Origin of the sequence: Rhizobium hidalgonense, assembly GCF_002914525.1 — a bacterium.
Lineage (GTDB): Bacteria > Pseudomonadota > Alphaproteobacteria > Rhizobiales > Rhizobiaceae > Rhizobium > Rhizobium hidalgonense.
Genome location: NZ_LODW01000104.1, coordinates 222,988 through 275,274, shown reverse-complemented (window position 1 = coordinate 275,274; position 52,287 = coordinate 222,988). Strand labels below are relative to the sequence as shown.

The 52,287-nt window shown below is 60.5% G+C and carries 66 protein-coding genes, 1 tRNA gene and 1 pseudogene (2 of these 68 cut by a window edge); 43 read left to right on the top strand and 25 right to left on the bottom strand.

The window, feature by feature from the left end:
- From ATY29_RS31545 to ATY29_RS31440, 20 genes and pseudogenes are all read left to right on the top strand, one after another.
- Positions 1–1,831, top strand: the 3' portion of a protein-coding gene (locus tag ATY29_RS31545; RefSeq protein ID WP_097533818.1) for a hypothetical protein. 275 nt of this gene lie to the left of the window's left edge; the window shows 1,831 of its 2,106 coding nt (coding positions 276–2,106); the start codon falls outside the window, past its left edge; it ends in the stop codon at positions 1,829–1,831.
- A gap of 12 nt (positions 1,832–1,843) precedes the next feature.
- Positions 1,844–2,155: a hypothetical protein gene (locus tag ATY29_RS31540; protein WP_097533816.1), complete on the top strand. Its 312-nt coding sequence runs from the start codon at positions 1,844–1,846 to the stop codon at positions 2,153–2,155.
- A gap of 35 nt (positions 2,156–2,190) precedes the next feature.
- Entirely contained in the window at positions 2,191–3,282 is a 1,092-nt protein-coding gene (locus ATY29_RS31535) for a hypothetical protein (protein WP_097533813.1), read from the top strand.
- A gap of 17 nt (positions 3,283–3,299) precedes the next feature.
- Positions 3,300–4,271, top strand: a complete 972-nt coding sequence (locus tag ATY29_RS31530) for a phage major capsid protein (RefSeq protein WP_064825109.1) — start codon at positions 3,300–3,302, stop codon at positions 4,269–4,271.
- Between the two features lie 22 nt (positions 4,272–4,293).
- On the top strand, positions 4,294–5,079 hold the full coding sequence (locus ATY29_RS31525; RefSeq protein ID WP_097533812.1) for a hypothetical protein: 786 nt from the start codon (positions 4,294–4,296) through the stop codon (positions 5,077–5,079).
- A gap of 68 nt (positions 5,080–5,147) precedes the next feature.
- A complete protein-coding gene (locus tag ATY29_RS31520) occupies positions 5,148–5,708 on the top strand; it encodes a hypothetical protein (RefSeq protein ID WP_097533811.1) in 561 nt (186 codons plus the stop codon).
- A gap of 14 nt (positions 5,709–5,722) precedes the next feature.
- Positions 5,723–6,421, top strand: a complete 699-nt coding sequence (locus ATY29_RS31515; RefSeq protein WP_097533810.1) for a phage adaptor protein — start codon at positions 5,723–5,725, stop codon at positions 6,419–6,421.
- Entirely contained in the window at positions 6,418–8,241 is a 1,824-nt protein-coding gene (locus ATY29_RS31510; protein WP_097533809.1) for a hypothetical protein, read from the top strand. The genes ATY29_RS31515 and ATY29_RS31510 overlap by 4 nt, the downstream gene beginning before the upstream one ends.
- Entirely contained in the window at positions 8,238–8,645 is a 408-nt protein-coding gene (locus tag ATY29_RS31505; protein ID WP_097533808.1) for a GNAT family N-acetyltransferase, read from the top strand. Before ATY29_RS31510 ends, ATY29_RS31505 begins: the two co-directional genes overlap by 4 nt.
- Positions 8,620–9,420: pseudogene (locus tag ATY29_RS31500) on the top strand (tail fiber domain-containing protein); the annotation flags it as partial. The gene ATY29_RS31505 and the pseudogene ATY29_RS31500, both read left to right, overlap by 26 nt.
- Before the next feature lie 14 nt (positions 9,421–9,434).
- Positions 9,435–11,618 (top strand): hypothetical protein, encoded by a 2,184-nt coding sequence (locus ATY29_RS38070; RefSeq protein ID WP_244597477.1) that lies wholly within the window; start codon positions 9,435–9,437, stop codon positions 11,616–11,618.
- 20 nt (positions 11,619–11,638) lie between these two features.
- Positions 11,639–13,609: a hypothetical protein gene (locus tag ATY29_RS31485; protein WP_133118170.1), complete on the top strand. Its 1,971-nt coding sequence runs from the start codon at positions 11,639–11,641 to the stop codon at positions 13,607–13,609.
- A 241-nt stretch (positions 13,610–13,850) separates the two neighbouring features.
- The gene (locus ATY29_RS31480) at positions 13,851–15,206 is read left to right on the top strand and encodes a hypothetical protein (protein WP_097533806.1); all 1,356 of its coding nucleotides are present in this window, start codon (positions 13,851–13,853) and stop codon (positions 15,204–15,206) included.
- Positions 15,206–15,562 carry a hypothetical protein gene (locus tag ATY29_RS31475; RefSeq protein WP_097533805.1) on the top strand — a complete coding sequence of 119 codons (357 nt, stop codon included), beginning with the start codon at positions 15,206–15,208 and terminating at the stop codon, positions 15,560–15,562. Before ATY29_RS31480 ends, ATY29_RS31475 begins: the two co-directional genes overlap by 1 nt.
- A gap of 209 nt (positions 15,563–15,771) precedes the next feature.
- Entirely contained in the window at positions 15,772–16,209 is a 438-nt protein-coding gene (locus tag ATY29_RS31465) for a DUF7338 family protein (RefSeq protein ID WP_097533803.1), read from the top strand.
- A gap of 25 nt (positions 16,210–16,234) precedes the next feature.
- On the top strand, positions 16,235–16,492 hold the full coding sequence (locus ATY29_RS31460) for a DUF7940 domain-containing protein (protein WP_097533802.1): 258 nt from the start codon (positions 16,235–16,237) through the stop codon (positions 16,490–16,492).
- Entirely contained in the window at positions 16,467–16,928 is a 462-nt protein-coding gene (locus ATY29_RS31455) for a lysozyme (RefSeq protein ID WP_097533801.1), read from the top strand. The genes ATY29_RS31460 and ATY29_RS31455 overlap by 26 nt, the downstream gene beginning before the upstream one ends.
- Complete coding sequence (locus tag ATY29_RS31450) at positions 16,929–17,303, top strand: hypothetical protein (protein WP_097533800.1); 375 nt, start codon at positions 16,929–16,931, stop codon at positions 17,301–17,303.
- Complete coding sequence (locus ATY29_RS31445) at positions 17,285–17,572, top strand: hypothetical protein (protein WP_097533799.1); 288 nt, start codon at positions 17,285–17,287, stop codon at positions 17,570–17,572. The genes ATY29_RS31450 and ATY29_RS31445 overlap by 19 nt, the downstream gene beginning before the upstream one ends.
- Before the next feature lie 61 nt (positions 17,573–17,633).
- Entirely contained in the window at positions 17,634–17,957 is a 324-nt protein-coding gene (locus ATY29_RS31440) for a DUF1515 family protein (protein WP_097533798.1), read from the top strand.
- A 495-nt stretch (positions 17,958–18,452) separates the two neighbouring features.
- On the opposite strand, the gene ATY29_RS31435 is transcribed toward ATY29_RS31440, so the two are convergent.
- A complete protein-coding gene (locus ATY29_RS31435; RefSeq protein ID WP_097533797.1) occupies positions 18,453–19,184 on the bottom strand; it encodes an SOS response-associated peptidase in 732 nt (243 codons plus the stop codon).
- A 259-nt stretch (positions 19,185–19,443) separates the two neighbouring features.
- Between ATY29_RS31435 and ATY29_RS31430 the strand changes: the two genes are divergently transcribed.
- Together ATY29_RS31430 and ATY29_RS31425 are read left to right on the top strand one after the other, a co-directional pair.
- Entirely contained in the window at positions 19,444–19,899 is a 456-nt protein-coding gene (locus tag ATY29_RS31430; protein ID WP_097533796.1) for a hypothetical protein, read from the top strand.
- Between the two features lie 428 nt (positions 19,900–20,327).
- Complete coding sequence (locus ATY29_RS31425; protein WP_097533795.1) at positions 20,328–21,263, top strand: sialate O-acetylesterase; 936 nt, start codon at positions 20,328–20,330, stop codon at positions 21,261–21,263.
- Positions 21,264–21,474: 211 nt separating this feature from the next.
- On the opposite strand, the gene ATY29_RS31420 is transcribed toward ATY29_RS31425, so the two are convergent.
- The 3 genes from ATY29_RS31420 to ATY29_RS31405 form a co-directional block, all read right to left on the bottom strand.
- The gene (locus ATY29_RS31420; RefSeq protein WP_097533794.1) at positions 21,475–22,158 is read right to left on the bottom strand and encodes a phosphatase PAP2 family protein; all 684 of its coding nucleotides are present in this window, start codon (positions 22,156–22,158) and stop codon (positions 21,475–21,477) included.
- Between the two features lie 621 nt (positions 22,159–22,779).
- Positions 22,780–23,094: a hypothetical protein gene (locus tag ATY29_RS31410; RefSeq protein ID WP_097533791.1), complete on the bottom strand. Its 315-nt coding sequence runs from the start codon at positions 23,092–23,094 to the stop codon at positions 22,780–22,782.
- Position 23,095: 1 nt separating this feature from the next.
- Complete coding sequence (locus ATY29_RS31405; protein ID WP_097533789.1) at positions 23,096–23,296, bottom strand: hypothetical protein; 201 nt, start codon at positions 23,294–23,296, stop codon at positions 23,096–23,098.
- 133 nt (positions 23,297–23,429) lie between these two features.
- Here ATY29_RS31405 and ligD point away from each other — a divergent pair, with 133 nt between their 5' ends.
- Positions 23,430–24,482, top strand: coding sequence for a non-homologous end-joining DNA ligase (ligD, locus tag ATY29_RS31400; protein ID WP_097533787.1), 1,053 nt, complete (start codon positions 23,430–23,432; stop codon positions 24,480–24,482).
- 107 nt (positions 24,483–24,589) lie between these two features.
- On the opposite strand, the gene ATY29_RS31395 is transcribed toward ligD, so the two are convergent.
- The 7 genes from ATY29_RS31395 to ATY29_RS31355 form a co-directional block, all read right to left on the bottom strand.
- A complete protein-coding gene (locus ATY29_RS31395) occupies positions 24,590–24,787 on the bottom strand; it encodes a hypothetical protein (protein ID WP_103671228.1) in 198 nt (65 codons plus the stop codon).
- 47 nt (positions 24,788–24,834) lie between these two features.
- Positions 24,835–25,125, bottom strand: a complete 291-nt coding sequence (locus ATY29_RS31390; RefSeq protein ID WP_097533785.1) for a CopG family transcriptional regulator — start codon at positions 25,123–25,125, stop codon at positions 24,835–24,837.
- Between the two features lie 397 nt (positions 25,126–25,522).
- On the bottom strand, positions 25,523–25,738 hold the full coding sequence (locus tag ATY29_RS31375) for a helix-turn-helix domain-containing protein (RefSeq protein WP_097533779.1): 216 nt from the start codon (positions 25,736–25,738) through the stop codon (positions 25,523–25,525).
- On the bottom strand, positions 25,731–26,030 hold the full coding sequence (locus tag ATY29_RS31370; protein WP_097533777.1) for a pyocin activator PrtN family protein: 300 nt from the start codon (positions 26,028–26,030) through the stop codon (positions 25,731–25,733). The genes ATY29_RS31375 and ATY29_RS31370 overlap by 8 nt, the downstream gene beginning before the upstream one ends.
- Positions 26,023–26,463, bottom strand: coding sequence for a hypothetical protein (locus ATY29_RS31365; RefSeq protein ID WP_097533775.1), 441 nt, complete (start codon positions 26,461–26,463; stop codon positions 26,023–26,025). The genes ATY29_RS31370 and ATY29_RS31365 overlap by 8 nt, the downstream gene beginning before the upstream one ends.
- Positions 26,464–26,586: 123 nt before the next feature.
- The gene (locus tag ATY29_RS31360; protein ID WP_133118169.1) at positions 26,587–26,832 is read right to left on the bottom strand and encodes a hypothetical protein; all 246 of its coding nucleotides are present in this window, start codon (positions 26,830–26,832) and stop codon (positions 26,587–26,589) included.
- Between the two features lie 261 nt (positions 26,833–27,093).
- On the bottom strand, positions 27,094–27,378 hold the full coding sequence (locus ATY29_RS31355) for a helix-turn-helix transcriptional regulator (protein WP_342210735.1): 285 nt from the start codon (positions 27,376–27,378) through the stop codon (positions 27,094–27,096).
- Positions 27,379–27,475: 97 nt separating this feature from the next.
- Here ATY29_RS31355 and ATY29_RS31350 point away from each other — a divergent pair, with 97 nt between their 5' ends.
- Positions 27,476–28,345 carry a hypothetical protein gene (locus ATY29_RS31350; RefSeq protein ID WP_097533771.1) on the top strand — a complete coding sequence of 290 codons (870 nt, stop codon included), beginning with the start codon at positions 27,476–27,478 and terminating at the stop codon, positions 28,343–28,345.
- Complete coding sequence (locus ATY29_RS31345) at positions 28,342–28,641, top strand: hypothetical protein (protein ID WP_193550380.1); 300 nt, start codon at positions 28,342–28,344, stop codon at positions 28,639–28,641. The genes ATY29_RS31350 and ATY29_RS31345 overlap by 4 nt, the downstream gene beginning before the upstream one ends.
- Before the next feature lie 80 nt (positions 28,642–28,721).
- On the opposite strand, the gene ATY29_RS31340 is transcribed toward ATY29_RS31345, so the two are convergent.
- Positions 28,722–28,808, bottom strand: a tRNA-Leu gene (locus ATY29_RS31340).
- 168 nt (positions 28,809–28,976) lie between these two features.
- Between ATY29_RS31340 and ATY29_RS31335 the strand changes: the two genes are divergently transcribed.
- Entirely contained in the window at positions 28,977–29,393 is a 417-nt protein-coding gene (locus ATY29_RS31335) for a BA14K family protein (RefSeq protein WP_097533769.1), read from the top strand.
- A gap of 10 nt (positions 29,394–29,403) precedes the next feature.
- On the opposite strand, the gene ATY29_RS31330 is transcribed toward ATY29_RS31335, so the two are convergent.
- Positions 29,404–29,697: an Rdx family protein gene (locus ATY29_RS31330; RefSeq protein WP_071084390.1), complete on the bottom strand. Its 294-nt coding sequence runs from the start codon at positions 29,695–29,697 to the stop codon at positions 29,404–29,406.
- A 128-nt stretch (positions 29,698–29,825) separates the two neighbouring features.
- On the opposite strand from ATY29_RS31330, the gene ATY29_RS31325 reads away from it, so the two are divergent.
- The 3 genes from ATY29_RS31325 (at position 29,826) to ATY29_RS31315 (ending at position 31,663) form a co-directional block, all read left to right on the top strand.
- Positions 29,826–30,563: a type 1 glutamine amidotransferase gene (locus tag ATY29_RS31325; RefSeq protein WP_097533767.1), complete on the top strand. Its 738-nt coding sequence runs from the start codon at positions 29,826–29,828 to the stop codon at positions 30,561–30,563.
- An 11-nt stretch (positions 30,564–30,574) separates the two neighbouring features.
- On the top strand, positions 30,575–31,123 hold the full coding sequence (locus ATY29_RS31320; RefSeq protein WP_097533765.1) for a sugar O-acetyltransferase: 549 nt from the start codon (positions 30,575–30,577) through the stop codon (positions 31,121–31,123).
- Between the two features lie 87 nt (positions 31,124–31,210).
- Entirely contained in the window at positions 31,211–31,663 is a 453-nt protein-coding gene (locus ATY29_RS31315; protein ID WP_097533763.1) for a GFA family protein, read from the top strand.
- Between the two features lie 2 nt (positions 31,664–31,665).
- On the opposite strand, the gene ATY29_RS31310 is transcribed toward ATY29_RS31315, so the two are convergent.
- From ATY29_RS31310 to tenA, 4 genes are all read right to left on the bottom strand, one after another.
- Complete coding sequence (locus tag ATY29_RS31310; protein ID WP_097533761.1) at positions 31,666–31,965, bottom strand: CcdB family protein; 300 nt, start codon at positions 31,963–31,965, stop codon at positions 31,666–31,668.
- Complete coding sequence (locus ATY29_RS31305; RefSeq protein ID WP_097533759.1) at positions 31,965–32,195, bottom strand: type II toxin-antitoxin system CcdA family antitoxin; 231 nt, start codon at positions 32,193–32,195, stop codon at positions 31,965–31,967. The genes ATY29_RS31310 and ATY29_RS31305 overlap by 1 nt, the downstream gene beginning before the upstream one ends.
- Positions 32,196–32,253: 58 nt before the next feature.
- Positions 32,254–34,086 carry a translation elongation factor 4 gene (lepA, locus tag ATY29_RS31300; RefSeq protein WP_025417525.1) on the bottom strand — a complete coding sequence of 611 codons (1,833 nt, stop codon included), beginning with the start codon at positions 34,084–34,086 and terminating at the stop codon, positions 32,254–32,256.
- A gap of 77 nt (positions 34,087–34,163) precedes the next feature.
- Entirely contained in the window at positions 34,164–34,862 is a 699-nt protein-coding gene (gene tenA, locus ATY29_RS31295) for a thiaminase II (RefSeq protein ID WP_097533757.1), read from the bottom strand.
- Positions 34,863–34,989: 127 nt separating this feature from the next.
- On the opposite strand from tenA, the gene ATY29_RS31290 reads away from it, so the two are divergent.
- Positions 34,990–35,559 carry a helix-turn-helix domain-containing protein gene (locus tag ATY29_RS31290; RefSeq protein ID WP_097533755.1) on the top strand — a complete coding sequence of 190 codons (570 nt, stop codon included), beginning with the start codon at positions 34,990–34,992 and terminating at the stop codon, positions 35,557–35,559.
- Positions 35,560–35,583: 24 nt separating this feature from the next.
- Positions 35,584–36,102, top strand: coding sequence for a GNAT family N-acetyltransferase (locus ATY29_RS31285; RefSeq protein WP_097533753.1), 519 nt, complete (start codon positions 35,584–35,586; stop codon positions 36,100–36,102).
- Positions 36,103–36,117: 15 nt separating this feature from the next.
- On the opposite strand, the gene ATY29_RS31280 is transcribed toward ATY29_RS31285, so the two are convergent.
- The gene (locus ATY29_RS31280) at positions 36,118–36,729 is read right to left on the bottom strand and encodes an HAD-IA family hydrolase (protein ID WP_097533751.1); all 612 of its coding nucleotides are present in this window, start codon (positions 36,727–36,729) and stop codon (positions 36,118–36,120) included.
- A 133-nt stretch (positions 36,730–36,862) separates the two neighbouring features.
- Between ATY29_RS31280 and ATY29_RS31275 the strand changes: the two genes are divergently transcribed.
- From ATY29_RS31275 to ATY29_RS31265, 3 genes are all read left to right on the top strand, one after another.
- Positions 36,863–37,888: a histone deacetylase family protein gene (locus tag ATY29_RS31275; protein ID WP_097533749.1), complete on the top strand. Its 1,026-nt coding sequence runs from the start codon at positions 36,863–36,865 to the stop codon at positions 37,886–37,888.
- Between the two features lie 9 nt (positions 37,889–37,897).
- Positions 37,898–38,449 carry a recombination regulator RecX gene (gene recX / locus ATY29_RS31270; protein ID WP_097533827.1) on the top strand — a complete coding sequence of 184 codons (552 nt, stop codon included), beginning with the start codon at positions 37,898–37,900 and terminating at the stop codon, positions 38,447–38,449.
- Between the two features lie 94 nt (positions 38,450–38,543).
- On the top strand, positions 38,544–39,437 hold the full coding sequence (locus ATY29_RS31265; protein ID WP_097533747.1) for an EamA family transporter: 894 nt from the start codon (positions 38,544–38,546) through the stop codon (positions 39,435–39,437).
- Between the two features lie 3 nt (positions 39,438–39,440).
- Here ATY29_RS31265 and ATY29_RS31260 read toward each other — a convergent pair whose 3' ends face one another.
- The gene (locus tag ATY29_RS31260; RefSeq protein WP_003571007.1) at positions 39,441–39,908 is read right to left on the bottom strand and encodes a group III truncated hemoglobin; all 468 of its coding nucleotides are present in this window, start codon (positions 39,906–39,908) and stop codon (positions 39,441–39,443) included.
- 171 nt (positions 39,909–40,079) lie between these two features.
- Between ATY29_RS31260 and mbfA the strand changes: the two genes are divergently transcribed.
- Positions 40,080–41,063: an iron exporter MbfA gene (gene mbfA, locus ATY29_RS31255; protein WP_003571005.1), complete on the top strand. Its 984-nt coding sequence runs from the start codon at positions 40,080–40,082 to the stop codon at positions 41,061–41,063.
- 234 nt (positions 41,064–41,297) lie between these two features.
- Here mbfA and ATY29_RS31250 read toward each other — a convergent pair whose 3' ends face one another.
- The gene (locus ATY29_RS31250) at positions 41,298–41,867 is read right to left on the bottom strand and encodes a transglutaminase-like cysteine peptidase (RefSeq protein ID WP_244597478.1); all 570 of its coding nucleotides are present in this window, start codon (positions 41,865–41,867) and stop codon (positions 41,298–41,300) included.
- Between ATY29_RS31250 and ATY29_RS38065 the strand changes: the two genes are divergently transcribed.
- A complete protein-coding gene (locus ATY29_RS38065) occupies positions 41,797–41,943 on the top strand; it encodes a hypothetical protein (RefSeq protein WP_244597479.1) in 147 nt (48 codons plus the stop codon). The genes ATY29_RS31250 and ATY29_RS38065 overlap by 71 nt on opposite strands.
- 107 nt (positions 41,944–42,050) lie before the next feature.
- On the opposite strand, the gene ATY29_RS31245 is transcribed toward ATY29_RS38065, so the two are convergent.
- Positions 42,051–42,875 carry an alpha/beta hydrolase gene (locus tag ATY29_RS31245; RefSeq protein ID WP_003571001.1) on the bottom strand — a complete coding sequence of 275 codons (825 nt, stop codon included), beginning with the start codon at positions 42,873–42,875 and terminating at the stop codon, positions 42,051–42,053.
- Between the two features lie 178 nt (positions 42,876–43,053).
- On the opposite strand from ATY29_RS31245, the gene infC reads away from it, so the two are divergent.
- From infC to pheT, 5 genes are all read left to right on the top strand, one after another.
- Positions 43,054–43,590: a translation initiation factor IF-3 gene (infC, locus tag ATY29_RS31240; RefSeq protein WP_012559640.1), complete on the top strand. Its 537-nt coding sequence runs from the start codon at positions 43,054–43,056 to the stop codon at positions 43,588–43,590.
- 324 nt (positions 43,591–43,914) lie between these two features.
- Positions 43,915–44,118, top strand: a complete 204-nt coding sequence (rpmI, locus tag ATY29_RS31235) for a 50S ribosomal protein L35 (RefSeq protein ID WP_003570998.1) — start codon at positions 43,915–43,917, stop codon at positions 44,116–44,118.
- A 38-nt stretch (positions 44,119–44,156) separates the two neighbouring features.
- Positions 44,157–44,561, top strand: coding sequence for a 50S ribosomal protein L20 (rplT, locus tag ATY29_RS31230; RefSeq protein ID WP_003570995.1), 405 nt, complete (start codon positions 44,157–44,159; stop codon positions 44,559–44,561).
- A 144-nt stretch (positions 44,562–44,705) separates the two neighbouring features.
- A complete protein-coding gene (gene pheS / locus ATY29_RS31225) occupies positions 44,706–45,788 on the top strand; it encodes a phenylalanine--tRNA ligase subunit alpha (protein ID WP_025417535.1) in 1,083 nt (360 codons plus the stop codon).
- Between the two features lie 16 nt (positions 45,789–45,804).
- Positions 45,805–48,228: a phenylalanine--tRNA ligase subunit beta gene (gene pheT, locus ATY29_RS31220; RefSeq protein ID WP_097533745.1), complete on the top strand. Its 2,424-nt coding sequence runs from the start codon at positions 45,805–45,807 to the stop codon at positions 48,226–48,228.
- A gap of 54 nt (positions 48,229–48,282) precedes the next feature.
- On the opposite strand, the gene ATY29_RS31215 is transcribed toward pheT, so the two are convergent.
- Both ATY29_RS31215 and ATY29_RS31210 read right to left on the bottom strand, forming a co-directional pair.
- Complete coding sequence (locus ATY29_RS31215) at positions 48,283–48,642, bottom strand: nuclear transport factor 2 family protein (protein WP_003570990.1); 360 nt, start codon at positions 48,640–48,642, stop codon at positions 48,283–48,285.
- 107 nt (positions 48,643–48,749) lie between these two features.
- The gene (locus ATY29_RS31210) at positions 48,750–49,745 is read right to left on the bottom strand and encodes an aldo/keto reductase (protein WP_003570987.1); all 996 of its coding nucleotides are present in this window, start codon (positions 49,743–49,745) and stop codon (positions 48,750–48,752) included.
- 148 nt (positions 49,746–49,893) lie between these two features.
- Between ATY29_RS31210 and ATY29_RS31205 the strand changes: the two genes are divergently transcribed.
- Positions 49,894–50,781 (top strand): LysR family transcriptional regulator, encoded by an 888-nt coding sequence (locus ATY29_RS31205; protein ID WP_025417538.1) that lies wholly within the window; start codon positions 49,894–49,896, stop codon positions 50,779–50,781.
- A 48-nt stretch (positions 50,782–50,829) separates the two neighbouring features.
- Here the strand turns inward: ATY29_RS31205 and ATY29_RS31200 are convergent, their stop codons facing one another.
- Complete coding sequence (locus ATY29_RS31200) at positions 50,830–51,327, bottom strand: YciE/YciF ferroxidase family protein (RefSeq protein WP_003570984.1); 498 nt, start codon at positions 51,325–51,327, stop codon at positions 50,830–50,832.
- A 147-nt stretch (positions 51,328–51,474) separates the two neighbouring features.
- Between ATY29_RS31200 and ATY29_RS31195 the strand changes: the two genes are divergently transcribed.
- Positions 51,475–52,092, top strand: a complete 618-nt coding sequence (locus ATY29_RS31195) for a hypothetical protein (RefSeq protein WP_097533743.1) — start codon at positions 51,475–51,477, stop codon at positions 52,090–52,092.
- Here ATY29_RS31195 and ATY29_RS31190 read toward each other — a convergent pair.
- Positions 52,082–52,287, bottom strand: partial view of a GNAT family N-acetyltransferase gene (locus ATY29_RS31190; protein ID WP_097533741.1) — the final stretch only. Its footprint extends 238 nt past the window's final position; the window shows 206 of its 444 coding nt (coding positions 239–444); its start codon lies beyond the right edge, outside the window; it ends in the stop codon at positions 52,082–52,084. The genes ATY29_RS31195 and ATY29_RS31190 overlap by 11 nt on opposite strands.

The window sequence follows — 52,287 nt, the reverse complement described above, 5'->3', positions numbered from 1 at the left end:
CTCGCAGCCGGTCGCACGCATGGCGTCCGAACTGGTCGAGCGCAATCTTGCGTTCACTGCCGATGATGCCGATCTGGATTCCGTCATGCGGGCCGTCAGGGATGACTTCCTGCTCTGCGCCCGCGGAACTGTCTGGCTTCGGTATGAGGCGGACTTCGAACCGATCGATATGGGCGTTGAGCCCTCGGATACCGGCGACGGAGTGCCGGGCGAGGAGGGGCTGTCTCCCCTCGAGCAGATCACCGATGAACGCGTCTGCGTCGACTATGTCCACTGGTCGGACTTCCTGCATTCGCCGGCGCGCCGCTGGAAGGACGTGACCTGGGTGGCGCGGCGCGTGCCGATGACAGATGAGGAGTTCGACAAGCGCTTCCCGAATGGGCGGGCAAGCCTGGCTGCGAATGGCGCCGGCTCCAACCATGGCACAAACCAGACCGAGCGCGCCCAGAACGAGGGGAAGACTTACGTCTGGGAAATCTGGTGCAAGACGGAAGATTACACTGTCTGGATCGCTGAAGGGGCGCCGGTCGCTCTGGAGGTATCCGAACCGCCGCTGAAGCTGACACGCTTCTTTCCGTGCCCGCGGCCGGCCTTCGGAACGCTGTCGACGGGATCGCTCATCCCAGTTCCGGATTATGTGTACTATCAGCAGCAGTGCGACGAGATCGACACGCTCACCAAGCGCATCAACAAGCTGACGGACCAACTCAGGCTGAAGGTGTTCTATCCCTCGGGGGACGGCTCGGTATCGCCGGCAATCGAGAAGGCCATGCGCCCGGAGAACGACACCGTCATGGTGCCGATCCCGGAGTGGGCCGCGTTCACGGATAAGGGCGGTTCCAATGCCATCGTGACGCTGCCAATCGATCAAGTGCAGAAGGTGATTGTGGCCTGCATCGAGGTCCGCAAGCAGCTCGTCGAGGATGTCTATCAGATCACCGGCATCAGTGACATCGTCCGCGGCGACACTCAGGCGTCGGAGACGGCGACGGCCCAGCGCATCAAAAGCCAATGGGGTTCCATCCGCATCCGCGACCGCCAGGCTGAACTGGCGCGCTTTGCCCGTGACATCGTCAACATCGCCGGCGAGATCATCTGTGACCAGTTCCAGCCCGAGACGCTGATGCTGGTCAGCGGCATTCAGCTTCCGACCGCGGCACAGAAGCAGCAGGTCCAGATGCAGATGCAACAGCAGCAGATGATGGCGCAGCAAGCAGCAGCGCGCGCGCAGCAGATGGGCCAGCCCGCACCGCCGCCGCAACCGCCTCAGTTGCCGCCTGAGATCCAGCAGATGATGCAGCAGCCGACGATTGACGAAGTGGTGCAGTTGCTTCGGAACGACAGCGTCCGCGGCTTCAGGATCGATATCGAAACGGATTCGACCATCGAGCCCGACGAGGACGCCGAAAAGCAGCGCCGCATGGAATTCGTGCAGATGATCGGCGGCTTCATGCAGCAGGCCGGCGCAATTGCCCAGCAGACGCCGATGCTGGTGCCGGTGATGGTGGAGACGCTGCTCTTTGCGGCACGCGGCTTCAGGGCAGGGCGCCAGCTGGAAAACACACTTGAACAGGTAGGGGCGCAACTATCGCAGGCCGCGACCGCTCCCAAGCCGCCGCCGGAACCCACGCCTGAACAAATGCTTGATTTCAAAACGGCCGAGGTGAAGGCCGGCGCCGAGGAGCGGAAGGCTCAGCTCGGTGTCGCACAGGCTGAGATCGAACATCGCGCCACTGTCGAGAAGGCGAGGGGCGATATCGCCGCCCAGGCGATGCAGCAGTTCCAAGCGGCTCAACAGCCGGTGCAATCGCAGTCCCCAGCCTATCAGTAAACGAGGAGAACCATGAGAAAGCGCTTATGCCGTGCCTGCTCAGGCTGGCACGATATCGACGCATGGCCGCATAACTGCATGCCAGCGCAGAACCTGGCACAGTCAGATTTGCCATCTCCGCATTTCGTCAGCGACACGATCGACATCCAGTCGATGCACGACGGCCGGCACTACACTTCGAAAGCCAAGCTGCGCTCGGCCTATCGGGCGGCCGGTGTGGTCGAGATCGGCAATGAAAAGCCGCAGCCCATCGAGAAGCCGAAGACCGATCGGGCTGCCATCCGCAACGAACTACGGCGCGTTTACGCCGGACACAAAGCCTAGACGGGCATCAACCCCCGAAAAAGGAACTTCCCAACATGGATATCGAAGACCTGAACGAGGCCGGCAACGGCAGCGAAGACAACGGCTTGTCAATTGAAAAGCCATTGAGCATCCGTGACAGCCTTAAAGCTGCGCTCGACAGCACTGAAACGGGAACGACCTCCGGCAGTGACCGGCAGCGTGACGAGCATGGCCGTTTTGCTCCGAAGGACGCGGACAAGACCCCCCAGGCACAGCAGCAGCCCGCAGCGGCAGCAAAGGCTGGGCAGACGCAGGCGGCGGCAAACCCTGCTCCTGCCGCCCAGCAGACGTCGCAGGATCAGCCCCAGGCATCAGAGCAGCAGCCAGCCGCCAATGCCCATCGTGTCCCGCCGGGATGGTCCGCAGAGGCAAAGGCCCAGTTCGCTACTCTGCCGCCAGAAGTGCAGGCCGCCGTCGCCAAGCGCGAGCAGGAAGTCGACAACGGCTTCCGGGTCCTCCAGGATTATAAGGGCCTTGAGGAATTCACACCCCTTGTCCGCCAGGCCGGCACCACTCACGCAGACGTCATGCGCCGCGCGATCGAATGGGAGCGGTCCCTACAGCAGGACCCCGTCAACACCGTCCTTCACGTCGCCAACATGGCTGGCGTCAATCTTCGCGCCCTCGTCGCTGGTCAGCAGGATCAAGTCCTGCAGCGCCGGCCGCAGCAGGCCCAGCAGCAGCCTTCGCCTCAGCCCGTCAACGTCGAGGCCACGGTTGAACAGGTACTTCGGAAACGAGACACTCAAACTCAGGTCAATGCTTTCATTTCCGATCCAGCAAATGTGCATGCCGAAGCAGTTCTTGACGACATGGTCGCCCTTATCAGCGCGGGGCGCGCATCGTCGCTAAAGGATGCCTACGACGCGGCGTGCTGGATGCGTCCTGATATTCGCCAGCAGCTGATCAGCCAGGCTGCGCCAACGAACACAGTTCAGGACCAGACTTCCCAGAGGGCAGCAGCGGCAGATCAGGCCCGCCGCGCCTCGCGATCCATCTCCGGCTCTTCCGCCCCCGGTCCAACCCAGGGCGCTGGCACCGGTCAACCCACATCCATCCGGGACTCGCTTCGCACCGCATTGCACGCTGCGCGCGGTCAGGTTTGATCAAAGGAAAATGACCAATGGTTTCTCCAAACCTCTCTGAAATCGTGACGACTACCCTGCGGAACCGCAGCGGAGTCGTTGCCGACGACGTGACGAAGAACAACGGTCTTCTCACCCGTCTGAACAGCCGCGGCCGCAAGAAGCCCGTCTCCGGCGGCCGCACCATCGTTCAGGAACTGCAATATGCCGAAAATAGCAGCTTCAAGCGCTACAGCGGCTACGAGATCCTGAACGTTCAGCCCTCCGACGTCATCACCGCTGCCGAATACGACTACAAGCAGGCAGCGGTTGCCGTCTCCATGTCCGGCCTCGAGCAGTTGCAGAACTCCGGCGAAGATGCCGTTCTCGATCTGCTCGAGCAGCGCATCGACAACGCGGAAACGACGTTGAAGAACAATATCGCGCTCGACTGCTATTCCGATGGCACGGCGGACGGCGGCAAACAGATCGGCGGCCTGCAGCTGCTCGTCTCGACGTCGCCGACTTCCGGCACCGTCGGCGGCATCTCGCGCGCGACCTGGGGTTTCTGGCGTAACCAGAAGTTCTCGGCTTCGGCGGATGGCGGCGCTGCCGCGTCGACCGCCAACATCCAGTCCTACATGAACCGGCTCTACATGAGCTGCGTGCGCGGCGCCGATGCACCCGATCTGATCATCGGCGACAACAACTACTTCCGCCTCTACTGGGAATCGCTGCAGGCGATCCAGCGCATCACCTCGGCCGATAAGGGCATGGCCGGCTTCCAGACCCTGCAGTACATGGGCGCCGACGTCATCTTCGACGGTGGCTTCGGCGGCGGCGCGCCGGCGAACCAGATGTTCTTCCTCAACACCAAATACCTGTTCTACCGCCCGCACCGCGACCGCGACATGGCCCCGATCGGCGACGAGCGCATGAACACCAATCAGGATGCCTTCGTGCAGCTGATGGGCTTCGCCGGCAACCTCACCATGAACAACGCCTTCCTGCAGGGCGTGCTGTTCGCCTGATCGAACGAAAGGAAGAACTCCCATGACTATCGCAACTTCCCAGACCGATCGTCTTGGCGCGAACCCGTTCGTCGTCGAAGGCCCGATCATCGCGGGCTCGGGTGTTCCGGGCCCTAACTTTGCCCTTGGGTCCGTCTCCGGCGGAACGAAGGAATCCGAGTGGGTTTACGTCAAGCTTGTCCTGGCGTCGTCCACCACGCTCCAGCCCGGTCAGTGGTTCCAGTGGGACCGGGATTACACCGCAACGCTTCTGACCACGGCTGCGGCTGTTGTCGGCAATCGCTGCGGCGTCTTCGCCGGTGCAAACCAGGCGCCAACCCAGTCCGGTGGTCCGGCACAGTCGATCAGCCTTGTGGCCGGAACCTATTACATCTGGCTACAGCGCAACGGGCAGGCCCCGGCTCTCGTGACCACGGCAACGGCGGCTCTCGTCGTTGCTGAAACCACGGCGACGGCCGGTCTTGCGAATGCTCCGGCATCCGCAACCGTTTCGTCGAAGGCGATCCAGGGCGTCAACTTCGCAGCCGCCAACCAGACCTTCACGGCGACGACCGTCAACGGTTCCGCTGTGCTGTCGTCGCTCGGCAGCGTCAACTTCGAAGGTGGTCCATTCATCGGGGCTGCCATCTCGGGCACGGGTATTCCTGGTGGCACGACCATCGCCGGCATCACCTATAGCCCCTCTGGCGTCGTCCAGAGCATCACCATGTCCGCCAACGCCACGGCCAACGGCACGGCCATCACAGTGACGGCGACGGGCGTGCTCGAGGCGACCCTGATGCGGCCGTACCTGTCCAAGGTGAACTAACCTGCAATCCACGGCGGGGGCTTCGGCCCCCGTTTCTTTCCCCCGCCATCAACAGCGAGACAATCACCATGACCGACAGCAAGGGCGTCTACGCCTCCTTCAGCATCGAGCCCGTTGAACAGCCGTTCCTCACCGAGCAGGAAGGGCGACCGATTTTCAAAGACACAGAATTCGTCACCATCTTCATCGCCGGCGATAAGCACACGGAGGTTCATCGCGTTGCGACCGAGCACGACAAGGAGCGGTTTTCGGACGCCTACAAGCGCTTCAAGGACGGCGCCGCCGCGCGCGAGCAATTGATCGGTACGCCGCTTTCGCAGTGGCCTTATCTGAAGCCCAGCCAGATCAAAGAACTGGAGGCGATCAATGTCTACAGCGTCGAACAGCTGGCCGCTCTTTCCGACACCGCCAAGCAGAAGATCGGTATGGGCGCGCACGAGCTCGTGGCGGCCGCCCAGGCGTTCCTCACCACTGCCAAGGACGCCAGCGCCGCGTCCGCTTTCGCTGCTGAGAACGAACGTCTCAAGGATGACGTCACGCGCTTGCAGCAGCAAATCGATGAAATGGGCAAGCGTTTCGAAGCCCTTTCGAAAGAACAGGCCGGCTCCGGCCGTCGTAGCGCTGCCTAACCGGAGATCCGCGCATGTCGCTGTTGTCGATCATTCAGAATGTGTGCGCGGAAATCGACCTCGATCAGCCGGCGGCTGTCATGTCGTCGGCCGATCCGCAGATCCGGCAGTTGCTGATCCTCTCCACCCGCGCCGCCCGCGATCTGCTGAAGGATCATGACTGGTCGGTGCTGACGACGACCCGGGATTTCACGGCAACCGGGGTGATCCCGGAGCCGGCCGAACCTCCCAGCGACTTCAAGCGCTTCGTCGCCAATTCGATGATCTGGAACGTCTCGCGTCTCTGGTCGCTCAACGGCCCGCTCGAGCCGGGAGCATGGGACCGGCTTACAATCCTGAATTCCAACCCGGTGCCGCAGGTCTGGCGCATGCTGGGAGGCAAGCTGGCCTTCTTCCCGAACGATACTGGCGAAACGCTGCGCTACGAATACGTCTCGAGCAATTGGATCGCGGTCGGCGGCGGCACGACCTATGCCGATAACTGGGCGAACGACACCGACACCGCGCGCTTTCCTGAAGACCTCCTCGAGCTCTCCCTTATCTGGAGATGGAAGCGTGCCAAGGGCCTCGATTACGGCGAAGAGCTCGAAAACTACGAGCGGGCCAAGGAGGCAGCCGTTGGCGCCGATCGCGCTGCGCAGCCGATGAGCATGTCGATGCCGTACCGCGGCGAAGTCCCTGAAAACTACCGGCCTGGCACGATCACGGTATGACGAGAAAACCAGTTCAATCGAACGGGCGCACCGGCCGCGTCTCGCCAAGCAAAGACTGGATCGCGCCCATTGGCGGCTGGCGAACCGATGTCGAAATGGCCGATATGCCGAAGGATGCGGCGTTCCAGCTGGATAACTTCTTTCCGGAGGCGAACCGGGTCCGCGCGCGATACGGTCATGCCGCCTTCGCGACGGGGCTCGGCGCTTCGGTGCTGACCGTCATCCCCTATGTCGGTGTGAGCAATCGTCTCTTCGCAGCCGCAGGGGGCAATATCTTCGACATCACCGCCGGCGGCGCGGTCGGGGCTGCTGCCGTGAGTGGGCAGAGCAGCGCGCGCTGGTCGGTCCAGCAATACACGAACCCCGCTGGCCAGGAGTATTTGCGCCTCGTCAACGGTCTCGATCTGCCGCTGCTCTACAATGGCACGTCGTGGACCAACAACATACTGGTGGGCACCGCGACCCTCGCAACACAGAACGTTGCGGTGAAGGCGGTCCAGTATACTCTTAGCTTCTTCGGCACTGGGTCCGTCACGCTTTCCGGTGCCTATGCTGGCGTCCTGAACGGAACGGGCGTGGGGAACCGCGTCACGCTGACATTCACGCCGACGGCCGGCACGCTGACATTGACCGTGGCCGGATCGGTGACCAATGCCCAATTGGAGACCGGCGCGACAGCCACCCCTTATGTGTCGTCGACGATGATTACCGGCATTTCGGATTCGTCGCTGCTGATCGCGGTGACGGCCTACCGTTCGCGACTGTGGTTCATCGAGAAGAACTCGACGAACGTCTGGTATCTCGCCACGGATGCGGTGAGCGGAACGGCGACGGTTCTGCCTGTCGGCGGCAACATGAAATACGGCGGGACGCTGGTGGCGATCGGGGTCTGGACCATCCCTGTTTCCACGGGTCTCCAGCAATGCCTTGTCCTCATGTCGACCGAGGGCGAGGTGATTGTCTATCAGGGCTCCGATCCCTCGAGCGCTTCGAACTGGAGCCTGCTTGGCACGTTCAAGCTCGGCCGGCCACTCGGGACAGAACGTTGCTTCCTGTCCGTCGGCGCTGATCTCGCCATCATGACGACGGATGGGATTGTTCCGATCACCAAGGCGGTGCAGCTCGATCGCGGCGCGACCAGCTTGGGAGCAATCACCGCCAAGATCGGCCCGACCTGGCGCGAAACCGTAATGACAGGCGGCACCACATCGCAGGAATGGCAGCTGGCAAGTTTCCCAGCGCGGCAAATGGCAATCGTCAACCTGCCATCGTCTCTCGGGCCGTATCAGTATGTCATGAACACGGAAACCGGGGCGTGGTGCCGCTTCGTCGGGCTTGCCGCCAATTGCTGGGCCAACTGGCAGGATCGGCTGTTCTTCGGGTCCAGTGACGGCACGGTCTATGAGGCCGAAGTCGGCGCCAACGATAATGGCGCCGCGATCGACGCGCTCATGGTCGGGGCATGGAACCGGTATGGCGAAGACCTGGCGGCGAAATTTTCCAAGCTGATCGGCGTGACGGGCCAGATCGGCGTTTCGACCCTGATGTATGCGGGAATGTCCTTCGACTATCAGGTGAAGGTTCCAACGGCGCTCCTGTCGTCGGTCGACAGCAATGCGGCTGCCAAGTGGGGAACCGCAATCTGGGGCGTGTCGATATTCCCGGGAACGTCGCTGGTCCGGAAATTTGCCGCGGCAGGAGGTGTCGGCTCTGCCTTGGCGCCAACGATCCGGGCGCTGATCTCCGGAGCAACCGGTTCGGTGTCCGAAGCTGCCGTCGTCGGGGGCTCAGTTCTCTATGAGAAGGGCGCTCCGATTTGATCGTCTCGGAACCTCGCGAGGATATCGCGGCTTGGGTCGGTGGGAAGATCGGGGTGGCCTTCCATCCGCCCTTTGCGGCTATCGCCCAGGTTCAGGGCGGCCGGATCATCGCCGGGTATGTCTTCAACGTCTGGACGGAACATGACGTCGAGGTCTCGCTTGCTGCCGATCGGCTTTCGAAGACGTTGATGCGGGCGGCGTTCCGGTATGTCGTCGACCAGCTCGGCTGCCGGCGAGCAACATTCAGGACGCGTACCGACAATGTTCCGGCCCAACGGGCGCTGGAAAGCCTCGGTGCGCGTCTCGAGGGCCGCCAGCGGGCTTATTTCGGCGATTGTGACGCGCTGCTCTACGGAATCATGAAAGAGGATTTTCCCTATGGTCTCCACACCAAAGGCGCCTAAGGCACCGGACCCGACGCAGACCGCGGCGGCGCAGACAGCGACGAACGTGGACACCGCGATTGCGAACGCTGGTCTCAGCCACACGAACCAGTACACGCCTGATGGCTCGCTGGAATACAAGGTCAGCGGTTATCAGACCATGACCGACCAGAACGGCAAGACCTATAAGCTGCCGACCTATTCGGCCTACCAGACCTATTCTCCCGAGAACCAGGCGATCTACGACCAGACCCAGCAGACGCAGCTCGGCCTGTCGAAACTCGCCAACGACCAGACCCAGAAGGTCTCCGGCATCCTCGGCACCAACGTCGACCTCAGTTCGGGCAACGTTGACAAATACGTCAACGACCATTGGCGCTCCGGTTTCGATAATCTGTGGGACCGTGACCAGGCGAGCCTTGATCAGAGCCTCGCCGACAAAGGCATCTCGATGGGGTCGGCGGCCTACGACAACGCCATGCGCGACTTTACCACTCGCAAGCAGGCGGCGGCGGATCAATACCTGGGCGACATGTATTCGAATGCCCAGAATTCGATCCTGACTGAACGCAACCAGCCGCTGAACGAGATTTCGGCGCTGATGTCCGGGTCTCAGGTCAACCAGCCGAATTATGTCAACACGCCCACGACGCAGTTGCCGACGGTCGATCAGGCCGGGCTGATCAATGAGAACTTCAACCAGAAAATGGGCATCTACAATCAGCAGGTCGCTCAGAAGAACGCCGCGATGGGCGGCCTCTTCGGCCTTGGCGGCTCGCTGCTGGGTGGCTGGGCAATGGGGGGTCTGTGATGGGCTATTTATTCGGCGGAGATACGGGCCAGTCCCAGGCCGATGTCACAGATGCCCGCAAGCGGCTTGCTGCTGCGATGCTCCAGCAGGGCGTCGACACAAGCCCGGTGCAATCGGGGTGGGAAGGTGCCGCCCGAATGGCGCAGGCTCTTATGGGCGGGCTCGCGATGAGGAAGCAGACGGCCCAGCAGAGCGCCGCCGATGCGCAGGTGATCGCGGCAATCACAGGGCAGCCTTACACGGCTCCGGAGCAGCCTAAGGGACTCTTTGGCGGACTGTTCGGCGGTGGCAACAAGGCGGACAATCCCGGCGCCGCTGGCTCAAACATGCCGAAGGTGGATTCGTCAGGCAATGTCGCTGTGGCTTCCACAGTGCAGCCTGGGGGTCTCCCTGAAGTCTCCGACTATATCCGGCAAGCTGCAATTTCCCGCGGGATTGATCCGAACATTGCGCTGCGCGTGGCCGGTCATGAGGGCCTGAATGTCTTCGATCCTTCGAAGCCCGATAATGGGGGAGACGAGGGCTCTTCGTTCGGTCCTTTCCAGCTTCACTATGCAGGCATGTCGAAATCCATGCCGAACTCGGGCCTTGGAAACGAGTTCACGGACGCCACGGGCCTCCATGCGCGCGATCCGTCAACATGGAAGCAGCAGGTTGATTTTGCTCTCGATTGGGCACGCAAGCACGGCTGGGGCCCGTGGATGGGCGCGAAGGCCGAAGGCATCACCGGGAAGATGGGCATTGGCGACTTGCCGCCTCAGCAGGCAGCGCAAGCCGTGTCGCCGGCTCCCAATGCTGGCACGCCACCACCTCGCCCGATCCAGCCGCCGCCGGTCAACCCTCCAGCACCGCCGCCAGCAGCCGCCAGCGGCGAAGTCGCCAGCCTTGATCCGTCGATCGGCATCCCGATGCCCGGTGCAGCAGGACAAATGCGCGCATCCGATCCCGCACAGGTCATGCCGCCTCAGGCAGGCCCGCAGGCTGCGTTGCCGCCTTTGCCCGTCACCAACGTTGGGCCGACGCCGAATGTCGCCAGCGTATCCCCTGTAGACCGATCCGGCGTAGGTATGGGCGGCGATGTTCCAGGGGCTGGAGCATTTCCGCCGGCGCCGAGCGGAGGCGGTCAGCCCGCATTCCCGCAGCAGATCGCCCAGGCTCAGTCGGGTCCTGCACGTCTCGCCAACGCATTGGACAATGCATCCCCTGCGCCGGTCGCAAACCCGATGGCAAACCCGCGCGTTCAAGCGCTAGTGCAGGCGATGACGAATCCGAATGCATCGCCGCAGGTGAGGGCACTTGCTGCACAGTCGCTGCAGACAATCATGAAGCCGCCGGAATACGGGTTTCAGGTTCTGCCGGATGGGACTGTCCTTCGCTCCGACCCACGCACCGGCGCGCTCACGCCCGTGTATCGCTCGGAAATGTCGCAGGCCGATCAGGCGAAGCTTGATTTCGATCGGGAGAAATTTCGCCAGGAGCAGGCCAACCGCAACACGCCGACGGCAGCCGAGCAGGCGAACATCGATCTCGAACGGCAGAAAGCCGATTTCGAGAAGAACAAGCCGGTGGTCGTGCAGCCAGGCGAAACGCTGTTCAGCCCGGGCCAGGATCGCGTCGTCTACCAAGGCACCGGCTACAAGCCCGAAGACGTGACCAATCTCCGCAAAGAAATCCAGGGCTTGCCGACCTATAAGAGCTATCAGCAGGCTTTGCCGCCCTACCAGTCGATGATCGATACGGCGAAGACGGATTCCAAAGCATCCGACCTGAACCTTGTTTACGGCTTGGGCAAAATCATGGACCCAAACTCGGTTGTCCGAGAGGGTGAAATGGTGATGGTCAATAACACGTCGAGTCTGCCCGACTGGCTGCAGGGCGCGATCAACAGCGTCAACGGCGGATCGCGGCTCGAGCCGGCAACCCGCACGGCGATCCTCAATGAAGCGCGCAGCCGCATGACGGCTTATCGTGGCGCGCTGGACAATGACATCTCGCAGTATCGCGGCATCATCGGCCGGCGCGGGATGAACCAAGCGGACGTGTTGCCGACGCTCGGGGATATCCCCGAAGTGCCGAGTCTGACGCCGCCAGCAGCGGGGGACATTGGTGCGCCGCCGGAAGGTATCCCGGCCGATGTATGGGGCGCGATGACGCCTGCGGAGCGTAAGCTATGGCAGAAATGACACCCGAGCAGCAGAAAGCTATGGCGATTGCCGCCGCGCGTCTGCGTCTGAGCCAAACCCAGCAGACACAGCAGCCCTCGGCGGTAGACCCAGCAGCAGAGCCGCCACCTCAGATCGGCGAGGTTGATCGGAATGGACTGCCGGCCGACGACGCCCTTTCAGTCGCCAGGACCGGCGTCGGCGGCCTCATCGAAGGGATTCCGATTGCTGGGCCGATCATTCGTAGCGCGACGGAGAAGGCGGCAGCGGCGACACTCGCGGCGTTCTCCGACGAGACCTACGATCAAGTCATGGATCGCATCCACGAAGCGAACAGAGCTGAAAAACAAGCGAACCCGATCGTCGACAAGGGGGCTCAGATAACGGGAGCCGTTGCCGGGACTATTCCGGCGGTCATGGCTGCCCCTGCTGCATTTGGAGCGGGCGGGGGAAGCTTGCTGGTGCGTTCGGGTATCTCTGGGCTGACGGGCGCGACGATTGGCGGTGTCGATGCTGCCGTTCGATCTGGCGGTGACGCGGAGAAGATCAAAGACGGCGTATATTTGGGTGGCCTGTTTGGTTTGGGCGGTCCCGCAGCAGGCAAGATCATTGGCGCGGGAGCCAGATCGCTTGTCGACGCGCTCCGCACTCGTGCCGCAGCGCGAATGGCTGGAATGGACCCGCAGGCGTTCGGTTACTTCCGGCGCGCAGTGACCGACGACGGCCTGGACGCGGTGACGCTCCCTCAGAGATTGAGTGAGATGGGGTCACAGGCTATTCCAGCGGACCTTGGGCCGAACCTTCAGAAGCAGGCAGGCGCACTTGCAGCAACGCCGGGACCGGCGCAGACGACAATTCGAACCACGCTCGCCGATCGCGCCGCAGGTGCCAACGCCAGAATTGGTCAAACGATCGACGAAACGACCGGTCGAAACGTCGTCCCGTCGGAGATCCAAGCAGATATCGTCTCGAACCAGAATGCTCATTCGCCGCTCTATCGCGAGGTGTTTCGCGAGGCCAGGCCATACAATACAGAGGCGATTGCATCCGCGATCGAGGCTGACATCAGCCGGCTTCGCGGACCTGCTCAGGCCCGGCTTCGCCAAGTCCGCGATATGATGAACGTCGCGGACTCCAATGTCCTGTCTTCCGATCCCGGCGTCATGTTCCAGACCCGCCAGGCGATCGATGGCCTTTTGAAGACGGAAGTTGATCCGAAGGTGATCTCCGCGCTGACCGAAGCTCGTCAGATGCTCGACGATGGCCTTGCGCGTGCCGTTCCCCGCATAAAGGAAATTGACGCCGGATACGCCGAACTTGCCCGTCAGGATGAGGCTGTTACACGCGGTCAACAGGTTTTGGACAGCGGTCGCACGGCGCCGCGACCGTCGGAGCTTGCCGCAGAGGTCGAGCAAGGCGTTCAGCCGCAGGGGATGCAGATCGGTCCTTCGGCAGTGCCGTTGCGGCTGTCTCAGGGTGCCAGGGCCGAGATTGACCGCATAGTCGGTATGAATTCCAACGATATCGTTGCCATGAATAGGCTGATCAAGGGAGAGGGCGATTGGAACCGCGCTCGTCTCGCTACCCTGTTCGGCCCAGAGAAAGCGGAGCGACTGTTCAAGGTGCTCGATAACGAGAGCATCTATGCCGATACCGCCAACACGGTGACCCGCAACAGCGAAACCGCGGCGCGCCTTGCAGCTCAGAACGAGTTAGGTGGGGGCGCCGGCGGTGGAAACTTCGGCGTGAAGGAAGCTTTCAAGGCCGGCGGCTTTCTCGGTGCAGCTCGATCGGCCGCTGTCGATAAGGTCGACAACATCGTCAAAGCGCTCATGTCGAGCGAGACCGGCAATGCAACGGGCGAAAGCCTGGCCCGGGCTCTTATCGGGGAGCAGCGTGAAAAGCTGGTCGAAGGGCTCGTCAGAGCTCAGGGAATGGGAACAACGCCCGCCCTAGTCGATCCGGTGGTCAAAGCCTTGCTTCTGAACGCCGGAACCGCGAGGACGCGATGACGGGTCAATCCAGCAAATGATCAGGTAGAGCACTACGACGAACACGACGCCAACGATGACGCCGCCGTTAAAATCGTCACCGACTACATATCTAAGCGCGTCCACGCCTGAAACTACCGCATAGAGCAATGCGGTCGTAGCGATGATGCAGCCGATTTGCAGAAGTCGGATCATGCCGCAACCAATACTACACCATTGATGGCCTCGCAATTCGCGGGGCCTTTCTTTTCGGAGAAGGTGAATGCCCAGAAACCCATCAACCGGCGTCTATTCCAAGCCCGCCGGAACGACTCCTTCTGTCGGCCAGGTCATTGATCCGGCGCCGTGGAATGCGCTCACGACCGATCTCGGCAACGAAATTACGAACTCGCTGCCGCGCGACGGCTCGGCCCCTATGGGCTCTCCGCTCAAATTGGCAAGCGGCACCGTTTCTGCGCCTGGCCTTGGTTTCTCTTCGACGCCGCAAACCGGTCTTTACCTCAAGGGTGGCGGCCTGCTGGGCTTCACGCAAAACGGCGTCGACCTCGTTCTTGCGAAAGCGTCGGTCTATTCAGTCAAGACTGGCGACTACACGGCGCTGGCAACCGACGACAATGCGGTGCATCGCTTCACTGCCAATGCTACTGTGACGCTTACAGCCGCTGCATCGCTGGGGGCGAACTGGCAGTATGTCATTGTCGCCGACGGCGGGACCGTGACGATCGACCCGAACGGCGCCGAGACGATCGATGGAGCGGCCACGCTTATCGTTCCGAACGGCTATTCCGCTTACCTCATCTGCAGCGGGTCTGCCTTCTTCACCGACAAGGTTTTGACGAGGCTCCTGGCCAAAGCGGAAAGCACCGCGGTGGGAAGCTTCATCGACGGGCTGCTGCTTTCCAACAACGTCGCCAATCCGACAACGCATTTGGATTTCGCCGCCGGCTCTGCCAGGTCGGGGTCGTCGTTCGTCTCCAGCGCCAGCACGATGACGAAGCGGCTGAACGGGACCTGGGCGGTCGGAACCGGCAATGGCGGTCTCGATACCGGCTCTGTGGCCGCGAGTGCCACCTATTTCGCCTATGCCATCCGAAAGGATTCCGATCTGAGCTTCGACGTGGTGCTCTCGACCTCGGCGACGATCGGCGGCGTCACCACGACGCTGCTCACCGGCTACACCATCGTCAAATGCATCGGTGTGGTGCTGACGGATGCAAGCTCGCTTATCCGCCAGTTCGTGATGTATCCGCGTGACGAATATACCTTCGTGACGCCGGTAAGGGATGCTTTCAACGCCGCTATCAATACGACTTCAGCACTGCTGGCGATCACCGTACCGAATGGAGTGAAGGTCAAGGCAAACTTGCGGTTTATGTACTTATCTTCCGCAACGACCGCTTCAGCTCTGTTCTCCGACCCGGCACAAGGGGTTCTTGTTGCCGGTGGCAACAATGAGGGCGGCAACGTTGGAACTATACAAGTTGCCAGCAGCTTCGCAGTCGGGAGCGACGAAATCTGGACCAACACGAGCATGCAGATACGCCGAGTGGCCGGCGCTTCCGGCAATATGTGGGTTTGGACGGATGGTTTTATTTTCCCATGCGGGAGGAACGCATAATGCCCTACGTTTCACGATTGGCCGACGGCGCTATCGATGGTCTTTACGAGCAATTGCAGGAAGGGGTAGCGGAAGAATTTCTTCCCGATGATGATCCTTCGTTGGGCGCATTCCGCGATGCCTCGCCTGAAGTGTCTTCGGTTTCCGCCCGTCAATTTCGGCTGATGCTTCGGCGCACCGGGTTGCTCGATGCAGTCAAGGCATGGGTGGCTCAGCAGGATGGCGAAACCCAGGACGCCTTTGAGTACAGCGGCACCTTCGTCAAGGAGAGCCCGATGATGGCCGCTGGGTTCGCCGCAATGGGATTTGCGGAGCAGGAGATCGATCAATTCTTTGCGGCCGCGGCCTCTCTCTAAACCCTCAGGGAATCAAATAGCCGGAGTGTATCCCGTAGCGAATGACCATCAAAAAAGCGCCGCCGATACCGACGGCGAGCAGAATCGCTTTACGTGTTTCGTCCTGTAGCAATTTTAGTCTCCGCAAAAAAACGAGGAAGTAGGCCTTCCGCGTGTCTTGGCAATGAACTCCGCTCGAGTTTAACGCGGGCTTAACGTGGGGTGAGGGTATGAGCAAGCCAATTCTCCGCTACGTCCTCCTCCTCCCGATCAACCTCCTCTTCGTCGGGCTGGCCTATCTGCTGTCGCCCTTCCTGGCGGAGTGGTCAATGAAGCACGGCCCTGTTCTCCCCGGCCGCTGGCGCTGGTTCTCTACACTGAACGCCGATCTGGACGGCTATATCCCGCAGCGTGTTGCCGGGTTCGATCCATCCGCCAAGGGCTTCAAACTCTGGTGGCAGCGGACCCGCTGGACGTGGCGGAACCCATGCAACGGCTGGCAATCGGAGTTGCTGGGCGTGGATGACATTGCCTCGGCCTTCACCGTAAAGCGCGACGTTCCGCTGGCGTTCGGCTGGCATTTCAAGATTTGGCTTGGCTGGAGTCCGGTCAAGCACGGCGGGAACTACTACCCCTACATGTGTCAATTGAAGCCTCAACGGGGCTGACCTCTCCCACAATTCGGAGTCCTCCATGCTCGTCAACAACTGGCGCGCGGTCATCAAGCATGCCTGGTCGGTGCGCTTCATGGTCCTGGCGCTGTTCTTCATCATCCTCGAGCCGATCTACAACTTCGTCGCGGCCACCTGGGTTTCCCGCAACATCTACATCCAGCTCGCCATGTCGGCGATCACCGGCCTCTTGGCCGTCGCGGCGATCATCGCCCGCATCTTCGTTCAACAGAAAGTCTCTGGAGACCTCGCCAATGGCAAGCCGCCTGAAGAAGGGTAGCGCAATCGCTGCCGCCGCAATCGCATGCGTCAGCACCTTTGAGGGGCTGCGAACCGTCGCCTTCCGTGATCCTGTCGGAATCCCCACCATCTGCTTCGGAGAGACCCGTGGCGTGAAGATGGGCGACACAGCCACGATGGACGAATGCAAGGCCGTGCTCGGGGACGCGCTCGTCGAGTTCGAGGGCAATATGCGCGCCTGCCTCACCAACCCCGACAAGATCCCCGACAAGCCCTATGTGTCCTTCCTGTCGCTGTCCTACAACATCGGCTCGCGGGCCTTCTGCAGCTCGACGGTCGCGCGCAAGGCGAATGCCGGCGATCTCGTTGGCGCCTGCAACGCGATCCTGGCATGGAACAAGGCCGGTGGTCGGGTGATAAATGGCCTGACGCTTCGCCGGCAGGACGAGCGCCGCATGTGCCTCGAGGGCGCGTAGATGTGGTCAATCCTCGTCTGGCTTGCCGGCTCCAAGATCGGCCGCGCCATCATAGGGGTGGCCATCATCAGTTTTTTCGTTGTCGGGTTCCGGATCTGGCTCGCTGCGCACGACGCATCCGTGGCAAGGCAAGCCACCTCTCAGATGGTCACTAAATTTGAGCGTGACGCTCTTGCCTCGCAGCTGGCGACGGAGCGGCGATTGCACGCGGAAGCCAACAGAGCCGCAGCCGAGGCGACAGCGCGAGCTGCGGCGACGCAGAAGGCGAATGACGCAGCCAATGCCGAGGTGGGGCGCCTGCTGGCGGAAGCCGCCAAGAACGGCAAGCTGTCGCGGCCAACCGAGGATGATCGGCTATGGCTCGATCAGCACTGATATTGATGCTTGTTTTGCTGGCAGGCTGTCAGAGCCTCACCGGGCGCGCCTCTATCGCTGCCGCTGTCGAAGGGCAGACGAGGGCGTCCGTGCCGTTCCCTGATCTTCCTGAGGCTTGTGTGGCGAAGATGGGCCGCGTTCGGCCCGGTGATGAGCCGTGGGTGATCGTCCAGAAGCGTTGGCAGATCCTGGCCGAGAACAGAGACCGCCAGGCAGACGATTGCGCTGCATGGGGCCGCGATATGCAGACGCGCTACGGCTCGCGCTGACGCCAAGACATCGAATGACACATGGGGGGCTGGGGATTTGACGCCAACGGATGATGGTTCAATGCACCGCGAAATCGGAATGCTGACAGCGAAGGTCGACATCATCCTGGAAGGGGTCCGTCGATCGGAAGAGAAGGCAGATGCCAGCCGAGCATCGATGCATCGTCGCATGGATGAGATCGTCGACCGCGTGAGCAAGGTAGAGCTCAGTTCCGCCGCGGTTCAGGACGACGTCAGGGATATGAAGCCGGTGACCGACGCCGTGAAAATGTGGAGGCAACGCGGCATAGGCGCGCTCGCCATCGTCGGGATAGGGGCATCGGCGCTCACCTTCATCATCACCAAATTCGGGGCTGCGGCAATCGCCTGGCTGATGAGCCGGTAAGCAAAAAATGCCCCGCCGAGACGGGGCAGTTCTGATCTGGGAAAGTAGAAATCGCACGGGGCTTACTCGAACAATGCAAAGGACCCTTTGCAGGGGCCACCCGTGCGATCCCGTCGAGCTAACGAAAAGCGATCCGCTAGGTTCCGGTACGTTTTCGCACTATGTCTACGGCGCGTGCGCGCGACGCCGATCCATTTCAAGCCAACGCGCGAAGCCCTCTCGCAGTACTCAGCAAAATGCCCCGCCAGGCGGGGCATCTTGTACCAGACTGATGCGACCTTATCAGGGATGCCGCACCGAGGGGCGCGGCAGGTAGAAGGATGACATAGTCCCGAAAATCCTCAATTTACCTGTATTTGCTAATCCTACTGCGCGCCCTGCGGCGGCCAGTCAGACTTAGGTCCGGCTTTTCCGTGGGGGCGACGCGGCTTAAGTTTGCTTCATCCTTGTTGAAAGGAACATCAGGGAGGTTTTAGCGATGTTGCTGAACTCCAGTCAGAACCTCCCTGATGACTGGCGCTGCGCAACCTGTTTTGCGTTGAGATCAACTCGACTTAGGATATCAGGCCTGGCGTTTCTGACAGTAATGGCGCGGCGCGCAATCGGCCACATCGTCAACGCCGCGGAATCGAACGGTTTCATGAGATCGCGTGGATCGCGATCTGACAACAGCCACCGTTTATAATCCTCGGGACGAAGAACAACTGGCATGCGATTGCGGATTGCCGAGATCGTCTCGTTTGAGGGGCAGGTGACGACAGCGAAGCTCCGAATATCGATGCCGGCCGGGTGGTGCCATACTTCCCAAATGCCCGCTAGAGCGAACATCGACCTATCCCTCATGGCGATCGCGTAGGGTTGCTTCTTCTCAGATCCGTCCGCCCATTCGAAGAAGCCACCGATCGGGATCAGGCAGCGGCGTGACCGGTAAGCGTCGTGGAACAGCTCATTCGAGGCTATTTCTTCACGACGCGCATAGACCGGCGGCTGGCGACGGGGTTGGTTCATCCATGACGGAAAGAGACCCCAGCGAGCGATGGCAAAGGCGGGCTTTGGCCGATCCCGCTGGCGTTCCACGTCCTGTATGATGATGTGATAAACCTCGGCGGGGGCGCCGCTGTATCGGGGGAGGCGGTCGCCCAAATCGTCGACGTTACCTCGTTCAGCGAAATCAAATTTTCTCGCAATCTCGACGAACGATTGATCAATGTAGATGCGGCGGCACATGGAACTCTCGTATGCGATCAATGTTCCGATATGTGGCGTAGATCGCTCCCGTCAATACGATGGATCATCTGAGAAGGTCGGCGCCGGCACAAGCGACCGTCAATTGCAAAACTGCTGTTCATGGGAGGTTCAGTGAGCAGGTGTAACCGTCTGACTGCACTAGATTAGGCAAGCCCAATGGAACTCTTCCGTCCCCTGCGTTTGAGTACGGCCGGAAGAGAAGACTGAAACGTCAACATCATCGATCGAGGCCAATCACATGTCGCACAAATTGCTTCTTTCCGCCGCCGGCTCGCTTCTTGCAGCTTTCATCATATCGTCGCCGGCACATGCGCTGACGATGAAGGAATGCAGTACAAAATATCAGGCGGCCAAAGCTGATGGCTCTGCCAAAGACATGAAATGGAACGACTTCCGCGCCAAATTCTGCGGCGCGGACGCTGCTGCCGCCGATAAGGAGGACGAGGCGGATATCGCCAAAACAACCGACAAAGAGCCTGCAAAGGCGACAACCGCGGCGCCGAAGAGCGTCAAATTCCCGAAGGCCATCGACAAGAAATATTCAAGCGAGACACCGGCTAAGGGCCGGCTGCACACCTGTGTCGACGCCTATCATGCTGCGAAGGATGCCGGTTCGCTCGGCGATCTGAAGTGGATACAGAAGGGCGGCGGCTATTGGAGCCTCTGCAATACGAGTATCAAATCCGCCGGCTGAACGTAGCCACGCCCTTTTTTTGAAAAGAGGAAGGCCGCTATGCAAGCGGCCTTTACATTTAAGCCTCGCTCCAGGGGCGTATCGCGCAATGCCGTACCGGCGTCAGCGCTCACCTTCATCGTCAGCAAATTCGGCGCCGCGGCGATTGCCTGGCTGTCGAGCCGATGATCAAGCCGGGCGCCCTGAACAGCACAGATTTCTTCCGGAACGGCGCCGGATCAAGATCAATTGACCATAGAATTTGATTCCGCGCCACCAGATAGGAACCCCCCGCCAAGACGGGCGAGTGGTTTTTAACCAGAATCGAACGATATTAGACAAAAGACATTCCTCCAGTCGCTCGCGTTGTTGTAGAGGAATATTCATTGATGGATCATACTTAATCTGTCATAGCTTCCATTCGTCTATAATGCGTAAAGGGTAGCGACGTGAGTAAAATCATAGCAGTCGTCTTAGCCTTAATTGAGTTGTACTTGGTGGGTGGTGTGAGCGCGAGACATGAGATCTTTCCTTGGCCACAACTTTCTTCGCTCAAGAAAAAGGTTGAAGGGGAGAAGTCGCCACCCCCAAGCCGTTATACTATCGACGACAAGGAACGGCTCATCGGTGATGAATCAAAAACGCCTGTGACCTGCCCGACGCAAACTGATCGAACTGCCGTCTTACTGATTCTTGGCCAATCGAATGCCGCCAACGACGGCGGCCAGCGGCACCGGTCAAATTATGGCAATCACGTTGTAAACGCCTTTGGCAGACGGTGCTTCATCGCGGCGTCACCACTTCTTGGATCGACCGACACTAAAGGAGAGTACTGGACTCTTCTTGCGAACCAATTGATCGCATCGGGACAATACGACAGCGTCATCCTCGCTCCCTTGGCATATTCCGGTTCTGAGGTCGCACGATGGGCGGCAGGCGGTGACATCAATCCTGTGCTGGTCGATACAGTGAAACAGCTTCAGGATTCTGGCTATCGGATAACGAACGTCCTCTGGGTGCAGGGAGAGAAGGATCTGGTTCTGGGCACCACTATGGAGGCCTATCAGCAACGTTTCCTGTCGATGGTCGACACATTGCGTCAGCATGGCGTTGAAGCACCCGTTTACATTTCGATCGCATCGAAATGCCTCGAACCGAGTAACGGCGGCTTCAAGGAGCATATTCCAGACAATGCAATCGTAAGGGCGCAAATGGCCCTGTCAAAGAGCGGCCACGGCATCCGGGAAGGCGCAAATACCGACGCGCTACTCGATGGAGACGACCGCTACGACGATTGCCATATCGGGGGCACAGGCGCGGAGAAGGTCTCGCGGGCCTGGCTAAATCTTCTGAGCGGCGACCGCCGTCTGGAATCCTCGCGATAGTGTTGTCGTCTGAACCTTGCTGCGGTAACGGAACCTAGGCAGCAAAATGCCCCGCTAGCGCGAGGCATTTTCCGCCGACCTTGTATTGTCAGCGATGCCGCACCGAGGGAACGGCAGGTATAAGGTGACATAGTTCGACCTCCCGCAGCATTTTCCTCCCGATCTCTTCCCCGTTCGTTCGATAGATGCTGTGAGCTCGTAAAACTCGCCATCACGAGATGAGGTGTTGAATGGCCCTTCCAACGAGCCGCAGCTCGTCGAACTGCGTCACAAATTCATAGGATATGACAAAGAAACCAGAGAAGAACAAACCTGGAAAGCGCTCCTCAACCGTTAGCACAGTCGGCATCAATAGCTTCTGAAGAGGGCGCGCTACCAGAAGGGCTGTGCACACGCCTACAAAAGCGCCACCCAGGATGTCGGTCGCATAATGATAGCCAGCATAAATGCGCGGCAGGCAAATCACGAACGTCGACCAGATGAAGCAGGCCGCACCAAGCGGTCGGGATGCGCGCCACATCGTTGTCGATACCGCGAAGGTCAGCGCGGCATGGTCACTGGGGAAGGAACTCCAATGCTCAAGCGTTGTCGGATCAACGCCCAAAGGCAGCAGGAAATCGGGATTGCCTGAATGCAGCGGCCTGAGACGCTCTGGCAGAAACAGTTGTATAAATCGAGATATGCCAATTCCGAAGAACATGTCGATGATGCATTCGACAACAACGGGCTTCCATTTATTTCGATAGAACCATAGAAACCATAATAATATAAATAAAGGCAGAAACTTTACAGTGTTCAAATCAAGAAAGCGAATAATGATCTTATTCGCGATAATCGACTTGGAAGAATATTGACTCATCAGCTTCATCACGAAGGTGTCGAGACTATTCAGCATTGAGAAGCCAGTGTTTGGTTTGGACAATCTATGATGTCGGCGCCGTCAGATGCCCTTCAATACTCATTGCGGAATAATCCCCTCGTTCCATTTGGCTGCTACCCGCCAGGCTTCATGCTCACGTTGCGTGGCAGGGCTATGGAAAAAGGGCGCCGTTCTCGACGGTAATAGTCTTCCCGCACTTCCGGCATGATATGACCGAGACGGGGCCGAAGGACGCTAGCGGCTGACGCCCGTAAGGGCAGCGCTCGAGGCGCGGGACTGTGTCGCACGGACTGGTCAGGGCCAGTATGCAGCGTCCTGATCAGCGCATTCCTCCGGGCTCAATTCGTTCCCCAACTCGCGCCAATAGATTGGAGCGATTCTGTCGCAGTAGGTTTTTGGATCCAAACCAAAGGGTCTGCGGCCCGCGCGGCAGTGGAACGTTACGCGTTGAAAGAACCGTTCGCAGAATTCCTCTTTGGTCATACAAATAAACTGCGCGGGGCTGAAAATCGTTCGAAGGTGCGGCAGTACCGGGCTTACAGTTTCCCCTGCTCCCCCGGGGGACACAGCTTTGGTGCTCGCAATTGTGAACTCAAAGTTTGGGCGCTCTCGTCAGCGGCGACCTGTCGATGTCGCTTATTTGATCTCCTGGAGTGGCCAGCCCGCTCTGGGCTTCGGCCAACCGTTCTTGGCTGCGCGAAAATCAGCTTCCATTTCCGCTTTCGTCTTCGCTTCCGTGACGCCAGCTGCCCAGACAGTGATCCGCATGCGGCCCGCTCTGAAGACGTAGCGCCGCTCGGTCGTGTGCTTGCCGGCGGTATATCCTGCGCGGAAGCATGCGCGCGCAGTCGACGGGCTAACGCTGTCTCGGAAAGAACCCGGTTGCGACCGCCACCAGTCGTTAAATGCCACATCGAAGGCAGCGGCTTTTGGTTGAAGACGATCAAGCATATCAGTCTCGCTCGTAGCTCGGTCGCCAGCCGCGCGTGATGCCTCGGCCCATGGCGCCTTCGGTTAGTACTAGCTGCCAGCGAAGATGGCGAATATCATTCAGAAGCGTTCCTATCGCCGCTTGCGCATCGCCTTTGTGATAAGCAAGCACCTCTGCAATTTCATCATCAACCATGGCTTCGCCGATCGGCTGCTCGCGCATATCCGTGCTCCATACTCAAGTTTTCAGATTGGCGGCCGCATCGCCGATGTTCTTATTATGTTCACGTCACGAGGCGAGTCAATAATGAATATTGGTCAATTGCTTTTTAAGTTGTTGCTGATGAACTCCAGGGATGACAAAGCCGCCTCGCAAGCCTGCCAAGCCGCTACTCGGTGAAGCCGAAGCGCCGATCCGCAGCAGGCCTCGTAAGAAGCGCGATCCCGCCCAGCCTCAGCTTACGCTCGACCCAATGCCGGCGCGCATCGACCCGTGCCTGGCGCTGCTGAAGCCTCGGCCGCCGAAAGGCCGGCAATGGGCTTTCGAGGTGAAATGGGACGGCTATCGCCTTGCCGTCCACATCGAGCCGTCGGGTGTCCGCATTCTGACGCGCGGCGGCCATGATTGGACCGGCCGCTTCCCGGCGATCCTAACCGAGGCGAGGCGCCTTCCCGTTTCCACAGCAATATTGGATGGCGAAGCCGTCGTCTTCGACGAGCAGGGGCGTTCAGACTTCGGCAGGCTTCAGCAGTCGCTCGGCGGCCGTGGCGGAAAGGGGATGTCGTGGGAAGCGGTCTTCATGGCGTTCGATCTTTTGTATTTCGACGGCCGCGACCTGACGGAAATGGAACTAACTGCCCGGCGCCATCTCCTCGAGGGGCTTGTGCCAGCCGGCAGCGAAGAAGCCATTCGATTGTCGGAGGAGATCGAGGCGGATGGCGAAACGTTTCTGCGCATCGCCTGCGAGCATGGATTAGAAGGCATCATTGCGAAAGACCGGAACAGCACCTATCGCAGCGGTCGGCCCGGCGACTGGCTGAAGATCAAATGTATCCAAGGCGACGGCTTCGCCATCGTTGGCTATCAGCGCTCCAACGCGGCGTTTGGTAATATCGGCGCGCTCCTGCTGGCTGCTCGCAAGGGTGGCGAGCTAGTCTACGTCGGGTCGGTCGGAACGGGCTTCAAGGCAGACGAGGCGATGAAGCTTCGCGCAACGATGGACAAGATCAAGGCGACGAAGCCGGCCGTCAAATATTCCGGCCGGCGAAGGAACCTGATCTGGATCAAGCCGAAGCTGGTTGCCGAGATCGAATATCGTGCCTGGACACATGACGGCAAGCTCCGGCATGCCTCGTATAAGGGGCTGCGGGAAGAGCAAGATGACGCGTCGATATTTGAGCTGGAGTGAATTTTCTCGGTCCGATAGCAGACTGAATGGTTGGACAAAATCAGAACAGGCAGGAACGAAAAGAAACCGCCTGTCCCGTCCATCCGCGGGCTTCGGCCGCCCAACTCTCACGCATCGTCGTCTTCCAGGTCGGCGATGTCGTCAGCCAACGTTGTGACGTGCTCGGAAAGAAGGGCAGCAACATTGTCGAGCAGCATTGCCAGTTCGGGGTCGCTATCGAAAAGCCTTTCCAGGTTGGCCTTCAACTTGCCTATGTAGAACTGATGAATATGCAATGAGCCGTTCATCTGCGCGAGGCTTGGCATGCTGAAGCTCCGGTCTGAGGAGGGATGGTCGCTAAGCATAGCGCCTCTCAGGCATTCCCGTCGACCTCTCCATCTTCGTCGAGGTCGTGGACTGGCAGATAGGTGTTCTTCTCCATCCACTCCCGGACGATATACCTGATCGTGTCGTTGCGCGTCATGCCGAACTCGCCGGCCAGGTCACGCAAGGCATCCTCGACGTCATCCTCCATCGATACGGCGCCGGCGTTGCGTAGCCGTATCGCGGCACGGCGAAGCATGATCTGGAGATCCGCTCGCGAGATATCGGCGATTCGATCGGCGGCGTCTTCGAGGAGCGTTGCGGTGCAAGGTGAGGACATAAGGGTTTCAGCGTCAATCCCAACTTTCGAGGCCGTCCGGCGCCAGCCCGCTCGGAGGTTCTTTGCCATCAGCCTCGGGATGGTACACTGTCACAATCAGTCGTCGCAGGTCAATTTCGACTGTCGAGCCGACGGCTTTCGCGGCGCGTAAAATCCGCTCGATGTCAGCTTGTCGGAATGAGGCTCGTGTCATGAGCTCTTCGCTCTGCTCGCTTGCCACTCGGCAAGGCTGGCTTCTGCCTCTTCTTCCCGTGACGGCTTTTCTTTTAGCCTTCGCGCCGGCTTGAAAGGCATCACTCGGATTGGGCTACCTTCTCGCTCGAGCTCAATGGTGACGTTCTCCGCGTTCGACACTTCGGCCAATCGCTTGAGTTGAGAAATCAAAAATAACAACCGCTTAGTCATGCCCTGCTGAATCGTCTTTCTCGTTTTTCATAACGCCTGCTTTCTCGAACTCTTCAACGTCACGAAATTTGATGCGAATGAGTTTCCCGCCGAGCCTGAAATAGGGAATGTCTCCCCGCTGCAGCATGTTTCGCACATGACGCTCCGAGCAGAGCCATCGCTCGGCTAGCTTCTTGGGCGTGAAAGGCCGTTGCTCCTCGTCAGTCATCTTGGACCTTTTGCGTTGATTGCCGGAACTCCTCAAGTGCCGCCTCCCGCCGCTGGTCGATGTAGCTCGCTAGATCCTGCAAATGGACACCCTTTTGCGATTTTTGTGAGATCTCCGACCGCATGACGGGAAGAGCAATTTCGCCCGCCGCGACCTTACGGAGCAACTTCGCAGGCGTTAGATGGCGGAAGTAGTCTCGACACACATCCTCGATCGGGATGACCGCTTTGCCGCCGTATTGGGCAAAGAGCAGATAGCTGGTGGAAAATTGAGGTTCAGTCAGCTTAGCCATCGGACTTCGGTTCTCTTCCGTCCGAACCGCGTGGCTGTAATTTTCGTTTCTTTGGTTTCTTAGGTTTGTTTTGCGAAGAGTTAGTTGGCGGCCGACGCGGGTTTCTTCCAAGCAGTGCATTCAGCCTCTCTGTTTTGGCCTGTTGCTCTTCCTGCTCCTCTTGCTCGTCGATTTCTTCCCAAAATTTAGTCGCTGCCTGCCATTCGTTCCATAGTTCTTGAGGCGGCCCTGATGGGTCGATTTCTCGGACTATGAGGGCCCAGCCTACGTATGCAAGGGATTCCATAACGAAATAGCGGCGTTGGACGGAGTAGAAAATTGGCGCCTCGAAATAATTCGACACGATGGTGTCGCCCACGTCTGGGCACGAACCATAGTATTCGAGAGGGTGGCAAGTCAGCTCCTCGACCTTTCCGTCCGGTTTTATCTTCATCGTCCGGACTTCAACAGAAGGTCGGCCGCCCAGCCTTCTATCTTGAGCAGTTGGTGGTAGCGCTGACACCGCCTGAGGTTTCCTACGAAAGTTCATTGGGCTGGAACAGTCGATTTGGCCATGTCAGGACATCCGCTTCCTTGCGCTTCTTTTCGGCTCAGTTAACGCGGATTTCCGCGGCATTGGCTTGGCGGCCTCGATGATCTTTTCAACATCTTCGGGCATGAGGAACATCGTTTTACCGATCAGCCGATACGCGCCGACCTGACGCGCCCTCTCCCGCAGAGTTCGCTCCGATATAGAAATGCCGGCTTTTGCGAATTTGGCGACAAGTTGCTCCGGTGTAATCGCGCTTTCGATTTCACGCATCTCACCATCCTGTCGCGGCGTCATTCCGTATCAGGCGGTACTTGTAGCAAACCCCACCATTCCATTCCCGAAGCACTTCACCACACTCACAGGACCACGAGTCAACATCGCGGGCCGGGAGTTTCATTTTGGTCTCCTCATAAACCCGGCCGCACTTGCATTTAACTTCATCCATCGTCGGTCCTCCCTCAAAGACAAAAACAAAGACAAAGACTGCAAACTGCGCGGGCGGAGTCAATGGCGTGGAGCGCCTGGGCAACTCTAATCGGTCCCAGAGTTGCGTTCTGCCATCAGCCTAACGCCGGGGCACCCGTGATTTAGAAATTGAATCCCCATACCTTCGAGCACTCGCTGCACCACTTGGACGTTAGCAGCACGACCGGCGATCGGTCCGTTTCCCACACTCTCCATGTTCCGAATAGTGTTGACGTTCAAGCCGGCCTTTTCTGCGAGCTCTTTCTGCTCAATTTCTGCCAGAATACGGGCGGCCTTGAGCTGGTTTCCAGTCGTCAGCATTCGGAAAATACCTCTTAAAACGATAAACATAGTTATAGCACCTAGTTACCGTTTGACAAACCTAGTTTTCATAACTAGGTTAATAGCGATAGTTAACGCTGATTCGCCATATACCGGGGAGTATAAAATGCCGAACCATGTAATTCCGGCAGCCGCCGAAGGCTTGCCTAATACCACCCGCCGAGCCCTTCTTTGGGGTTTCGCCGCTACCTCGACGATCGCAGCGGTCGCCGTCGCACCTAATTCACATGGAGCCATCGCGACCGAGGCGCAAGCTCTTCCCTCTGACCAGATAGAGAACCCTGAGTTGATCCTTGCCTACCAGAAATTCTATGATGCCTGTGCCGAGCTTAAGGAAGCGCAGGATTCTTTGGAGTGGATTGCGGATGAGTGGCGGCATCAGTGGCCATTGGCACCTGAGGAGCTGCTGCTTGGAGCCAACGCGCAGGACGGGCGATATACCATGCCAGCCGAGCGTGACATCATCGGCCGCTTTCTCCTCAGAGACACGAGTGACCTGACAAAGAGGCTGGCGCCGAAATTCCGTCGGGAAATCAGAAAGACATGCTTCGTCATTCGGACGGCCGACGAAGAGAGGGACCACCTGAAAAGGTGGAAGCAGTCCGCGCCAACGGGGCGAACTGAAAAGGCTCTCGCTCAAAATCGAGCCTACAGGATGAAGTCTATCAGGGAGTGCGAACAGCGTATCCAGTTGGCCGTCCAGTATGAGGCCGAGACCGCCCATCTTCGGGACATCTCTGGGGCTGATGCTGCGCGTCTGCGGGTAAGAGACACTGGCATTCATCTTCGCAAAGCCGCCAACGAAGTCTCTCAATGCCACGCTCTGAGCCTGGCCGGCTTAGGTATGAAAGCTGACGTCCTTGCTGTAACGGCTGGAGACCTCATGGAACTCACGAAATCTGACACCACCCCGCTTGGGCAGATGGCCCGGTTCATAGAGTCCGTGGCAGAAGTCGCCGGGAGGGTAGCGGTGTGAGCAAAGTTGTTCAGGACCTGCGGCGTCAAACGCTGGAGGCATACATTGAAGAAATGATCGCCCTGCTTGATCTTCTGGATGGCGATCCGAACCTTGAGGACAACGGCGACAGCGAACCGTCGATCGGCAGCACGCCACAGTGCATAGGCAACGGGTGTTTCTATGATCTGGAGCTCGACACCGCCGAGGACGAAGACGGAGGCGACGATGAAGAGACATTGGGCTGGTCAAACCCGATGGGCCTTCGGATCCACATCCCAGATGAAGCCAAAGAGCTCACCGAGCCCAGTGGATAATTGTGGGGGGATATTGAGGGGGATCGAAAAGCAAACAATCCGCTTAAAGCGTTGTAATTGCTGGCTTTTCTAAAATGGAATGGTGCCCAGAAGAGGACTCGAACCTCCACACCCTTTCGGGTACCAGCACCTGAAGCTGGCGCGTCTACCAATTCCGCCATCTGGGCGACGGAGAGCGATGTAAGGGGGCAGCTCCGGACTGTCAACCGGGTTTTTGAAGTTTTTCTGACAGTTGGCGAAAAAGCAGCCGGCCGCGCGCGGGGGACGGCCGTAGGCCAGGCATAGCGCTCCGGTCGGCACGCCCTATATAAAGGAAATATCGAAAGGAATGCTTCATGCACTCTTCCCGCCCAATTCTGCTTGCCGGCCTTTTTGCGCTTCTCGCGCCAGCTATGGCCGGTGCTGATTCGCTGAAGTTGGGCAAGCCCGGGGTCGGGCCGCTCAACACCGGATCGACGCTTTGCGATTTTCGCGGCTGCTTCGGTTTCGGGCCGCAGCAATGGCATCGCCCCGCCTATGTTCAGCCGAATTACCGGCCGCGTGGCGCGACGGGACCGACCTATTACCAGCCGGGCGCCGCCGGGCGGCCGCAGCTGACCTATGATCCGCCGCCGGTTCGCCGCGTGCAGCCGAACGCTCCGAACAAGCATATCGCCTGGTGCACCAATGAATACCGCTCCTACAATCCGAGGACGGATCATTTTCTCACCTATGAAGGCGTCTACAGGGTCTGCCGCTCGCCCTATCGCTGAGCGGGTCCGCTCAGCTTTCCAGCGACGCGCGGTCGACATGGCCGAGATCGCGGCCGGGCTCGACGATGTCGCGGACGCGCTGCTTCAGCTCCTTCGGCCCGGGAAAGCCGCCGTCGCGCTTGCGTTCCCAGATGAGATCGCCGTTGACGCGGATCTCGAAATTGCCGCCGGTGCCGGGGATCAGCGCCACCTCGCCGAGACTGTCGGAAAAAGTGTGCAGCAGCTCCTGCGCCATCCAGGCGGCGCGCAGCAGCCAGTTGCACTGAGTGCAGTAGAGGATCGAGACGCGGGCTTTTTCGGTCATGATGTTTCCTTTCGTTTGCTTGGATTTAAGCCCTTGCAGCGTGCGCATGCAATGGCGCGCTTAAGCATCTTGCGCGCCGTTCTCCGGCATGGTCTCTTCCCCTGGTCGGTCATACCGGGGAAAAGCTGATGCGAGTCGCCGTCATCGAAAACATGCGCAATACCGGCCTTGGCGCGCTCGCCAGAGCGCTCGATGAGGCGGGGGCTGACATCGAGTGGTTTCGCGTGTGGCAGGACGGCATCCTGCCACAGGACATATCCAGGCATGACGCGCTCGTCGTCCTCGGCGGCGAGCAGAGCGCCCTGGATCACGAGGTGCATCCCTATCTGCCGGAACTCGCCCGGCTGGCGCGCTGCTTCGGCGATGCCGGCAAGGCCGTGCTCGGTATCTGCCTCGGCAGCCAGATCCTCGCCCGCGCCTATGGCGCCGACAATCTGTTGGGCGCCGCCCGCGAGTTCGGCTGGCATAGGATCGGTGTCACCGGCGAGGGGCGGGCCGATCCGCTGCTACAGGCGCTCGGCGGCGAATTCACCATCTTCGAATGGCATGCCGATACCTTTACCCTGCCGGAGGGCGCCGTCCGTCTCGCCACCAGCCCTGTTGCCGAGAACCAAGCCTTCCGCATCGGCCGCGCCGTCTATGGCACCCAGTTCCATTTCGAGGCCAACACAAGCGTCGTCGAGGAGTGGAAGGCCGATTTCCCCGATACGATCGAGCGCATCGCCCCCGGCTGGCTGGAAAACCATGCCGAACTGGCGGCAAGGCATGGCGGTGCCGCCGATGCCGCCGGCCTTGCCATCGCCCGTGCCTGGGTCAGCCTGATCGAACCGCAGGAGATCGTGATGCTGTCGCAGGCCTCGGTGTGAGAGGCGAAGCGATGCCGGCAAGCGAACGCGAGAAGATGGCCGCGGGCGAATGGTATTGCTGCCTCGACGACGCGCTCGATCGCTTGCGCCGGCAGGCGCGCCGAGCCGTCCATGCGCACAATACGATGCCGCCGGACGAGCGCGGCGCGATGGCGCCGGTCCTGAGGGCGCTCTTTGCGCAGGCTGCGCGGGATGTCTTCATCGAGGCGCCGTTTCACTGCTCCTACGGCATCAATATCCTTCTCGGCGAACGCGTCTATTTCAATGCCGGCTGCGCCATTCTCGATTCCGGCCGCGTGACCATCGGCGACCGCAGCATGTTCGGCCCCGGCGTGCAGATCTATTGCGCCGAACATCACAAGGACGCAGCACTTCGCAGCCGGGGCATCGAGATCGCCCGGCCGGTCACGATCGGCAAGGACGTGTGGATCGGCGGCGGTGCCATCATCCTCGGCGGTGTGACGATCGGCGATGGCGCGATCGTCGGCGCCGGTGCCGTGGTGACGAAGGATGTGCCGGCGGGCGCGACCGTGGTCGGCAATCCGGCCCGCATCCGCTAAGCCGGTGTGCCGCCTGTCCCGAAATAACCTTCCCATCTCGACAGCGAGAATCACTCCGCTAGATGAGAAAGCGAAACGGAGGGAAACATGAGCAAATCGAATTTATCTATGGAAGGCGGCTGCCGCTGTGGCCGGGTGCGGTTGAAGATCAGCGCTCCGCCGCTGCTGACCATGGCCTGCCATTGCACAGGCTGCCAGAAGATGACGGCGAGCGCCTATTCGCTAAGCGCCGCCATCCCCAGCGAAGGCTTCGAAGTTAGCAAAGGCGAGCCTGTTATCGGCGGCCTGCACGGTGTCACCAAGCACTATTTCTGCCCGCATTGCATGAGCTGGATGTTCACCCGGCCGGAAGGCATGGACTGGTTCGTCAACCTGCGCGTGACCATGCTCGACGATATCAGCTGGTTCACGCCCTTCATCGAGACCTGGACAAGCGAGAAGCTGGCCTTTGCCGAGACCGGCGCGGTGCACAGCTACGCGGCGCTGCCTGAGATGCAGGCCTATGAGGGGTTGGTGAAGGAATATATGGCGGGGAGCTGATCTCAGAAGCCTTGGAAAAGAAAATCCAGGGCGCCCGTGATGGCATCGCTCTTGCCCGATAGATCTGCGATCGCTCTTGCTATTTCGGTGGTCGGGATCGACGCCATGCGCTGAGTTGCCATGACATAGGTTTCACCCTCGATAGCAAAGCGTGGGTTCAGTCGTGAGATCGACCAGCTCAGTTCTTGCACCGGATGCAGCGGAACCATGACTCGCGAAGGCAGGTCGTCAAGGAGATTGGCTTGAAGATCGATGGCCAGGACATTCCCGGTTTTGAGGCGATAGACGTGAAAGCGTGCCATTAAAACTGACGGTACTTGGCGAACGGCAAGCCGTGCTTTTCAACATATTCGTTTTCCAGCCGGATAGCCTCGGCATTCTCGATACGCCATAGCCGCTCGCGCTCCGCCTTTATGGCCTGCGCAATTCCATCTTCCGCTGCCCTGGATATGTTGATCTTGAGCTCGCGCGCCTGGGAAATGAGGCCTTCGTCAAGGGAAAGGTTCGCTGCTTTTCTGAGCTGTTGCGGCATAACGATCTCCTCGATCTCATGCGCAGATCATATGCGCATGAGATCTGATTGAGAAGTCTTATTCGTCGCCCATCTTCAATGCCGCGATGAAGGCTTCCTGAGGAATCTCCACCTTGCCGAACTGGCGCATGCGTTTCTTGCCGGCCTTCTGCTTGTCGAGCAGCTTGCGTTTGCGGGTGGCGTCGCCGCCGTAGCATTTCGCCGTCACGTCCTTGCGCAGGGCCGAGATCGTCTCGCGGGCGATGACGTTGCCGCCGATCGCGGCCTGGATCGGGATCTTGAACATGTGCTTCGGGATCAGCTCCTTGAGCTTCTCGCACATGTCACGGCCGCGCTTTTCGGCGGCGGTGCGGTGCACCATCATCGAGAGAGCATCGACCGGCTCGCCGTTGACGAGGATCGACATCTTCACGAGGTTGCCTTCGCGGTGGTCGGTGAGGGTGTAATCGAAGGAGGCATAACCCTTCGAGATCGACTTCAGCCGGTCGTAGAAATCGAAGACGACTTCGTTGAGCGGCAGGTCGTAGGTCAGCATGGCGCGCGTGCCGACATAGGTCAGCTCGATCTGGATGCCGCGCCGATCCTGGCAGAGCTTCAGGATGCCGCCGAGATAATCGTCGGGCGTCAGGATCGTCGCGCGGATCCACGGCTCGTGGATTTCGGAGATTTTCACGACATCGGGCATGTCAGCCGGGTTGTGCAGCTCGCGCTCCGACCCGTCGGTCATGAACATCTTGTAGACGACCGAGGGGGCGGTGGCGATCAGGTCGAGGTCGAACTCGCGCTCCAGCCGTTCCTGGATAATTTCGAGATGTAGCAGGCCGAGGAAGCCGCAGCGGAAACCGAAGCCGAGGGCGGCCGAAGATTCCATCTCGAAGGAGAAGGAGGCGTCGTTGAGGCGAAGCTTGCCCATGGCGGCGCGCAGATCCTCGAAATCGGCGGCATCGACCGGGAAGAGACCGCAGAAGACGACCGGCTGCGCCGGCTTGAAGCCCGGCAGCGCTTGCGCCGTCGGCCGCTTGTCCTCGGTGATCGTATCGCCGACGCGGGTATCGGCCACTTCCTTGATCGAGGCGGTGATGAAGCCGATCTCGCCGGGGCCGAGGCTGTCGACATTGACCATCTTCGGCGTCAGCACCCCGACGCGCTCCACCTGGTATTTGGCATCCGTGCCCATCATGCGGATCGTCTGGCCCTTGGTCAGCACGCCGTCGATGATGCGCACGAGAACCATGACGCCGAGGTAGGTGTCGTACCAGCTGTCGACGAGCAGCGCCTTCAGCGGCGCTTTGTCGCCGCCGGGGCTCTTCGGCGCCGGCAGCTTGTTGACGATCGCCTCCAGCACATCGGGAATGCCGAGGCCTGTTTTGGCCGAGATCAGCACGGCCTCCGAGGCATCGATGCCGATCACTTCCTCGATCTGCTCCTTGATCCGGTCGGGTTCGGCGGCCGGCAGGTCGATCTTGTTGAGGACGGTGACGATCTCGTGATTGTTGTCGATCGCCTGATAGACGTTGGCCAGCGTCTGCGCTTCGACGCCCTGGCTGGCGTCGACGACGAGCAGCGAGCCCTCGCAGGCCGACAGCGAGCGCGAAACTTCATAGGCAAAGTCGACGTGGCCGGGCGTGTCGATCAGGTTGAGAATGTATTTCTCGCCGTTGTTCGCCTGGTAATGCAGGCGCACGGTCTGGGCCTTGATGGTGATGCCGCGCTCGCGCTCGATATCCATATTGTCGAGCACCTGCTCGGACATTTCGCGCTCGGCCAGGCCGCCGGTCGTTTGGATCAGCCGGTCGGCCAGCGTCGATTTGCCGTGGTCGATATGGGCCACGATCGAAAAGTTGCGGATATGGGATAGCGGAGTGGTCGAATTGGTGCTCATGCGCGCCATATAGCAGCGCCGCCCCCTGCCGCAAAGCGGTAATTATCCTGCTGTTTACGCTATTTTGCGGGCCGGTCGCACGCCTGTCAGACCGGCCACGCCTCCAGCCGCCAGGCCGAATCCCAGAACATCCATTCATATTGCGAGGCGCGCACGAAAACATCCATCATCTCTATGCGCTCCGTCGGCGAGGCGGCGCGGGCGGCGATGTCGGTCAGCGCGATCACTTCGCGGGCGCCGGCTGCAAATTGCGGGTCGCCATAGGTGTTGATCCAGGCCTGGAAGGCATTGCCTTCGACGGCTGGCCGGTTCTTGATCGCCTCGCCGACGTGCCAATAGATCCAGAAACAGGGGAGGATCGAAGAAAGCGCCACGGCGTAAGAGCTGTGATAGGCGGTGGCAAGCAGGAAATTCGTATAGGCAAAACAAGCGGGCGAGGGTTCGGCTGACGTCACATCCTCGGAGGAGATGCCGAACTGGCTAAGGAAGCCGGCATGCAGGCCCTGCTCGACGGTGATCGCCTTCTGCGCCGAACCGAGGAAGCGCAGCACCTGTGCATTGTCGGGCGCCTTGGCCGCGACGATGGCGAGGCATCGCGCATAGTGCTTCAGATAGAGTGCATCCTGCAGGATGTAGTGCCGGAAAACCTCCGGCGGCAACGTTCCGTCCGAAAGCCGTGTCAGAAGCGGCAGCACCTCGATCTCGGCCATGACAGGCGCGATCCGGTCCCAGGCCGCGGCCGTGAAGCTTCCCGTCGCATCCATGCTCTGCGTGCTGGCGTCCATCATGCTCTCCTCGGATTTCGCTGTCATATATCGACGCCGGAGTGGTGAAAGCAAGGCCTCGCCGGCGGAGCTTGATTCCATCATCAGATAGTGTATTTCTCTTATAGTAGAATTGGGGGAGCAGAAGATGGAACGCGAACTCGATCTGGCGATCGGCATCCGCATCCGCAAGCTCCGGCTGCAAAAGGCTTTGACGCTGGATGATCTTGCCGTGGCCTCCGGCGTCAGCCGGGCGATGATCTCGCGCATCGAGCGGGCGGAGGCGAGCCCGACTGCCTCGCTGCTGGCAAGGATTTGCGCCGCGCTTGGCCTGTCGCTGTCGGCCTTCTTCGCCGAAGAGGGAGAGCAGGCCTCGCCGCTGGCCCGCCGCCAGGAACAGCAGGTCTGGCGTGATCCGGAGACCGGTTATCTCAGGCGCTCGGTTTCGGCTCCAGGCACCGCCTCCGATGTCGATATCGTCGAAGTCGAATTCCCTCCCGGCGCCCGCGTCAGCTTTCCCCCGCATGCCGCATCCCATGGCATGACGCAGCATATCTGGCTGTTCGACGGCGAACTGGAGATGACGGCGGGCGAGGTGGTCTATCGGCTGCGTCCGGGCGATTGCCTCTTTATGCCCGTTGGCGAGGGTCATGTCTTCCATAATCCCGGCAATGCGTCGGCGCATTATTGCGTCGTGCTCGATCGCGGCGGCCGATAGCAACATTCGTTTCTGGAGAAGACCATGCCTGACATTCGTACCCTTTCCGCCGAAGAGGCGCGCGCCGCCATTCCGGCCCTGTCGGCGGTGCTGGCCGATTGCGTCACCGGTGGCGCCTCCGTCGGTTTCATGCAGCCCTATGGGCCTGACGATGCCGAGCCCTATTGGCGCGACGTCGCCGACGCGGTCGCGACAGGCGGCAATCTGCTGCTGGTCGCCGAACTGGACGGCCGGATCGTCGGCACGGTGCAGGTGGGGGCCGCGCAGATGCCGAACCAGCCGCATCGCGGCGATCTGAAGAAGCTGCTGGTGCATCGTTCCGCCCGCGGGCGCGGCTTTGCCCGGCTGCTGATGGAGGCCGCCGAACGCGAGGCGGTCAGATGCGGCAAAACCCTGCTCGTGCTCGACACCGCAACTGGCAGCGAGGCCGAGGCGATCTACCCGCGCCTGGGCTGGCAGCGCGTCGGCGTCATCCCCGATTATGCGCTGTGGCCGGAGGGTGGCTTCTGCGACACCACCCTGTTCTACAAACGGCTCGCCTGAATGCGCCCGCGCCGCCTATACCCACTTTGCGAAGATGGGAAGCGTTCCGGCGAGCGTCGCGCCCGCCGTCCATTGCGCCGCATTCCAACCGAACCGCCGCGCCGCTTCGACATTCGCCGCCATGTCGTCGATGAAGGCGATTTCCCCAGGCGGCACGCCGGCACGTTCGGTCGCCAGCCGGAAGAAGTCGGGCGAAGGCTTGCTGTGTCCGAGCGCTGCCGAATAGAGGATGTCGTCGAAATGTTCGCCAAGGCCGAGTTGCTCCATCAGGTAGCGCGCCCGCCTGTGCTCCTGGTTGGTCGCCAGGAAGAGTGTGACGCCGCTTTGCCTGAGCCCGGCGAGATCCGCCAGCAGATTGCGGTCGAGGCGGGAATCGTTCTCGAACCAGTAGTCGATCAGGACAGCGGCACCGAGATGCGGCGCGATTTTTGCGAGCACCTCGGCGAGCCTTGGTTCCAGCGGCTCGCGGCCGATGATGATGTCACCCCAGCACGTCTGGAAGAATTCCTGTTGCAGCAGGTCGGGCCGCAATCCGAGATCGCGCTCGAGATAGGTGAAGTGGGGCAGCCCGTCGGCCGGACGACCATGAATGAGCACACCGTCGACATCGACCATCAGCACCGTCATGCGGAAATTTCCTTCGGTCTTCAAAGATCGGGAAGGTGAAGTCATCCCCCGTGTCGATCAAGGGCGACGCGCCGGCTTTTTTGTCGCGGCCGAGCCATGTAAGTCTAGAATTTAAATCGAGGACGAATCCGAAATGCGCGTCATCTTTTCCGAGGACCATAAGCTGCGCGATGCCAGGACCGAGCTCCATGCCGGCCAACTGGTGACGCCTTTCGAGGCGCCGTTCCGGGCCGAATGGATCCTGGCAGCGGTGAAGGAAGCGGGTTTCTGGGATATTGTGGCGCCGGATGCGCATCGGCTGGAGACGGCCCGGAAAGTGCACGATCCCGCCTATCTCGATTTCCTCGCCACCGTCTGGGATCGCTGGGTGGCGGCTGGCTTCACCGGCGAAGCGATCGCCAATTCCTTCCCGGTCCGCCGCACCAGCCAGCGCGTGCCCGACAATATCGTCGGTGCCATCGGCCATTATGCCAATGCCGCCGATACCTCCATCACCAAGGGCTCCTACGAGGCGGCGATCGCCTCGATGCGCTGCGCGGTGTCAGGCGCGGATTGGCTGAATGCCGGCAACCGTTTCGCCTTCGCGCTCTGCCGCCCACCCGGACATCATGCCGGCATCGATCTCTTCGGCGGTTATTGTTTCATCAATAATTCCGGCGTCGCGGCCCAGCGTCTGCTCGATCACGGCGCGAAGAAGGTCGCCGTATTGGATGTCGATTTCCATCACGGCAACGGTACGCAGGATCTCTTCTATCACCGAGGCGATGTCTTCACCGCCTCGCTGCATGGCGATCCCATGCACGCTTTCCCTTATTTCCTCGGCCATGCCGACGAGGAAGGCGAGGGGGAGGGCACAGGGGCCAACCGCAACTATCCGATGCCGCCCCACACGCCCTTCGATGTCTGGTCTTCGGCGCTTGCCGACGCACTCGCCCGCATCAAAACCTTCGGCGCCGAGGCGATCGTCGTGGCACTCGGCGTCGATACCTTCGAGCGTGATCCGATCTCCTTCTTCCAGCTGAAATCGGAGGACTTCATTCGCATGGGAGAGATGATCTCCGCCGCCGGCCTGCCCGTCGTCACCTGCATGGAGGGCGGTTATGGCGTGCCGGAGATCGGCCTCAACGTCGCCAATGTCCTCAAAGGTCTGGAAGCCTGATTGCTTGATATGACCAACGAGACAGTTCCATCCGATATCCCGACACCCCGTATGCTGAGCTGGGCCCGCAACTCCGCCATCTATCGCCTGGAGCGGCGAATGATGACGGAAAAGCAGCTGTTTGACGCCATCACTCGCCGGGCCAAGGAGAAGTTCGAGGATATCAGCGCGGCCCAACTCAAGGCCGTCGCCGATTTCGCCGTCAAATTTGCCTATGACAACAAGGTGCTTGACGATGGCGCCTATGCCGAGATCAGCACGCGCTCTGCGGTGCGCGGCGGCAAATCGAAGCGCGCCATCGCCCAGAAGCTTGCTGCCAAGGGTGTCGCGAGCGACAAGGTCGAGGCTGCGCTCGGAGAGACTGACGATCTCTATGCGGCGGCGATATTCGCCCGCAAACGTGCCTTCGGCCCGTTCCGCCGGGTCGAGCTCGACGAAAAACGGAAGGCCAAGGAGCTTTCGGCGTTTGCCCGCAACGGCTTTGGCTTCGACATCGGCAGGCAGGTTTTCGAGATGAGCTTTGAAGATGCCGAAGAGGTCATCCTTGCCGGCCGTCGCTGATTTTGCATCAAGGCTCTTTCTGCCTGGATCAGAAGTTTGAATTTGTCGCTCGCAAGCCGTCTTCGTAAGAAGAGCGCACAATCGGGGGGCGACCATGGAAGAAAAAGCAAACGCCGGAGTGGGCACGCTGACCGCAGGGGCGTCACCAGCATTCGACGGCGTGGCGGTCGGCGGGCTGATGTGCCTCATGTCCATGTCGTCGATCCAGTTCGGCGCGGCATTGTCCTCCTCGGCCATCACAACCTATGGACCGGCTGGCGCCTCCTGGCTGCGCCTCGCCTTTGCCGCCATCATTCTCGCCGTCTTCGTGCGGCCGCGTATCGTCAGCTACACCAGGGCGCAATGGACGAGCGCGCTGGTTCTCGGCACGACCACCGCGCTGATGACCATGAGCTTCTTCGCGGCAATCGAACGCATTCCGCTCGGGCTGGCCGTAGCGATCGATTTTCTCGGCCCGCTCTCCGTGGCCACCATCGGCTACGGCCTCGGCCGGCGTCTGATCTGGCCCCTCCTTGCCGGGCTCGGCGTTCTGGCTCTCGCCCATAACGGCGACGGCTGGGTTGGCAATATCGAGGGTATTCTCTTTGCGCTCGGCGCGGGAACCGGTTGGGCGATCTATATCGTCCTGACGAAAAAGATCGGTGCGAGCTTCAAGGGGCTGGAAGGGCTCTCGATGTCGCTGATGGTTGCCGCACTGGTCGCGACACCCTTCGGCTTTGCCGGCGCCGTGCCGGCGCTCGATGGCTATGGTCTGATTGAAATGGTGGGTCTTGCCATTCTGGTGCCGCTGCTGCCCTACACGCTGGAACTGATCGCCTTGCGGCGGATGCCGACGGCCGCCTTCGGCATTCTGATGAGCCTGGAACCGGCCATTGCCGCGCTGGCGGGCTTCGTCATCCTGGCCCAGCCGATGACGCTTCTGCAGATGGCCGGAACGGCGCTGGTCGTCGCCGCAAGCGCCGGCGCGACCTTTTCTGCCAGGCAATAAAGATCAGCCCGTCTTCTTCGCGGGATCGTCGAGCGCGGGATTGTAAAACAGCGAGAGCGTCAGGCTTTTGGCGATGCGTTCCGCCGTCGCCATGAACCATTCCTTGGCCTCCTGTGAGGGCGCGACATCGTCGAGCGTTGCGGTAAACAGCGCCAGCCATTTCGGAAAGAGATCGGGCGTCAGCTTCGAAACGCCGGTGTGGGCCTGCACCGGCTTGCCCCCATAGGCGCCGCTGCGGAAGGCGACGGCCGACCAGAAGCTCTTCATCTTCTCCATATGCTCCGGCCAACGGCCGGAGAGCCTGGCATCGAACACCGGCCCGAGATCGGGGTGCTCCAGCACGCGCCCGTAGAAAGTCTCGACCAGCCTGTCGATGAAGGCCTCATCGACGCCCATCGCCCGCATTTCGGCCTCCGCCCTTTCGCGGATCGCCGCGACATGGGCAGGGCGGCCCTGAATCTCATTGTCCATCATAAACCCCGGCGCCGCGTGATGCGGCAGTCCTCATATAGGTGTTTGTGGCGGCGAGCCAAAGTCGCCTGTGCCGCTTGCGGCAATCTGTCAGCAGGCCTGCGGCATGCCCTTGACCGTCACCGCCGCCTTCTTTAGATTTAGAATTATTCTAAATCATTGGAGAAAGTTATGCTGGCGCGGTTTTTCAGATCCTCGAAACGGTCTTTCGAGTCGCTCTCCGAACAGGAAATCCTCGCCCTTGCGATCGCCTCCGAGGAAGACGATGCCCGCATCTATCTCGCCTATGCCGACAGGCTGCGCCGCGAATTCCCGGCCTCGGCCAAGGTCTTCGAGGATATGGCCGAGGTCGAGGACACGCATCGCAAGTCGTTGTTCGAGATCCATCGTCAGCGCTTCGGCGAGCGCATTCCGCTGATCCGCCGCGAGCATGTGCACGGCTTTTATGAGCGCAAACCCGATTGGCTCAGGGCAAACCTGTCGCTGGATGCGATGCGGCAGGAGACCGAAGCCATGGAGGAGCAGGCCTACCGTTTCTATGTCGAGGCGGCAAAACGGACTTCGGACGCCTCGACGCGCGAACTTCTCGGTGATCTCGCGCTTGCCGAACAGGGGCATGAAGATATCGCCCGCATGCTGGGCGACAAACACACGCCCGAGGATGTCAAGCGCGACGAGAACGAGGCGGTGCATCGGCAATTCGTGCTGACCTATGTGCAGCCGGGTCTTGCCGGGCTGATGGACGGCTCGGTCTCGACACTGGCGCCGATCTTCGCCGCCGCCTTCGCCACGCAGGATACCTGGCAGACCTTCCTCGTCGGTCTTTCGGCCTCCGTCGGCGCCGGTATCTCCATGGGCTTCACCGAGGCCGCCCATGACGATGGCAAGATTTCCGGCCGCGGCTCACCGGTCAAGCGCGGCCTTGCCTGCGGCATCATGACGGCGCTCGGCGGCCTCGGCCACGCACTGCCTTACCTCATCCCGCACTTCTGGACCGCAACGATCACCGCCGCAATCATCGTCTTCTTCGAACTCTGGGCCATCGCCTTCATCCAGAACCGCTACATGGAAACCCCCTTCCTGCGCGCTGCCTTCCAGGTCGTGCTCGGCGGCGGCCTGGTGCTCGGCGCCGGCATTTTGATTGGGAATGGGTGAGTTGCGGTCGGGCGAAGCCCGAGCAATCGATCCAGTGAATCGATTGCAGCAACGAACGCCCTGAGCCTAAAGCGAAGGGCCGGGAAACGGTGGGGCAACCAATACCTTATCTCATACGATGGTGCGGCATAGCGATCAGCCCTCATCGGGACTGGAAAGAGCGCATCTGCATCTCCGAAAAGCAGAAGGCCGGCTTTCGCCAGCCTTCTTTCCCCACATTCCCCCCGGAAATCCCTACCGCAGCGCGCCGACCAGAACGTCGCGGCCGTTCTCGATCGTAACCCAGCGGCCGGCATTGTAGCTCGACTGGCGCTTGACGAACGAATAGGGCGTGCCGAACCACGGCTTGACGTCGGAGGCGAGGTTGTCGAGCACGAAATCGCCCTCGGCGGTGCGCAGCGTCAGCACGGCATGACCTTCGCCGTCGGGCTTGCGCACGACAGTCATCAGCAGGTCGGCTGCCGAAAAGCCGCGCTGGATCAGCATGCGGCGCTTCAACAGCGCGAAATCCTCGCAGTCGCCGGCGGTGGTCGGGTAGGCCCAGACCTCGTCCTTGCCGTAGATTTCCTTGTCGGTCATCGGCGTGATGGTGCGGTTGACGGTGGCGTTGACCGAACGCACCAGCGACCACTTCGCCGAGGTCATCTCGACCGGGCCGGAATTGCGGTTTGCACCGCACTCACTGCGGTGAATCTGACAGAAATCATAGTGTCCGATCGGCTGGGAGGTGGCATTGCCCGTCACCATGGAAGCATTTCTGCTGGGGGCCGGTATTGCGGCCGTCGCCATCGCAAACATGGCCATCATGGCCACAAAAATACCCTTCATCCGCACGCCCGATCTTTCTCGCATCGCCCCTTATTTATTAACAAAGTGTTAATGGAGAGGCCCGAGAAGAGTCAATCGTTACTTCTTGGGAGCGCCTTGCGACTCGCCGATATGGTTAAAATGCAACAAGTTCGGGAGCGTATTTGGGGTCGCTACTCTTCAGGCGGGCATCTTCCTGTCAGCCGATGAAGCGAGGATGCCTTTGACGGCGCTGAGGAGAAGCGCGATATCGCCGGGGCGGGAAAGGCGGTGGTCGCCGTCGCGGATGAAGGTCAGCACCACGTCGTCGGCGGGAAGATGTTCGACCAGTTTCATCGCATGCGCATGCGGCACGTCGGCATCTTTCATGCCTTGGAGGATATGCACCGGGCAGCCCGTTTCGATGATGCCGTCGAGCACCCGGTTTTCGTGGCCGTCCTCGATCAGCGCCTTGGTATAGATATTCGGCTCCGGGCTATATTGCGAGCGCTCTTCGAAATAGCCGCGCTCGGCAAGCGATTTGCGCTCCTTGGCCTTGAGGTTCGGCTCGATCAGTTCTGAGGTGAAATCCGGCGCCGGCGCGATGAGCACCATGCCCACCAGCTTCGGGCCGCCCTGCCGCGCAAGTTCCTGCGCCAGCCTGAGCGCGATCCAGCCACCCATCGAGGAGCCGACGAGGATCACCCGTTCAGGCGAGACATGACGGATGACGGCCAGCGCCTCCTCCAGCCAGCGCGAGATCGTGCCGTCGCTGAAGCTGCCGCCGGAAAGCCCGTGGCCGGAATAGTCGAGGCGGATGCAGGCAAGCCCAAGCTCCGCCGCCAGTCCGTCGAGTTCGACTGCCTTGGTGCCGCTCATGTCGGAGCGATAGCCGGATAACCAGACGAGCGCCGGTGCGTCGCCACCGGCTTGGGCCGAACGGACGATGATAGCGATATCACGCGCCGCCTCGCCCTCGCCGACCGTCAGGAACTGCGGCTGGGCATTCGGCATCTGATCGGACATCGGCGAAACTCCTGTTGTTTTGGCCTATAAAACAGATTCTTGGCAGGCTGACAGCGGGTGATTTTTCCGCTAAAGGATGATATTGACTCCGTTGCAGCAATGACGCGACACGTTTGTGCACCCAGATCGGGAGCGCGAGGCTGCAACATTCCGAAAACAACGCGAGGAGAATACGACCATTCGCAGACCTTTTAAAACCGACGCGCCCGTGAAGGACGGACCGCGCTCGAACCGTGAAATCCGCATTCCCAAAGTTCAGCTGATCGGAGCTGACGGCGAGAATATGGGCGTCGTGCCTACCGACCAGGCCTTGAGAATGGCAGAGGAAGCCGGCCTCGATCTCGTCGAAATTTCCCCTAATGTCGAACCGCCTGTGTGCAAAATCCTCGATCTGGGCAAGCTGAAATATGCCAACCAGAAGAAGGCTGCCGAGGCGCGCAAGAAGCAGAAGATCGTCGAAGTCAAAGAAATCAAGATGCGCCCGAACATCGACACCCATGATTATGAGGTGAAGATGAAGGCGATGGGTCGCTTCTTCGATGAAGGCGACAAGGTCAAGGTGACGCTGAAGTTCCGTGGCCGTGAAATGGCCCACCAGGAACTCGGCATGAAGCTTCTGCAGCAGGTCAAGGCTGATACGACCGAGTTCGCCAAGGTCGAAGCCGAGCCCAAGCTCGAAGGCCGCCAGATGATGATGGTACTGGCGCCGAAGTAAGCGCCAGGCACCTTTTCGCCCCAAGGCCGTCCGCAAGGGCGGCTTTTGTGCTTTCGGCGCTTGTACTTTCGGTCCTTGTACTGGAGGGCGAAGATTCCTCCGCAGCCCCCGTTGCACTTTCAGGACGCTGCGGTTATAAGCGCGCGTCCGAACTGACCGGCAGGGCATGCCGTGGCAGTTTCGAATGCTTGCGGAACGGTTCGTCGCCGATGCCGCAGATCAACAACAAACGCTCCCGCACCTTGTTGCGACGGCCGGAGAACCGGACTTCGCGAGAGGGCTTTTTTGATAAAGCGCGCAGGGAGGACAGCAAGGAGTAGCAAAATGCCCAAGATGAAGACGAAGTCCTCTGCCAAGAAGCGGTTCAAGATCACCGCAACCGGCAAGGTCAAGGCTGCCGCTGCCGGCAAGCGCCATGGCATGATCAAGCGTACCAACAAGTTCATTCGCGATGCACGTGGCACCATGGTTCTCGCAGAACCGGATGGCCGCAAGGTTATCAAGAATTACCTGCCGAACGGTCTCTGAGACTCGTCCGCGAACGCTAGATTTAAGGAGATCGTGATATGGCACGTGTAAAAAGGGGCGTCGCTGCCCATGCCAAGCATAAGAAGGTTCTGAAGGCCGCGAAGGGCTTTTACGGCCGCCGTAAGAACACCATTCGTACCGCCAAGGCTGCTGTCGATCGTTCGAAGCAGTACGCCTACCGCGACCGCAAGGTCAACAAGCGCAACTTCCGTGCGCTCTGGATCCAGCGCATTAACGCTGCTGTCCGCGAATTCGGCCTGACCTACGGCCGCTTCATCGACGGCCTGAACAAGGCTGGTATCGAAGTCGACCGCAAGGTTCTCTCCGATATGGCGATCCACGAGCCGGAAGCATTCGGCGCGCTGGTTAGCGCTGCCAAGAAGGCTCTTGAGTACCTCAAGGAAGCCGGCACGGCGAACGAGTTTGAAGGCGCGGTCAAGTAACCAGCGCTTCCCAAGCTTTGAATTTATGATTTGGGAAACCCGCGCTGGTTTGGGCTAGCGCGGGTTTTTCTTTCTCTGTACTCCTTGCGCCGGCCTCTCCAGCCCGCCTTTCGAACGCCGCCTGATCTGGACGGAAAGAAGACAATGTCAGATATCGACCAGCTTAAATCGCCTTTGCTTGCCGAAATTGCCGCCGCTGGCGATGAGCCCGCGCTCGAAGCTGTGCGCGTGTCCGCGCTCGGCAAGAAGGGCTCGGTCTCCGAACTCCTGAAGACGCTGGGCGCTATGACGCCGGAGGAACGCCAGACCCGGGGTGCTGCGATCAACGCCCTGAAGAACGAGGTGACGGACGCGATCGCCGAACGCAAATCGGTGCTGAAAATGGCCGCGGTCAACGCTCGCCTGAAGGCCGAAACGGTCGATGTCAGCCTGCCGGTGCGCTCCTCGCCCGCCGAGCGCGGCCGCATCCATCCAATCAGCCAGATCGTCGACGAGATCACCGCGATCTTCGCCGACATGGGCTTCTCGATCGCCGAAGGTCCTGACGTCGAAACGGATTATTACAATTTCACCGCGCTGAATTTCCCCGAAGGCCATCCGGCCCGCGAGATGCACGACACCTTTTTCTTCAACCCGGATGAGAATGGCGAGCGCAAGGTGCTGCGCACCCATACCTCACCGGTGCAGATCCGCACCATGGAAACGCAGAAGCCGCCGATCCGCATCATCATTCCCGGCAAGACTTACCGTCAGGACTCGGACGCCACGCATTCTCCGATGTTCCATCAAGTCGAAGGCCTTGTTATCGACAAGAAGGCTAATGTCGCCAACCTACGCTGGGTGCTCGAGGAGTTCTGCAAGACCTTCTTCGAGGTCGACGGCGTGACGATGCGTTTTCGTCCGTCCTTCTTCCCCTTCACCGAGCCCTCGTTCGAGGTCGATATCCAGTGCGATCGCTCCGGCCCGATCGTCAAGTTCGGCGAAGGCACCGATTGGATGGAGATCCTCGGCTGCGGCATGGTCCATCCGAACGTGCTGCGTTATGGCGGGCTCGATCCGGACGAATATCAGGGTTTTGCCTGGGGCATGGGCCTCGATCGCATCGCCATGCTGAAATACGGCATGCCCGACCTGCGCGACTTCTTCAACGCCGACGTCCGCTGGATGACGCATTACGGCTTCCGCCCGCTCGACATGCCGACGCTGTTCGGCGGCCTCAGCGCTTGAACGGAGAATTGGGACGATGAAATTCACGCTCTCCTGGCTGAAGGAACATCTGGAAACGGATGCCGGCCTCGATGAAATCTGCACGCGCCTAACCCAGATCGGGCTGGAGGTCGAGGATGTCGACGACAAGGCGGCGTTCAAGCCTTTCGTCATCGCCAAAATTCTCTCGGCTGAAAAACACCCGCAGGCCGACCGCCTCAAGGTGCTGATGGTCGATACCGGCGCTGGTGCGCCGGTCCAGGTCGTCTGCGGCGCCCCGAATGCGCGCGCCGGTCTCGTCGGTGCCTTTGCAGCCCCGGGAACCTACGTTCCCGGTATCGACGTGACGCTTGCCGTCGGCAATATCCGCGGCGTCGAAAGCCACGGCATGATGTGCTCCGAGAAGGAGTTGCAGATCTCCGACAGTCACGACGGTATCATCGACCTGCCCGAGGACGCGCCGGTCGGAAGGAGTTATGCCGCCTATGCGCATCTGGACGACCCGGTCATCGAGATCAATCTGACGCCCAACCGGCCGGACTGCACCTCGATCCACGGCATCGCCCGCGATCTCGCCGCTTCCGGCCTTGGCACACTGAAGAGCCGGCCGGCGCCGTCTTTCGCCGTCGACGGCGAGACGCCGGTGAAGCTGACGCTCGATCTCGACGATCCCAGGCTTTGCCCGGGCTTTTCGCTGCGTCTGGTGCGCGGCGTCAAAAATGGTCCGAGCCCGCGCTGGATGCAGCAGCGGCTCACCGCCATCGGCCTGCGCCCGATCAATGCGCTTGTTGATATCACCAACTACATGACCTTCGATCAGGGCCGGCCGATGCACGTCTTCGACGCCGCCAAAGTCAACGGCAATCTCACCGTCCGCCGCGCCGTGGAGGGCGAGACCTTGCTGGCCCTCGACCAGCGCGAATACAAACTCGGCCCGAACAACGTCGTGATAGCAGATGAAGACGGTATCGAATCGATCGGCGGGATCATGGGCGGCGAACATTCCGGCTGCGACGAGAACACCGTTGACGTGCTGATCGAATCGGCCCTCTGGGACCCGATGAACATCGCCAAATCGGGCCGCAGCCTCGGCATCATCACCGACGCCCGCTACCGCTTCGAACGTGGCGTCGATCCGGAATACATGGTTCCCGGCCTCGAACGCACCACGGAACTGGTGCTGGAACTCTGCGGCGGCACCGCCGCCAAGGCCGAGGTCGTCGGCTATAAGGGTTACGAACCGAAGATCGTCGATTTCCCCTATTCCGAGGTCAAGCGCCTGACCGGCCTCGAAGTTTCGAATGAGGAAAGCGACACGATCCTGACGCGCCTCGGCTTCAAGGTCTCCGGTTCCGGCGAACGCGTTTCCGTCGCCGTTCCCTCCTGGCGTCCCGATGTCGACGGCAAGGCCGATCTCGTCGAGGAGATCATGCGCATCCACGGCGTCGATAATATCAAGCCGGCGCCGCTCGAAAGCCATGCCGCCGTCAACGGCAGGATCCTGACGACGCTGCAGATCCGCACCCGCATCGCCAAGCGGGCGCTGGCTTCGCGCGGCATGCTCGAAGCCGTCACGTGGTCGTTCATTCCGGAGGATCAGGCAAAGCTCTTCGGCGGCGGTTCGCCTGCCCTCAAGCTCGCCAACCCGATCGCCGCCGAAATGTCGGATATGCGCCCCTCGCTGCTGCCGGGCCTGCTGACCGCCGCCCAGCGCAATGCCGACAAGGGCTATGGCGACGTGGCGATCTTCGAGGTCTCCGGCACCTATGAGAATGACAGGCCGGAGGGTCAGCGCCGCGTTGCCGGCGGCATCCGCCGCGGGACGGCCTCACTATCAGGCGCCGGCCGCATGTGGTCGAACGCCGCAACGGGCGGCGGCAAGCCGGTCGATGTCTTCGATGCCAAGGCCGATGCGCTCGCCGTCATCGAAGCCTGCGGCCTACCGATGGGCAATATCCAGATCGAGCAGGGTGCCCCGGAATGGTATCATCCCGGCCGCTCCGGCACGATCAAGATGGGTCCGAAGGTGGTGCTCGGCTATTTCGGCGAATTCCATCCGCTGACGCTCGAAGCGCTCGATGTCTCTGGCGCGCTTTGCGGCTTCGAGGTCTATGTCGACGCCATGCCGGAAGCCAAGCGCAAGGCGACGCGCACCAAGCCGGCGCTCGAACTGTCGCCCTTCCAGATGGTCAAGCGCGACTTCGCCTTCGTCGTCGACAAAACGGTCGAAGCCGGCGCTATCGTCAAGGCTGCCACCGGCGCCGACCGCAAGCTGGTGACCGGCGTCAATGTCTTCGACATTTTCGAGGGCGCATCGGTTGGCGAGGGCAAGAAGTCGGTGGCGATCGAGGTTCAGATCCAGCCGGTCGAGCGCACGCTGACGGATGAGGATTTCGAGGCGCTGACGCAGAAGATCGTCGCCAGCGTCACGAAATTCACCGGCGGCGTTCTCAGAAGCTGATCCTGCCGTCGTCCCACAAAACAATGGACCGGTCGCCGAAAGCGGCCGGTCTTCTTATGTGTGGAGATGATAGAGTTTGCTGACGATCGTCCATCGGCCTTCGATCTTCAGCAATGAGAGATAATCGGTAAAGCGCATTCCCGCGAAATCGTCGGTGACTTTGACGCTGGCCGCATCGCCTTCGACATCGACGCTCTGGATATCCATGAACGGTTGCGTGCCGGGCGGGGCCGGCTCCTCCGCCAGGATGGCGGCGATGAATTCGTCCCGTGTCAGCCATTCCACCGCGTTCTGGTAATGGCCGATGATCGAGCTTTTCGGGTGAAAGGCCTTTTTCAAGGCTGCTTCATTGGCGAAGGCCATGCCTTCGACATAAAGGTGAACCGTCTGTTCGACTGCCTGCCTGTCCGACATGTTTTCATCCCGTTTTCCGAGATGGCGTTAGATAGTTTCGCCTGGCGCGAAGGCAAGCCCGGCCGACAGCATCAGGCCGGGCTTTCGCTCTTTGTTTCGGTCGGAGTTCAGAGGTTGGTCATGGAAAGCAAGGAGTCGGAATAGCGCTTGCCGGCCACCTCGCCGAGGGGGATTATCCGGCCGAGCTGTTCGAGCTCCGCCGCGCTAAGGGTGATATTGGCCGCAGCGGCGTTCTGTTCGAGATGGTGACGCTTGCGCGCCCCGGGGATGGGCACGATGTCGTCGCCCTGGCCCAGCACCCAGGCTAGCGCCAGCTGCGCTGCCGTCACGCCTTTTTCGGCGGCAAGCTCTCCGAGCGTGGCGACGAGAGCGGCGTTGGCGTCAATATTTTCCGCTTGGAAACGCGGCACCTGCCGGCGGAAATCGTCGGCGGCAAGATCCTCCGGCTTGCGGATCGTTCCGGTGAGGAAACCGCGGCCGAGCGGGCTGTAGGGCACGAAGCCAATGCCGAGTTCGCGGCAGGTCGCAAGCACATCCTCTTCGGGATCGCGCGTCCAGAGCGAATATTCGCTCTGCAGCGCTGTGATCGGGTGGACCGCATGGGCGCGGCGGATGGTGGCGCTGCCCGCTTCCGAGAGGCCGAGGGTGCGGACCTTGCCTTCCCTGACCAACTCGGCCATGACGCCGACCGTTTCTTCGATCGGCACGTTGGGATCGACGCGGTGCTGGTAGAAGAGGTCGATGGTCTCGATGCCGAGCCGTTTCAGCGAGGCCTCGGCGACCTCGCGCACGTGCTCGGGGCGGCTGTCGACGCCAGCGATGGCGGCAGCACCCGCCTGGCTGGTATCGATCTTGAATCCGAATTTGGTGGCGATCACCACGCGGTCGCGGAATGGCTTCAGCACCTTTCCGATAAGGGCCTCGTTGGTAAAGGGGCCATAGACTTCGGCGGTGTCGAAGAAGGTGACGCCGAGGTCGATGGCGCGATGAAGCGTCCTCACCGATTCCGCCTCATCGCTGGCGCCATAGGCAAAGCTCATACCCATGCAGCCGAGGCCGACGGCAGAGACGGTGAGATCGGTTCCGAGTTTCCGGGTTTTCATCATGTGCTCCTTTTCTGAGCTGATTTTGAACCGCTTGAGCATGGGCATGCTCTCAGAGAGGTCGTTGCGGTACGGACAAACCATATCGCTGTCGCATCGATCAGAAAATACGTGCAGTATCTAACGGGCTGTTCTATATTTTAGATCAATGAACAGAACACAGCTCTCACAACTTGCCGTGCTCGCCGCGGTCTCGGAGCATCGCAGCTTCCGCGCCGCGGCCAAGGAACTGCTCGTCGCACCTTCGGCCATCAGCCATGCGATCGCCAACCTGGAGGAAAGCCTGGGTGTCAGGCTTCTGGCGCGCACCACCCGCAGTGTCGCGCCGACGGAAGAGGGCCGCCTGCTTCTCGAACGGCTGCGTCCGGCGCTGGAGGAGATCGATATTGCCCTTGAGGCCGTCCGCGATACCCGCAGCAAACCGGCCGGAAACCTGCGCATCACGGCGCCGCGCTTTGCCTCCGATCTGCTGCTTGCCCCACGCCTCGGCGACTTTCTCAATCTCTATCCCGATATCACCCTTGAGATCGCCAATGAGGACGGTTTCACCGATATCGTCAAGGAAGGTTTCGACGCCGGCCTAAGACTGGAAGAGAGTCTGGAAGCCGATATGATCGCGGTGAGGTTCTCGCCCAGTCTGACGACGGTGATCGCTGCCTCGCCTGCATATTTCGAGCGCTATCCGAAACCGCAGCACCCCCGCGATCTCGTCCATCACCGTTGCATCAAACGGCGCTTCACCAACGGCTCGATCTATCGCTGGGAATTCGAAAAGGATGGGCAGGAATTGGTCGTTGCGGTCGACGGGCCGCTCGTTGTCAGCGAAGACCGGCTGGCCCTGCTGGCGGCGCTGAACGGCGCCGGCCTTGCCTATCTCTTCGATATGCGGGTGCATGCGGAACTGGCGGCAAGCAGGCTCGTGAGAGTGCTGGAAGATTGGTGCGCACCCTATCCCGGGCCGTTTCTCTATTATCCCACCCGGCGGCAGATGCGGCCGGCGCTGCGCGCCTTCATCGATTTCTTCAAATATGTTTAGAAAAATGCGGGCGGCTGGTCAGGCCTGCCGCCCGTTTTCTTCATTCCGTCAGGCAGCTTTGGCCTTCTGGTTTGCCGCTGTGGTGGCAAGCTGGGAAAGCGTCTTGTCGGTCGCCGTTTCTTCCTGCAGCGTCTGGTCGAGCAGGCGAACGGCATCCTTGAGGCCGAGCGTCGCGGCCCAGGTCTTCAGCGTGCCATAGCGGGCGATTTCATAATGCTCGACGGCTTGGGCTGCCGAAATCAGGCCGGCATCGAGCGCCGCCGTGCCCTTGAACTCCTCCATGATTTCCTCGCCCTCGGCGATAATGCCCTGGATCGCCTCGCAGGTCTTGCCCTGGGCGCGTTTGCCCATCAGTTCGAAAACCTGCTGCAGGCGCTCAACCTGGCCTTCGGTTTCCTCGCGGTGCTTTTCAAAACCTGCCTTCAGTTCGGGAGATTGGGCGGCGCGCGCCATCTTCGGTAGAGCGCGCAAGATCTGCCGTTCGGCAAAATAGATGTCCTTCAGCGTATCGTAGAAGAGATCTTCCAACGTCTTTTCCTTGGCCATGTTCTCGATCCTTGTTCCGGGGAAGGCCGCGAATGCGGCGACACATTAAGAAGCGAGGATTGCGCAAATTGTTCCCGATCGATTTCGGGTGGACTGGAAATCTGCGGCGGACGATGATTCCTGCCGTCGATGCGAAGGAGGAGAGGCATGCGAAAGCCGGGTTCGATGAAGGGGCTGGAAGAACTTGGCCGGGTGCGGCTATCGCAAAACTTCTTCTTGCGCGACTTCCTGCATTCCGAAATCGCCGATTTCTACCGCATCCCCAATATCCCCGAGGACCCCGATCTGGCGATCGAGGCGGGCAGGAGGCTTTGCCAGGAATTGCTGGAGCCGCTGGAGGCGACCTTCGGCCGCCTGCATATCCGCTCCGGCTATCGCTCACCCGCCGTCAACAGGTTCGGCAACGAGAACAATCTCAACTGTTCGACCAACGCCGCCACATCAGCCCATCACATCTGGGACATGCGGGACTTCGAGGGCTGCATGGGCGCGGCAGTCTGCGTCGCCGTGCCGTGGATGCTCGACCATTTCCGCGAGGAAAGCGACTGGCAGCGGCTTGCCTGGTGGATCCACGACCACCTGCCCTATGCTTCGCTCTGCTTCTTCCCCAAGCTCTGGGCCTTCAATATCCAGTGGCACGAACGGCCGAAGCGGGTGATCCAGAGTTATATCAGCCCACGCGGCATCCTCACCAAACCGGGCATGGCGAATTGGGAGGGGCGGCATTCCGAGTGGTACGAGGGTTTTCCCGCGTTCAAAAGCTGATGCGGTAGCGGATGTGCCCGTCGCTTTCGACATAGCTGTCGTAGAGCGCCCGCGCCGTCTTGTTCTGCTCACTCGTATGCCAATAGAGCCGCGACCATCCATTTGCCTTGCCGAGGGCGACGAGATCATCCATCAGCGCCCGCCCGACACCCTGGCCGCGTGCCTCTCGATCGACGAACAGGTCTTCGAGATAGC

Excerpts from the sequence above, each read along its gene's own strand:
- ATY29_RS31540 (WP_097533816.1), top strand. The coding sequence starts at position 1,844 with ATGAGAAAGCGCTTATGCCGTGCCTGCTCAGGCTGGCACGATATCGAC.
- ATY29_RS31440 (WP_097533798.1), top strand. The coding sequence starts at position 17,634 with ATGCACCGCGAAATCGGAATGCTGACAGCGAAGGTCGACATCATCCTG.
- ATY29_RS31475 (WP_097533805.1), top strand. The coding sequence starts at position 15,206 with ATGCCCTACGTTTCACGATTGGCCGACGGCGCTATCGATGGTCTTTAC.
- ATY29_RS31275 (WP_097533749.1), top strand. The coding sequence starts at position 36,863 with ATGCGCGTCATCTTTTCCGAGGACCATAAGCTGCGCGATGCCAGGACC.
- ligD (WP_097533787.1), top strand. The coding sequence starts at position 23,430 with ATGACAAAGCCGCCTCGCAAGCCTGCCAAGCCGCTACTCGGTGAAGCC.
- ATY29_RS31205 (WP_025417538.1), top strand. The coding sequence starts at position 49,894 with ATGAACAGAACACAGCTCTCACAACTTGCCGTGCTCGCCGCGGTCTCG.
- ATY29_RS31200 (WP_003570984.1), bottom strand. The coding sequence starts at position 51,327 with ATGGCCAAGGAAAAGACGTTGGAAGATCTCTTCTACGATACGCTGAAG.
- ATY29_RS31285 (WP_097533753.1), top strand. The coding sequence starts at position 35,584 with ATGCCTGACATTCGTACCCTTTCCGCCGAAGAGGCGCGCGCCGCCATT.
- ATY29_RS31350 (WP_097533771.1), top strand. The coding sequence starts at position 27,476 with ATGCCGAACCATGTAATTCCGGCAGCCGCCGAAGGCTTGCCTAATACC.
- ATY29_RS31405 (WP_097533789.1), bottom strand. The coding sequence starts at position 23,296 with ATGCGCGAGCAGCCGATCGGCGAAGCCATGGTTGATGATGAAATTGCA.
- rpmI (WP_003570998.1), top strand. The coding sequence starts at position 43,915 with ATGCCCAAGATGAAGACGAAGTCCTCTGCCAAGAAGCGGTTCAAGATC.
- ATY29_RS31370 (WP_097533777.1), bottom strand. The coding sequence starts at position 26,030 with ATGGCTAAGCTGACTGAACCTCAATTTTCCACCAGCTATCTGCTCTTT.
- ATY29_RS31395 (WP_103671228.1), bottom strand. The coding sequence starts at position 24,787 with ATGCCAAGCCTCGCGCAGATGAACGGCTCATTGCATATTCATCAGTTC.
- ATY29_RS31210 (WP_003570987.1), bottom strand. The coding sequence starts at position 49,745 with ATGAAAACCCGGAAACTCGGAACCGATCTCACCGTCTCTGCCGTCGGC.
- tenA (WP_097533757.1), bottom strand. The coding sequence starts at position 34,862 with ATGGACGCCAGCACGCAGAGCATGGATGCGACGGGAAGCTTCACGGCC.
- ATY29_RS31360 (WP_133118169.1), bottom strand. The coding sequence starts at position 26,832 with ATGCGTGAAATCGAAAGCGCGATTACACCGGAGCAACTTGTCGCCAAA.
- ATY29_RS31455 (WP_097533801.1), top strand. The coding sequence starts at position 16,467 with ATGGCAAGCCGCCTGAAGAAGGGTAGCGCAATCGCTGCCGCCGCAATC.
- ATY29_RS31215 (WP_003570990.1), bottom strand. The coding sequence starts at position 48,642 with ATGTCGGACAGGCAGGCAGTCGAACAGACGGTTCACCTTTATGTCGAA.
- ATY29_RS31290 (WP_097533755.1), top strand. The coding sequence starts at position 34,990 with ATGGAACGCGAACTCGATCTGGCGATCGGCATCCGCATCCGCAAGCTC.
- ATY29_RS31335 (WP_097533769.1), top strand. The coding sequence starts at position 28,977 with ATGCACTCTTCCCGCCCAATTCTGCTTGCCGGCCTTTTTGCGCTTCTC.
- ATY29_RS31305 (WP_097533759.1), bottom strand. The coding sequence starts at position 32,195 with ATGCCGCAACAGCTCAGAAAAGCAGCGAACCTTTCCCTTGACGAAGGC.
- ATY29_RS31365 (WP_097533775.1), bottom strand. The coding sequence starts at position 26,463 with ATGAAGATAAAACCGGACGGAAAGGTCGAGGAGCTGACTTGCCACCCT.
- ATY29_RS31310 (WP_097533761.1), bottom strand. The coding sequence starts at position 31,965 with ATGGCACGCTTTCACGTCTATCGCCTCAAAACCGGGAATGTCCTGGCC.
- ATY29_RS31265 (WP_097533747.1), top strand. The coding sequence starts at position 38,544 with ATGGAAGAAAAAGCAAACGCCGGAGTGGGCACGCTGACCGCAGGGGCG.
- ATY29_RS31435 (WP_097533797.1), bottom strand. The coding sequence starts at position 19,184 with ATGTGCCGCCGCATCTACATTGATCAATCGTTCGTCGAGATTGCGAGA.
- lepA (WP_025417525.1), bottom strand. The coding sequence starts at position 34,086 with ATGGCGCGCATGAGCACCAATTCGACCACTCCGCTATCCCATATCCGC.
- ATY29_RS31460 (WP_097533802.1), top strand. The coding sequence starts at position 16,235 with ATGCTCGTCAACAACTGGCGCGCGGTCATCAAGCATGCCTGGTCGGTG.
- ATY29_RS31390 (WP_097533785.1), bottom strand. The coding sequence starts at position 25,125 with ATGTCCTCACCTTGCACCGCAACGCTCCTCGAAGACGCCGCCGATCGA.
- ATY29_RS31520 (WP_097533811.1), top strand. The coding sequence starts at position 5,148 with ATGACCGACAGCAAGGGCGTCTACGCCTCCTTCAGCATCGAGCCCGTT.
- ATY29_RS31535 (WP_097533813.1), top strand. The coding sequence starts at position 2,191 with ATGGATATCGAAGACCTGAACGAGGCCGGCAACGGCAGCGAAGACAAC.
- ATY29_RS31510 (WP_097533809.1), top strand. The coding sequence starts at position 6,418 with ATGACGAGAAAACCAGTTCAATCGAACGGGCGCACCGGCCGCGTCTCG.
- rplT (WP_003570995.1), top strand. The coding sequence starts at position 44,157 with ATGGCACGTGTAAAAAGGGGCGTCGCTGCCCATGCCAAGCATAAGAAG.
- ATY29_RS31280 (WP_097533751.1), bottom strand. The coding sequence starts at position 36,729 with ATGACGGTGCTGATGGTCGATGTCGACGGTGTGCTCATTCATGGTCGT.
- recX (WP_097533827.1), top strand. The coding sequence starts at position 37,898 with ATGACCAACGAGACAGTTCCATCCGATATCCCGACACCCCGTATGCTG.
- ATY29_RS31465 (WP_097533803.1), top strand. The coding sequence starts at position 15,772 with ATGAGCAAGCCAATTCTCCGCTACGTCCTCCTCCTCCCGATCAACCTC.
- ATY29_RS31260 (WP_003571007.1), bottom strand. The coding sequence starts at position 39,908 with ATGGACAATGAGATTCAGGGCCGCCCTGCCCATGTCGCGGCGATCCGC.
- ATY29_RS31315 (WP_097533763.1), top strand. The coding sequence starts at position 31,211 with ATGAGCAAATCGAATTTATCTATGGAAGGCGGCTGCCGCTGTGGCCGG.
- ATY29_RS38070 (WP_244597477.1), top strand. The coding sequence starts at position 9,435 with ATGGGCTATTTATTCGGCGGAGATACGGGCCAGTCCCAGGCCGATGTC.
- ATY29_RS31525 (WP_097533812.1), top strand. The coding sequence starts at position 4,294 with ATGACTATCGCAACTTCCCAGACCGATCGTCTTGGCGCGAACCCGTTC.
- ATY29_RS31245 (WP_003571001.1), bottom strand. The coding sequence starts at position 42,875 with ATGTCCGATCAGATGCCGAATGCCCAGCCGCAGTTCCTGACGGTCGGC.
- pheS (WP_025417535.1), top strand. The coding sequence starts at position 44,706 with ATGTCAGATATCGACCAGCTTAAATCGCCTTTGCTTGCCGAAATTGCC.
- ATY29_RS31485 (WP_133118170.1), top strand. The coding sequence starts at position 11,639 with ATGGCGATTGCCGCCGCGCGTCTGCGTCTGAGCCAAACCCAGCAGACA.
- ATY29_RS31530 (WP_064825109.1), top strand. The coding sequence starts at position 3,300 with ATGGTTTCTCCAAACCTCTCTGAAATCGTGACGACTACCCTGCGGAAC.
- ATY29_RS31450 (WP_097533800.1), top strand. The coding sequence starts at position 16,929 with ATGTGGTCAATCCTCGTCTGGCTTGCCGGCTCCAAGATCGGCCGCGCC.
- ATY29_RS31330 (WP_071084390.1), bottom strand. The coding sequence starts at position 29,697 with ATGACCGAAAAAGCCCGCGTCTCGATCCTCTACTGCACTCAGTGCAAC.
- ATY29_RS31410 (WP_097533791.1), bottom strand. The coding sequence starts at position 23,094 with ATGCTTGATCGTCTTCAACCAAAAGCCGCTGCCTTCGATGTGGCATTT.
- ATY29_RS31250 (WP_244597478.1), bottom strand. The coding sequence starts at position 41,867 with ATGGCCATGTTTGCGATGGCGACGGCCGCAATACCGGCCCCCAGCAGA.
- ATY29_RS31480 (WP_097533806.1), top strand. The coding sequence starts at position 13,851 with ATGCCCAGAAACCCATCAACCGGCGTCTATTCCAAGCCCGCCGGAACG.
- ATY29_RS31325 (WP_097533767.1), top strand. The coding sequence starts at position 29,826 with ATGCGAGTCGCCGTCATCGAAAACATGCGCAATACCGGCCTTGGCGCG.
- ATY29_RS31445 (WP_097533799.1), top strand. The coding sequence starts at position 17,285 with ATGGCTCGATCAGCACTGATATTGATGCTTGTTTTGCTGGCAGGCTGT.
- ATY29_RS31420 (WP_097533794.1), bottom strand. The coding sequence starts at position 22,158 with ATGCTGAATAGTCTCGACACCTTCGTGATGAAGCTGATGAGTCAATAT.
- ATY29_RS31195 (WP_097533743.1), top strand. The coding sequence starts at position 51,475 with ATGCGAAAGCCGGGTTCGATGAAGGGGCTGGAAGAACTTGGCCGGGTG.
- ATY29_RS31375 (WP_097533779.1), bottom strand. The coding sequence starts at position 25,738 with ATGACTGACGAGGAGCAACGGCCTTTCACGCCCAAGAAGCTAGCCGAG.
- ATY29_RS31515 (WP_097533810.1), top strand. The coding sequence starts at position 5,723 with ATGTCGCTGTTGTCGATCATTCAGAATGTGTGCGCGGAAATCGACCTC.
- ATY29_RS31355 (WP_342210735.1), bottom strand. The coding sequence starts at position 27,378 with ATGTTTATCGTTTTAAGAGGTATTTTCCGAATGCTGACGACTGGAAAC.
- pheT (WP_097533745.1), top strand. The coding sequence starts at position 45,805 with ATGAAATTCACGCTCTCCTGGCTGAAGGAACATCTGGAAACGGATGCC.
- ATY29_RS31320 (WP_097533765.1), top strand. The coding sequence starts at position 30,575 with ATGCCGGCAAGCGAACGCGAGAAGATGGCCGCGGGCGAATGGTATTGC.
- mbfA (WP_003571005.1), top strand. The coding sequence starts at position 40,080 with ATGCTGGCGCGGTTTTTCAGATCCTCGAAACGGTCTTTCGAGTCGCTC.
- ATY29_RS31430 (WP_097533796.1), top strand. The coding sequence starts at position 19,444 with ATGTCGCACAAATTGCTTCTTTCCGCCGCCGGCTCGCTTCTTGCAGCT.